The following is a 49,761-nucleotide window of genomic DNA, read 5'->3' as shown; positions in this document are numbered from 1 at the left end:
GTCGCTGACCCATCGATGCCTCGCCTCAGCCTTCACGAGGCTCAGCGAATCACCCCATCATCCACTCACCAAGGCGTTTCGCAGAGGTCTCGGATGGAGCCGTCGGCCGCGACGGCGGCCATGTTGCCCAGGACGGTGGTGAGGAAGCCGGTGAAGGCCGCCTGATCCATCTCCCCCGACGCCATGGCGAATTCGCGGTGCCGGACCTTGCCGAGGCCCGAGACGTGGCCCTGGATGGGTACGTTGTAGGGCGGATCGGTGAAGACCAGCTGCGCTTCGGCGCCGTCGAGCAGCCGGCGGAAGGCCTCGGCATCGCAGGAGTTGCCGCAGAGGAGGCGGTGCTGACCGAGAAGCCAGAGATCACCAGGCTGGGCGATCGCGGTCGCTGCCGGCTCCGGGACCTCGTCGGCCGGGTCAGCACCGGCCGTGTCGACCGCGGAGATCAGGCGTTCGATGTCGCCGGTATCGAAGCCGGTGATCTCCAGATCGAAAGAGAGATCGAGGGCGGAGAGCTCCTGCAGCTCGGCCGCCAGGGTGGCGTCGTCCCACCCGGCCAGCTCGGCCAGGCGGTTGTCTGCCAGGCGATAGGCCCGAACCTGCTCGGGCGTGAGGTGTCCGAGCGGGATCACCGGCACATCGGGCAGGCCGAGCAGCTTGGCGGCTTCGACCCGGCCGTGGCCGGCGACGACCCGATCCTCGGCATCGACGAGGATCGGGTTCACGAAGCCGAATTCCCGGATGCTGGCGGCGATCTGCTGCACCTGCTTACGCGAGTGGGTGCGGGCGTTGCGGGCGGCAGGCTGCAGCGCCGCCGGCGGCCGGTTGGTCACCGACAGCGAGAGGCGCTTCATCCACTGGAGGTCGGGAGAGGAAGCAGACGCGCCGGCGGGGCGCCGGCGGAAACGAACGGAAGCAGACATGCATCATGCCCTTTACAGGACCGCCTGACGCTGTGCGTCAGACGGCAAGTGAAGAGGGCAATTGGGCACCGAACGTCCACACGCAGCACAAGCGCTACCGTGGCCCGCATTTGCATGCGGGACCCAATCGGTAGGACTGATGCTGCTCCGGGAGGTGCTGCTTCCGTACCTACTAGCCGCGGCCGTGAGACACGAACCGTTGCATGCCGAGGCACATAGTCGAGCTGCGGAAGCAAAGCAAGGTTTTGGGTCGTCCAATCTCAGGGCGCGCACAGAGGTAGCCAGAGACCCAGTAGAGACATTTGATCTCACACTTGCGCCATGGATCGACATCTGATCATGATTGGCGCCAAGGAGGAGACAAATGGCCAATCATGGTGGCGGTGCACTACGCGGCTTGCGGGTGCTCGACTTCTCTCATGTCATCGCGGGCCCCTACGCGACGCAGATCCTCGGTGATCTCGGAGCGGAGGTTACGAAGGTCGAGCCAGTCATAGCTGGCGATATGGGCCGTCGAATGGCGCCCTATAAGAATGATCAGAGTCATTATTTTACCTGCTTTAACAGAAATAAACGCAGTATTACGATTAATATTAAGTCTCCAGATGGCAAAAATATTGTCGAAAATCTGATCCGAACTCACGACATTATTGTAGAAAATTTCGGGCCCGGGGTCATGGATCGCCTTGGTCTCGGCTTTGAACAGGTGGCGGCGATCAATGATAGGGTTATCTACTGCAGCATCAGTGGCTTTGGCAGCACCGGACCGCTCGCAGGGAAGCGTACCTACGATCTGGTAACCCAGGCCCATTCCGGCGCGATGAGCGCCAATGGAGAGCCCGGGAGCCGCCCCCTGAAGATCGGGATCCCCATCGGCGACACTTCGGGATCCCTGTTCGCGGTGATCGCTGTGCTGGCTGCGGTTATCGAGCGCGACAAGGCGCCCGGCTCGCGGCGGATAGACATCGCTCTTGTCGACTGCCTGATGGCGACCCTGGCCAATCACGCAGGTCACGTCCTCGCCACCGGCAGGCAGACCGAGAAGCAAGGATCTTTCCATTACTTCAGCGTCCCCAACGGCACCTTCCCGGCCGCGGATGGCTACGTGGCAATTGCCGTCACCGAGGATCCTCAGTGGCGGCGGCTGTGCAGCGCGCTCGGCTTGCAGACGCTTGCCGAGGATCCCGACTTCGCGACGATGCCCGCTCGCGATCGCAACCGGGGGACCGTGGCACGGCATCTCGAGGCCGCGCTCGCGTCCCTCAGCGTCAGTGACGCTGTGGCCAAGCTCGATGCGGCGGGCGTTCCCAGTGGTCCAGTGCATTCCATCGTCGAGGCGCTCGACCACCCCCAAACAAAGGCTCGCGACATGCTCGTCGAGATGACACATCCGTCCTATGGAACCCTGCAGGCCGTCTCGCTGCCCGTGGGGGGCGGCCTGGCACGCGATCAGTTCTCGCCTCCTCCATTGCTCGGGGAGAATACAGCCGAGATTCTCAGGGAGTTGGGCTACGGCGAGGAGCGGATCGAAGCCCTCATCCGAACCGGTGTCGTCAGCTCCGCACCGCAAGAAGCAGAGCTGGACACGGCTTCGGCGGCCGCTGGCGGGAAAGCACTACGATGAGCGGCGTCCCTACGCCCTGGAAGGGCTACGACGACATCGTCGTCGGGGCATCCATTACCGGCCATGGCCGGACGATCACCGAGGCGGACGTCCTGATGTACACCGCGCTCACGACCGGCTTCCATCAACCGATCCATACCGACCTGGAATACGTCCGTACCCGCACGGGGTTTGCGGAGCGCCTGCTGCCCGGTCCGGCGATCATCTCCTATTCGATCGGTTTGCTAGGTGGGACGCTCGTGTATCGCGACATCACGGTTGCCTTTGCTGGGCTGGACAACGTCAGGGCCAAGACCCCGGTCTTTGCGGGTGACACCATCACGCCAGTGGCCACGGTGGCGTCGAAGCGCCTGACCTCCAATCCAGAGCGAGGGCTCGTCACCCTCTCCATCGAGGTGAAGAAGGCCACCGGCGAGACCGCGATGACCTATGAGTACATGCTGATGGTGACTGTCCTCTCATGACGGGGCCGGATGATCCTGACGCGACCCGCGGGGATCGGCGCGATCGCCGGCGCCGAACAGCAATGAATTCGACACGCGACCTGACCAAGGCGTCGCGCCTGGATGAGACGGACCGCGCGATCCTCTCGATGCTCGCCAGGAACTCGCGGCACTCCGCACGCGAGATCGCACGAAGGCTCGGAATCTCCGTCGGGGTCGTGCTGGATCGCATGAGCCGTTTGCAGCAGGACGGAGTAGTCCGCGGCTACCGAGTGGAGGTTGATCCCGAGGCAGTTGGTTACCCGCTGACGGTCACGCTGGGCATCCAGCTCGACGGCAAGGCATCCGTCGAGGAAGCGATGGCGGCGCTGATCGCAATACCCGAGGTCCATGTCGTTCATTGGGTAACTAGCCATTTCGACATGATCGCCACGCTTTGCATCGATGACCTGACCCGCTTCCAGACAATTCTGATGCAGCAGATCCGCGCCATTCCGGGCTTCCTGCGCTCGGAGAGCATGATCAGCATCATGCATTGGCGGCGTGTCGGCGGTCAGTTCGCCTTCATCTGGCCCAGCCCAGGTGAGTCGGATGAGGCGTCCGATCCATCGGAGGAGAGCGCCGATGACGAGCATCCCGCTAGCCAGCAATCGAGGTGAGCATGTCCGACCTTCCTAAGCGAGTGACCATTCGTGAGGAGGGCCCGCGCGAGGGCTTCCAGATCGAGGCTGCGACCATACCGACGGCCGACAAGGTCAGGCTGATTGAGGCACTGGCCGAGACGGGCCTAACCGAAGTTCAGTGCGTCTCCTTCGTTGATCCAAGGCGTGTGCCTGGCATGGCCGACGCGGATGAAGTCGCGCGCCTGGCCCGGCGTCGTCCGGACGTCCGCTATTCCTGCATCTGGTTGAATCAGAGGGGTCTGGAGCGCGCGATGCAGTCCTCTCTCGACGTGCTCGGCGAGCTCCAATGCGCAGCATCAGAGACCTTTGGCATTCGCAACAGCGGCCGCGATGCCGCTGCATCGCTGGCAGAGCAGCGCCGATGGCTCGAGACGTACCGCGCGAATGGCATTGCTGTGGAATCGGTCGTCGTGATGACCGCATTCGGCTGCAACATCGAAGGTGAGATATCTCCCTCAAAGGTCGTTGAGCGCCTTGCGCCCGTGCTCTCACTCGCGACGGAGTTCGACGTGAAAGTGCCGGAGGTGACGCTTGCCGACACGGTCGGCTGGGCGACGCCTCGTGCTGTCAGCCGGCTCGTCGGTGCGGTCCGTGAGCGCTGGCCGGATATCCCGGTTGGGCTTCACCTCCACGATACGCGGGGAACCGGCCTGGCGAACGCGTTTGCCGGGCTGCAGCTTGGCATCACGGCCTTCGACGCATCCTGCGCTGGCCTGGGCGGCTGTCCCTTTGCAGGCCACAAGGGTGCGGCTGGGAACATCTGCACGGAGGATCTCGTCTTCCTCTGCGAGGAGATGGGGATCGAGACAGGGATCGATCTCGATCGCCTCATCGAGTGTGCACGGTTGGCTGAACAAATCGTCGGTCATCCGCTGCCCGGGAAGGTCATGAATGGCGGCAGCCTCGCCGGCTACCGCCGTGCCGCGTGAGGAGGAGAGCGTCTTGTCGAACGAAGTGTTGCTGGAAGCGGCCGGTGGCGTCGCACGGATCACCATCAACAGGGAAGCTCGACGCAATTCGATCAGCCCCGCGGTCACGGCCACCATCGCTGACATGCTGGATCAGGTCGCGACCAGAAGCGACGTCCGCGCAGTCGTACTCACAGGTGTGGGTGACAAGGCGTTTTGCGCCGGGGCCGACCTTTCGCCTGGATCAGGCTCATTCGACCCGGAAGGCTCGAAGGGCGGCTCACCATATGTGCGGCTCTTGAAGACTGCCAGGGGCCTTCCTCAGCCTCTGATCGCGCGAGTGAATGGCCACTGCATGGCCGGCGGGATGGGCCTGCTCGGGATGAGCGACATGGCGGTCAGCGTCGACACCGCCCGGTTCGGGCTGCCGGAGGTGAAGATCGGCGTCTTTCCGATGATGGTGACGTCCGTCCTGCGAGACCTCGTGCCGCCGCGGCGCTACCGGGAGCTCTCGTTGACCGGCGAACCGATTTCAGCTGCGGAAGCCCTAGAACTCGGCCTGCTCAACTATGTCGTGCCGGCGGCCGAACTCGACGCCAAGGTAGCCTGGCTCCTCGCAAGGCTTCTCGACAAGAGCCCCATGGGCATACGGCACGGAAAGGCCGCCTTGAACGCCACGGAAGACATGCCGTTCGAACAGGCCCTGGATCATCTCGAGAAGCAGATCGATCTCCTCGCCCTTACCGAGGACGCCAAGGAGGGGCGGGCTGCTTTCAATGAGAAACGACCACCAGCCTGGCCGGGCCGGTAGGCGACAAGAACATGCGACATAGGGAGATCGCACCATGATTGGACGCCGCACATCATTGGCCGCGCTGGCGGCACTCATGCTGACCTGTCTCGGCTTCGATGCCAGCGCTCAGCAGAACTACCCGCAGCGCGTGATTCGTTGGGTCGTGCCCTTTGCGGCGGGCAGTGGCACCGATACCGTTGCGCGCATCATCGCCCAGAACGCTTCGGGCATCCTCGGACAGCAGATCGTCATCGAGAATATGGGGGGCGCGAATGGCGTCCTTGCTGCTCAGAACGTCGCGCGGGCTGCACCCGATGGATACACCCTCTTCTTCACGACCAACACGACGCACGCCGCCAATCCGAGTCTGATGCGGTCGCTCCCATACGACCCCGTGACGGACTTCGAGCCCATTGCGAGAGTGGCAGAGGCTCCGCTGGCCTTGCTGGTCAACAATTCGATCCCCGTGAACGACGTAGCTGGCTTGATCGCCTATGCCCGGCAGAACCCGGGAAAGCTCTCCTTCGGGGCAGGTTCGAGCTCCGCACAGCTCTCCGGCGAGATGTTCAGGCGCTTGGCCAACATCGATGTGCTCTACGTGCCCTATCGCAGCAATCCGCAGGCATTGAACGACGTCATCGGTGGACAGATCTCGTTCATGTTTGCCGATGCCATGTTTTGCATCAGCCAAGCTCGGGAAGGTCGGGTAAAGTGCCTTGGCGTGACGAGCCGGAATCGGTCCCGCCTGGCGGCTGACACCCCGTCGATGCACGAAGCAGGCGTGGATGGCTTCCACCTGACAGCGTGGTTCGCGATGTTCGCGCCCGCCAGGACCCCGAGGCCTATCATCGACGTCATCTACCAGGCGCTCACGCGCACGCTGTCAGATCCGGCGGTCGTGAACCGGATGCTTGCGACGGGCTTCGAACCGTCATTGCTGGGGCCCGAGGAAACTGCCGCCTTCGTCCAATCAGAGATAGCGAAGTGGGGCGCAATTGTCAGGGAGGCGGGGATCGAGCCGCAATAGATCGGGAGTTCGGATCACCACTCCCGGCCTTCTCGCCAAGGACTGGTGGTGCCCAGAGATCAGTACCGGCCAGCGCGCCCAGCACCGGACTGGTCCTGAACCCAGAAGCTTGCCTGGCGGAGAGGCGGCTTGGACTAGGCAGCCGCCAGCCTTTTCTGCGCCGCCAACGAAATGCGTTACGTCGCCTCGGTGTGGACCTTCGCAGTGCGGGTTGGCTGGGGGTGTCATGATGTTCGAGGCGTCGCTCAGCCGACCATGCTGAAGCCGCCGCTGACGCTGATCACCTGCCCCGTGATCCACGACGCTCCAGGAGAGGCTAGGTGCACGATCGTCGGCGCCACGTCCTCCGGCAATCCGAGGCGACGTAGAGGATAGGCGCGGGTGAGCTTGTCGCGATTTGCGTCGAGCCAGGCCTTGTCGGAGTGCTGCGTCTCGATCAGCCCAAGGCTGACCACGTTTGCCGTCGTCCAGGATCGCCCCAACTCGCGCGCCAGGGATTTCATCAACGCGATGGTGCCTCCACGTGCCGCGGCTACGATGGAAAGGCCGCTCTCGCCAACGCGGGAACTGTCGCCGACCAGGCTGATGATGCGGCCGTTCTTCCGCGCCTCGATGAAGGGCGCGGCAGCGTGGCAGCAATGCAGCGCGCCATAGAGGCAGGCATCGATCTGCGAGTGCCAGTCTTCCGGGCCGGTCTCGACGAAGCGCTTGCGCAGCGCGAGGCCGGCATTGTTGACGAGGATATCGATGCCACCGAGATCCGCCGCCACCTGTTCCATCATCGCCTTGACCGCGGCGTAGTCGGTGACGTCGGCCCCATATGCGATGGCGCGCCCGCCCGCGGCGACGATCTCCTTCACAACTGCCTCCGCCTCGGCCGCCGAACGACGATAGTTCACCGCGACCGCGGCACCTTCCGTTGCAAGGCCGAGGCAGATCGCGCGCCCGACATCGCGCCCCCCACCCGTGACGACCGCAACCTTGCCCGTGAGCCTGGCTTCCATGGAACTGTTCTCCTCAGATCTGTGTGCGAGCCGCCTGGATCAGCCGGAAGAGGCGTTCCGGCGTGACGGGCAGTTCCGCGATCTCGATGCCGAGCGGCGCCAGCGCGTCGCTGACTGCGTTGGCGATGGCGGCGGGCGCACCGATCGTGCCGCCCTCCCCCATGCCGCGATAGCCGCCGATGGTGGCCGGCAGTTCCGATTCGACGTGCGCGACCTCCAGCGAGGGGATCTCCGCCGCCGTCGGCACCAGGTAGTCCACCAGGTTCGCCGTCACGATCTGGCCGCGCTCGTCATAGATCACTTCCTCGAGCAGCGCGGCGCCAATGCCCTGGGCCACACCGCCATGGACCTGGCCGTCGACGATCATCGGATTGATCAGCCGACCGCAATCCTCGGCGACGACGTGCCGAAGGACGCGCACCGAAAAGGTACCCGGGTCGATCTCCACCATCGCGATGTGGGTAGCGGAGGCCGTAGTGCCGAAATAGGGGTCGTAGGTCTCGCTCGCGGACAAGTCTGGGCGGGTATCGCGCGGAAAGCGGCCCATCTCGGAATAGACGGCGCGCGCGACCTCGCGGAAGGTGAGCTCGCGGTCTGTGCCGGCGACCCGGACGCGGCCCTCCTCGACCTCGATGTCCGCCTCCGAAGCCTCCAGCAGATGGGCGGCGGCAGCCACGAGCTTCTGCCGCACCACACGGGCGGACAGCGTCGCCGCGCCTCCGGCGAGCACGGCGCTCCGGCTGGCATAGGTGCCCGTACCGTGCGGCACCGCGGCGCTGTCGCCTTGGACGATGCGGATATCGGCGAGCCTCGCGCCGAGTTCGTCCGCGACGATCTGCGTCAGCGTCGTCTCCAGCCCCTGCCCGTGAGAGGCCACGCCGAACTTCGCCGTCACCGCACCCGTGGAATCGATGCTGATGTCGGCCGTCTCGGTGCCTGTGTTGATCGGCATGCCCGGCGCGGCCGAGATGCGTGACCCGATGCCCGTCAGCTCTGCGTAGGAGGCGACGCCGATGCCGATCCAGCGTCCTGCAGCGCGCGCAACCTCCTGCTCCCGCCGCAGCGCCGCATAGTCGATCGTCGCGCAAGCGCTCTCGAGGCATTCCTGGAACCCCGAGCGATCCCAGATGATGCCAGAGCCGATCTTGTAGGGAAATTCCTCAGCTTTGATCAGGTTGCGCCGACGCAGCTCCACCGGATCGAGCCCAAGTCGGTGCGCCGCCATGTCGACCAGCCGCTCCATCACGAAGGTCGAGATGGGGCGCCCGACGCCACGATAGGGTCCGGTCGGTGCCTTGGACGTCGCAACCGCGCGCACATGGCCGCGATAGGAGGCGAGCCGGTAGGGGCCGGGCAGGAAGCTCGCGACCTGCACCGGCTCCAGTGCCGCCGTCCACGGATAGATCGAGGCGGCGCCGATGTCCCCCAGGATGTCGGCGCGCAATGCCAGCAGCCGGCCGTCCGCATCGAAACCGAGCTCCGCATCGACGATCTCGTCGAAGCCGTGGCTGGTGGATAGGATGTCCTCCATCCGGTCGGCGACCCAACCGATGGCCCGGCCATGCCGCCGCGCCAGCGCGGCGACCACCATCTCCTCGGCGTAGAGTGAGGCCTTGCCGCCGAAGCCGCCGCCAACATCAGGGGCCACCACACGCAGCGCGTGCCCCGGCAGATCGAGCGCATCGGCCAGGGCGTCGCGGATGATGCCGGGAATCTGCGTCGCACTATGGAGCGTCAGCGCGCCGCGGCCGCGCTCGATGGTCGCCAGGCAGGCGCGAGGCTCCATTGCGATCGGCGCCTTGCGGTGGAAGCGGAAGCGGCCGCCGACGCGGTGCGGCGCGGCGGCCATCGCCGCCTCGGGCTCGCCGCGCGAGAAGCTGCGGTCCACTAGGATGTTCGACGACGTCTCGGGGTTCAGCACCGGCGCATCGGGCTGCGCGGCGGCCTCCGGGTCGGCGATGTCGGGCAGCGGGTCGTAGTCGATCTCGACAAGTTCCGCGCCATCCTCGGCGATGTAGCGGCTCTCAGCGAGCACGGCCACGACCGGCTCCCCGACGTAGCGGACCTTCCCCGCGGCCAGCGGCCGCGTCGCCGTCGCCTGGTAGTTCGCCATGCGGGAGGTCGCGCGCACCGGGCGCACCAGCCCGTCGAGCTCGGCCGCGGTCACGACCGCGATCACGCCCGGCAGCGCGGCGGCGGCGGCGGCGTCCACGCCGCGGATGCGCGCATGGCCGTGCTCGCTGCGCCGGAAGGCCACGTGCAGCGCATCGGCCGGGAACAGGTCCGCGACATAGCTGCCCTGGCCGGCGAGCAGGCGCGGATCCTCGACGCGCCTGACCGCGCTGCCGACATGCTTCGGGCGGGTGGCCGCCTCGCTCACGCGTAGCCGTCCGCGTCGTGGCGCAGCGACTGCCACTGCGCCATGTCGTGGCCGCAGATCACCAGCACGCCCTCGGCCTCGATCGCGCGCACGCGAGCGTAGCTCGCGCGCGCCGCCTCGGCGTCGCGCATGTTGCGCGGCATGAGGTCCTCGTCGAGCACCTCGCGCAGCGGCACCGCGTCCCCGGCGATGAGGACGCGGCCATCGCGCGGCAGGTCCAGCAGCACGCCCATCAGCCCGGGCGTATGGCCGGGCAGTGGGATCAGGCGGATCGCGCCGTCGCCAAACAGGTCGGCCTCACCGTCGATGACGCGCATCGGCCGGCCGGTGTCCCATTCGCTGCGCAGGTAACCCCAGGCCTCGGCATCCGGGGCCGAGGCGGCGGCAAGCTCGGCGCCCTGCACGACGAAATTGGCATTCGGGAACATGGCGTTGGCGCCGGCATGGTCGAAATGCAGGTGCGTCATCACCACGACCGTCACCGCCTCCGGCCGCACGCCGAGCGCGGCAAGCGACGTGCCGACATGCTCCCCCGGTCCGTGCAGCGGTGGCATCGCTTTGGCGAGGCCGCCCCAGACGCCAGCGGGATCGGCCGCCGCCGCCGGGTTGCAGCCGGTGTCGATCAGCACGTCGCCCTTCGGGTGGCGCACCAGGAAGCAGGGCACGGGCGCGTCGAACGTCGCCTCGCGCGGCGCACCCGGGATGTAGGTGGCGCGGCGCAGCCGGATGCGGCCGCCGGACAGGAGATGCAGTTTCATGGCGTCGTCGTCTCCCGGCGCGCAGCTGCGGCGCGCAGCGCCCGCACGATGTTCTCATACCCCGTGCAGCGGCAGAGATTGCCCGACAGCCCGTCGCGGATCTCCTCGTCGGTCGCGAGCGGCTGCGTCCGCAGCAGGTCCGTAGCGGTCATCAGCATCCCCGGCGTGCAGAAGCCGCATTGCAGCGCATGGTGCTCGCGGAAGACCAGCTGCAGATCGGAGAGCATCTCTGGCGAACCAAGGCTTTCCACCGTCTCGACGCTGCTTCCATCGGCCTGTACGGCGAGTGTTAGGCAGGATCTGGCGCTGACACCGTCGAGCAGGATGGTGCAGGCGCCGCAAACGCCGTGCTCGCAGCCGACATGGGTGCCGGTCAGACCAAGCGTTCCACGGAGGAAGTCGGCCAGCAGCAGACGCGGCTCGACCTCCGCCTCGACGCGCCGCCCATTCACGGTGAGGGCGATGTGCTGCTTCGCGGTCATGCCGCAACCTCCGTCGCGCGGGCCCAGGCGGCGGCGAGCACGCGGCCGACCTGCACCTCCACCATGTGCCGACGCAACTCGGCGGAAGCCCGCAGGTCGCTGTTCGGCTCGACCGCATCGCGGGCGATGCGCGCGGCCTGGGCGAAGGCGGCGGGGCCTTGGCCGAGCAGGACAGCCTCTGCCGCGGGCACACGGAGCGGTGTTTCGTGCACGCCCATCAGCGCGAGGCGCACCATGGTTACGGCGGCGCCGCGCCGGGTGAGCACGCAGGCCGCGGCCGCGGTAGCGAAATCCCCGGCGCGGGGCGCCGTTTCCTCGAAGCCCCAGCCCGCTCCGCTTGGTAGGAAGGGGAGCCGGATGGCGGTCAGAACCTCCTCGGGCTCCAGCGCGGTGGTCAGGCTGCCGAGAAAGAAGTCCGCCGCTGGGATCTCCCGCTCGCCATCCTGTCGGTTCAGCCTTAGCGTCGCGTCGAGCAGCAGCGCCATCATCGGGAGTTCGGCGGCGGGATCGGCGTGGGACAGGCTGCCGCCAATCGTGCCGCGATTGCGGATGGCCAGATGCGCGACATGCGTCATGGCATGCGCCAGCACCGGGAAGTGCCGCGCGATGCGCGGGTCGGTCTCCAGCCTGCGATGCCGCGTCATCGCGCCGATGGTCAGGCCCGCCGCGTCCTCGACGATGCCCTCGAGCCCGGCGATGCGGCCGATGTCCACCAGCAGCGACGGGCGCAGCAGGCGGAAGTTCAGCATCGGCATGAGGCTTTGCCCACCTGCTAGCACCTTTGCCTCAGCGCCATGCTCGGCAAGCAAGGTGACAGCCTCCTCAAGGCTTGTGCAGCGGCGGTAGTGGAAGGGTGGCGGCTTCATCGCGCCTCAGCCTGACGGGGTGGCGAGGATGGTCTCGAGCGCCGCGCGCAGTTCCGCCGGCAGGGGCACCGGGCGCCCGGTCTCGCGAGAGACGTAGACATGGATGAAATGGCCTTCTGCGGCGGCCGTCGTCTCCTCGCCGCCGAAGATCCCGACCTCGTAGCGCACGGAGGAGGTTCCAATGCGGGCCACACGAATGCCGGCCGTGACGTCCACCGGATAGGCGAGCGGCCGGAAGTAGCGACAACCGGTCTCGACCACCAGGCCGATCACCGAGCTGTTCTGGATGTCCAGCACGCCACGGCGGATCAGCCACGTGTTCACCGCCGTGTCGAAGAACGAATAGTAAGTGACGTTGTTGATGTGGCCGTAGGCGTCGTTGTCGGACCAGCGGGTGGTGATCGCAACATGCTGCCGGTAGTCGGCCAGGGTGCCGAGCATCGGACGGGTGCTCACGGCACCCACGCAAGGCGCACTAGCGCATGTCGCAACACTCGAGCCCTCCCTAATCCATATCTACTTGCGTAACTAGACTTGCACGACAAGACCATGAAGGCGGGGTAGGGTGCAAGAGGGCGCTTATCGCCGAAGGCAGGGAAGAGATCATGGCGGCCAGTCTGGCGAGCATCAGCGTGGCGGGGGAGGAGGCGACACGGCCGGACAAGGCGGTCCCGCGCGGCCGCGAGCGCGACTGCGCCATGGCCGACACCATCGCCATCCTGGGCGACACGTGGACCTTCCTGGTGGCGCGGGAGGCGTTCTTCTCCGCCCGCCGCTTCAGCGACTTCCACGAACGCCTGGCCATCCCCCGCGCAACCCTCACCACCACCCTCGACAAGCTGGTCGAGGCCGGGATCTTCGAACTCCGCGAACTGGGTGAGGCCCGCCGGTGGAAAGGCTACTTCCTGACCGAGCGCGGCCTCGACCTTTACCCGGTCTTCCTGTCCCTGCTCGCCTTCGGCGACCGTTGGCTGCAACCGGGCTGCCCGCCGCTAGCGCTGTTCCATCTTGACTGTCGGTCCTGGTTCTCGCCCCGGGTGGTCTGGGCCGAGAATGGGGAGCCGGTGGATGCCCGTCGCGTCAGCTTTGCCATCGCCCCGGACTACTGGCGGCCCGCCAGCGCAGCACCGGCGCGGCAGCGCCGCCCCTGGCGGGATGGCCAGGTCGTCGGGCGACGGCCGTGCTCCGTGGAGCGGACCCTCTCGATCATCGGCGACCGTTGGACCTTCCTGATCCTCAGGGAGTTCTTCCACGGCAACACCCGCTTCGACGAGATCCACCAGAATCTCGGTATCGCCACCAATATCCTCTCCGGGCGGCTGAAGAACCTTGTTGCCGGAGGATTGCTGGAACGCGGGTGGGGCGGGACGGCCTACGCCCTAACGCCGGAGGGCTGGGATCTGTTCGCCCCCCTCGCCCTTATGAAAGCCTGGGCTGACAGGTGGCTCCGCCCCGGCCGCGTCCCGACCATGACCTTCCTCGATCCCGCAGGACGTCCGTTGACGCCAAGGCTGATCTGCTCCGCCTGCGGCGAACCGGCGCATGCGCGCCGGGTCCGCTTCATCACCGCCTACCATCTCTAAGGCGCGCAACGAGGTCATTGATTCGTTAGTTTTGCTATGCAAGTCTCCCCGATGACAGGGCAGCCGCCGAGAGCAGCCCGCAAAGCATCGAGGAGGTGAGTCCATGCAGCGCCGAAGCTTCAACCGTGCAGTCCTCGGGACCGCACTGGGGGCCACGCTGGCCCGCCCCTCCCTGGCGCAGACCGGGCCCATCCGCATCGGCGTCCTCACCGACATGTCGGGCCAGTTCTCCGACCAGGCGGGCGAAGGCGCGGTCGCCGCGGTGCGGATGGCAGTGCAGGATTTCGGTGAGCAGGTGCTTGGCCGCCCAATCGAGGTGGTGGTGGCCGATCACCAGAACCGCCCCGACGTCGCCGTGTCTCGCGCGCGTGAATGGTACGACCGCAACGACGTCCACCTCATCGCGAACCTGATCAATTCCGCCGTCGCGCTCGCAGTTGCGGGTGTTGCGCGCGAACGCGGCAGGATCGCGATCGTCAACGGCTCCGGCTCCTCGCGCATCACCAATGAGGGCTGCACGCCCAACAGCATCCACTACGCCTACGACACGGTGGCGCTGGCCCGTGGTACGGCAAATGCCCTGCTGCGAGACGGCAAGACGAGTTGGTTCTTCCTGACTGCCGACTATGCTTTCGGCCACGCGCTGGAATCGGACACCATCGAGGTGGTGCGCGCCGCTGGCGGCCAGGTCGCAGGCACGGTGCGCTATCCGGTCGAGAGCGCGGACCTCTCCTCCTTCCTACTGCGTGCGCAGGGCTCCGGCGCGCAGGTCGTCGCGATCGCGGGATCTGGGACGGTCTTCATCAATGCGGTGAAGGCCGCGCACGAGTTCGGCCTGCGTCGCCGCCAGACGGTGGTGGGACTGCTCACCTGGCTGCCCGATGTCCACGCGCTTGGTCTGCCCGTCGCACAGGGCATGGTGCTGACCAACGGCTTCTATTGGGACCGCGACGATGCGACGCGTGCCTGGTCGCAGCGCTTCTTCGCCGTGCGCAACCGCATGCCGCATATGGGCGATGCGGGGGACTATTCCTCGACCATGCACTACCTGCAGTCGGTCAAGGCGGTCGGCTCGCTCGATACGCCCGCCATCATGGCGAAGATGCGCGACACGCCGATCAACGACTTCTTCGCGACGAACGGTCGCATCCGAGTGGATGGCCGCATGGTGCACGACATGTACGTCTATGAGGTAAAGCGCCCCGAGGAATCCCGGCGGCCCTGGGACTACTACAAGCTGTGCGCCACGATCCCTGGCGATGAGGCCTACCGGCCGCTATCACAGAGCGCCTGCCCGATCATCCGGCAGGGCTGACATGATCCGCACGGATCTCATTGCGCCGCTGTCCGAACTCCTTGCCCGCCATGCCTCCGCGCGCGGCGGGAAGACCGCCTTCCGAGACAGCGCGCGCAGTGTGACCTGGGCGGAGCTTGCCTCGCGCAGCGGCAACCTCGCCGCGCGGATCGCGGCGGCCGGCGTCAGGCCGGGTGACCGCGTCGCGTTGCTACTGCCGAATTCCGTCGCCTGGATCGAATCTGCCTGCGCCATCTTGCGGGCCGGCGCGGTCAACGTGCCGATCAGCCACGACGCGACCGTGCCCGAGATCCTCTATCGCCTCGAGGATGCGGGCTGCCGCGCCGTCGTCGTCAGCGCCGAGCGTGCGGGCGTGATCGCCGAGGCCCGCGCGAGCCTGCCGGCGCTGCTGACCGTCATCGTCGCCGGGAACGGCGCCGGCGAGCTAGAGGCGCTGAGCGCCGGCGTGCCTCCGATGGCGCCACCCGACCCGCCGCTGCTCGAGGAGCCCGCCTTCATCATCTACACCTCCGGCACCACGGGTCGAGCAAAGGGCGTTATCCTGACGCTGCGCGGCATGCTGTGGGTAACAGCCGCGTGCTGGGCGCCAATCCTCGGCCTGTCGGAGCAGGACGAGTTCCTCTCGCCCCTGCCACTGTTTCATTCCTATGGGCTGAACCTCGCCTTCCTCTCGGTCGTTGCCACCGGCGCCTCGGTGCGGATCATGGAGCGCTATTCGACCGGCGAGGCGCGACGCCTGCTGGCGGAAGAGAGGCCGACGCTCTTCGCCGGCGTGCCCACCATGTTCCACTATCTGCTGCAAGCGATCCCGGAGGGCGAGGCGGCCGTGGCGCCGCGGCTGACCCGCTCTGTCTCCGCTGGCGCGATCATGCCGGGCACGCTCAACCGCGCCTGGGAGGACCGCTTCGGCTCACCGCTGCTGGACGGCTACGGCATCACCGAGACCTGCACGATGGTCACGATGAACTGGATGCAGGGCGGGCGACCGCTCGGCTCCTGCGGGCTGCCGCTTCCCGGCCTGACAGTGCGGCTGCTTGATCCGGCGAGTGGAGAGGATGCGGCGCCGGGCGCGGAAGGTGAGCTCATCGTGCGCGGCCCCAACGTCATGCTCGGCTACCACAACAAGCCTGCTGAGACCGCGCAGGCGCTGCGAAAGGGCTGGTATCACACCGGCGACCTGGCCCGCGCCGATGCGGACGGGTTCCTCACCATCACGGGCCGCCTCAAGGAGCTCATCATCCGCGGCGGGCAGAACATCGCGCCGGCCGAGATCGAGGAAGTGGCCGCCGCCTTTCCTGGCGTGCGTGACTGCGCCGTGATCGCAGCACCACATGCGGAGCTTGGCGAAGTACCGGTACTGTTCGTCGCCGAAAAGCCCGGCGAGCGGGTGAACATCCCTGCCCTGATCGCCGCGTGCCGCCGCGCGCTGTCGGCCTACAAGGTTCCGCAGTCGGTGCAGGTGACGGACGAAATTCCGCGCACTGGCTCGGGAAAGATCATGCGGTTCCGGCTCAAGGAGCAGCTTCCGCGCTGATCGGCGTCGGGGAGGGAGGACGCAGCCATGGCGGGCCAGGGCGGTGCGACGGACCCATCCTTCGGTAGGGCGGCCATATGGGTGCTGTGTGCCGGGGCCGTGGTTCTCGCCATCTCGGTCAGCATCCGTCATGCCTTCGGCCTGTTTCTGCAGCCGATGTCGGCGGGCCAGGACTGGGGGCGCGAAGTCTTCGCCCTGGCCATCGCCGTGCAGAACCTGGTCTGGGGCATTGCGCAGCCCTTCGCGGGGCGGCTCGCCGACCGATACGGTGACGGCCGTGTCATCGCAGGTGGAGCGGTTCTGTATGCCGCTGGGCTCGCCCTCATGGCGCAGGCGACGACGCCGGGCCCTCTCATGTTGTCGGCCGGACTTCAGGTCGGGCTAGGCTTGGCCGGCACCGCCTTCACTATCGTCTTCGGCGCGGTTGCCCGCGTCGTCCCGGTCAGGCGTCGCAGCGAGGCGATGGGCATCGTCGGTGCCGCGGGCTCATTCGGTCAGTTCGCGATGCTGCCCACCGCACTCTGGCTGATCGGCGCCTTTCATTGGGACGGGGCCTTGCAGGTGCTCTCCGCTGTCGCGGTGCTCATGCTGCTCATGGTGCCGGTGCTGGCGCGTGGCAGCATCGCGGCCGCCTTGGCCGAGCCTGTCATCCCCGCCCGGGCCGCACTTCTCCAGGCGCTCGGCCACACAGGCTTCCGGCTCCTTTGCCTGAGTTTCTTCGTCTGCGGCTTCCAGATCGTCTTCATCGGCACGCACCTGCCGGCCTACCTTCTGGACCGCGGCCTCAGCCTGGAGACCGGGACGGCAGTTCTGGCGCTGATCGGCCTGTTCAACGTCGCCGGAACATGGCTGTTCGGTCGATGGGGCGGCACTGTGAGGAAGCCTCTGCTGTTGACCGGTATCTACCTCGCGCGTGCGGCTGCCATTGCGTTCCTGGTGCTGGCACCGGCGAGCGCTTGGGTCGCCTGGGCCTTCGGCGCGTCCATGGGCTTGCTCTGGCTCGGCACCGTGCCGCTGACCAACGGCACGGTCGCCAGCATATTTGGCGTGCGGAACCTGTCGTTGCTGGGCGGCGTGGTGTTCCTCTTCCACCAGATGGGCTCGTTCCTCGGCGGTTGGCTAGGTGGGGTCGCCTTCGATCGCCTTGGTTCATACGATGCTGTCTGGCTGCTTGCAGTACTGCTCAGTCTGGCGGCAGCGGCCCTCAGCTTGCCGATCTCCGAAAGGCCCATCGCGCGGCTGCAGCCCGCAACTGGTACCTCGCAATGACGAACAGTCTGATCGCAAGGCTGCGCCCCGTAGCGCTGCTGCAACTGATCGGCCTCTCTGTGGCGGCACTAGGTATTGGCCTGACCCCCTAGAAGCGGTCCGCCGGTGATGTAGTCCGGCGGCTGCTGCTCCGAGCCCCAACGTTGGAGCGCCCGAAGGTGGAGTTTTCGGGCCTTGATCACGGTGACGGGCTGGTGATGCCATCGGGATTCTGCAACGAAATGGGCGGCTTCTGCCCGATCGCCCCATGCGGACGATCCTCGTTGTAGTATCTGCGCCAAGCCTCCAACTTTTCCCGCGCATCGGCAAGCGTCAGGAACCAGTGCGCGTTCAGGCATTCTGCCCGGACGCGCCCGTTGAACGCTTCCGCGAAGGCATTGTCCGTCGGCTTGCCAGGGCGTGAGAAGTCGAGCGTCACCCCCTTCGCGTACGCCCACAGATCCAGATCGCGCGAGACGAACTCCGTGCCCTGGTCGACCCGGATCGTCTTCGGATAGCCCAGCACGGCGCAGGCCTGCTCCAGCGCCGCCACGACATCTTCGGCCCGATAGCTGAACCGCGGATCGATCACCGGCGCGTAGCGCGAGAAGGTGTCGATCACCGTCAGCACCCGGATCTTCCGCCCGGTGGCGAGCTGGTCGTGGATGAAGTCCATCGCCCAGGTCTCGTTCGCCTGGCTCGGTGGCCGGCGATCCTCGCGCAGCTTCGCCTTGACCCTTCGCTTGGGCGTCTTGTTCCGCAGTTGCAGGCCGAGTTCCCGATAGATCCGACACGTCCGCTTATCGTCTAATCGCGTTCAACATCTTCTTGCGGCGTCCTGGCGCAGCAGACCTTGTCGTCTTCGAGGTCGAGACTCGCTCGCCTCATCATGGCCCTCGCCAGCTGGTCCCCCTATGTGATTCACGCGTTCCCTGAGGGTCGCGTAAGCAAGCCCGGGGTGACCTGGCCAGCGTCCTGCTCAGGACGTCCCCCCGCGTAAGCGGGAGCTCAGCAGGCTGGCGCGGTGACGAACTCCGTCCCGTCCAGCCACATGCGGTGCAGGATGGTGGCCAACTTGCGCGCGACGGCGGTCTTCGCTTTGCGGCTGCCGATGCGGGCCGCCAGGCGCTCACCCCATCGCCGTAGCGCGCTGTCACCACGGACGCGCGTTATCAGCGCGTTCGCGGCCTCGAACAGTAAGCTGCGCGTCATCCGGTCGCCCGATTTCGAGATCCGCCCAGCCAGATCCACCTCCCCGGACTGGTACCGCTTCGGCGTGAGCCCGAGGTACGCCCCGACGTCACTGGATCGCCGGAACCTCGTGGGGTCGTCGATCGCCGTCACGAAGGTGACCGAGGTAATCGCACCGACCCCGGGTACCGTCGCCAGGCGGCGGCAAACGTCCTGCTCACGCGCGAACTTCACCAGCTGACGCTCGAGCTCCGCCTTCCGCTCACCCGCGATCTTCCAAGCGGCGAGCAGGGCGCCGATGGCATCGCGTACCATGGGGTCGTCCGGGCACTGGGCATGCACGGCCCGCTCGAAGGTTCCCCCGGTCCCCGCGCCGAGCACCACGCCGAACGTCTTCAGCAAGCCGCGGATCTGGTTGTACAGCCCGGTGCGCACCATCACGAGTTGGCGCCGGGCCGCGAGGACGGCGCGCACGCGGCAGCTTTGCAGGCTCTTCACTGCCACCGCCCTGTACCAGCCCGAGCGGACGACCTGAGCGATGCCATACGCATCATTCGCGCCGGTCTTGTTCACCTGCAGGGACAGGGCCGCGGCAACTTGCCGGGCGTGTAGGCACTCGATTGGCGTGCCGAGCGCACGCAGACCGTGCCATAGCCAGATGGCGAGCGGCCCGGTCTCCATCCCTACCCTCGCCGCATCCGGCGCATGCCGTTTCAGCGTCTCGGCGATCGCCTCTGGTCGCGATGGGCATTTGCCACGCCAGACACGCCGTCCGTCCCCATCCACGACACAGATCTCGGTCTCCTCCTGAGACACGTCGAGCCCCACGTAGAGCAGCATCGCATCCTCCATCAGGTGGAACCGAGGATGAGGGTATCCCCGCCTCGGATGCGATTAGGCCATGTGGTTCACGCGCCATCCCTCCCGCCGCAGCAGCACATGCACGCGCCGATAGCCGTAGCGCACGCGCGTCGCGCAGATCTCCCTGATGCGCCCTTCGAGGCCGGCCTGGTCGGGTCGACGTGAGCGGTAGTGGTAGGTCGACGTGTCCACCTCCAGAACCCGGCACGCGCGCCGGATCGACACGTCCCACTCCCGCCGCACCGTGTCGACGAGTTGGCGCTTGCGACCAGGCCTCAGATTTTTCGGCGGATGACGTCCTGCAGCATCTCGCGATCCAGCGACAGGTCCGCCACGAGCTTCCGCAGCTTCCCGTTCTCGTCCTCCAGCTGCTTCAGCCGCCGCATCTCCGGCGGCGTCATCCCGTCGTACTTCTTCTTCCAACTGAAGTAGGTCGCCTGGCTGATCCCCGCCTTGCGGCAGATCTCCGCCACCGGCATCCCCTCCGCACCCTGCTTCAGGATGAACGCCTTCTGCGCATCACTGAACTTCGAGGCCTTCATCGGCTCCGCTCCTCCCAGCCCAGGAAAACCCGGTACCGAAAACTCTACCTCAAAGCGCTCCGCTTTCTCGGGCTCAGATCACCTTCGTCACCTTCTTCGCGCTGAACAACGGGCTGCCGCAGTTCCAGGACGCGGCGGTGCGCCAGGCGCTCTATCTCGGCCTCGACCGCGACACGATCAACCGCGACCTCTTCTACAACGCCAATGTGCCGACGGAATCCTTCCTGCCGCAGGAGAACTGGGCCTACAACCCGAACCTCCCGCGCCACGAGTACGATCCCGACAGGGCAGCACGAGTGCTCGATGACGCAGGTTGGCGGCGTGGCCGCGACGGCGTGCGTGTGAAGAACGGCGTCCGGCTCGAGTTCAGCACCTCCACCGTCGCGGGCAACCATCTGCGCGAGCAGGTCCAGCAGTTCCTGCAGCAGACTTGGCAACCGCTCGGCGTGAAGATGACGATCCAGAATTTCCCCGCCGCCGTCATGTGGGGCGACTTCTGGCGCCTGAGCGAGTTCAACACGTCGATCGTCGGCTCGATCTACCCGATTGCCTCGGACCCCGATGTGAGCGACCGCCTGGGCAGCTGGGCGATCCCGAAGCGGGCCGGCGCAGGTTCAAACAACATCCAGTACGTGAATCCCGAGGTGGACCAGTTGCTGCGCGACAGCGTCGGCCTGGTGGACCGCGAGGCGCGCAAGCGGAATTACTGGCGGATCCAGGAGATCGTCCGCACCGACCTGCCCTTCTTTACCATCCACCAGACGCGCATGGCCGAGGGCACCAAGGCGAACCTCATCGGCTACGAGGCGAATGTGAACTACCGCTCCAACGCGTGGAACATCAACACGTGGTACTGGAGAGCGTGATCGGATTCTGATCCGTGGCACGCTACATCGTCCACAGGCTCGGGCAGAGCATCGTCCTGCTCTGGCTGGTTTCCCTGTTCGGCTTCTTCCTGCTGCACCTGACGCCCGGCGGGCCGCTGTCACAGTTCGCCAACACGCCCGGCATGTCCGACGAGGATCTCCGGCGCCTCGCGACGCAGTACGGCCTCGACCGGCCGTTGCCGATCCAATACCTCGACTGGGCCTGGGGGCTGCTGACCGGTGACTGGGGACGGTCCTACCGCGACCACGCGCCGGTGCTGAAGGTGATCGGTTCGCGCATCGGCGCGACGCTGCAACTCATGGTCACGGCCACGCTGATTGCCGTGCTGGTGGGCGGGACCGCGGGGATTCTTGGCGCTGTGCGGCGCTATTCCCTGTTCGACCAGGTCGTCACGGTCGGCACAATGATCGCGCTCTCTATCCCAACCTTCTGGTTCGGTCTGGTGGTCATCTATGTGTTCTCGGTCGAGCTCGGCTGGCTGCCGCCGGGCAATATCGGGCCGGTCGGCAACTCGTCCTTCCTGATCTTCCTGCATCACCTGATCGGCCCCTCGATGGTCCTGGGCCTGGTCACGACGGCGCTGTGGAGCCGCTTCATGCGCTCCTCCATGCTCGATGCCCTCAACCAGGACTACGTGCGGACCGCGCGCGCGAAAGGACTTCCCGAGCGCGTGGTGATCGGGACGCATGTCCTGCGCAACGCGCTGCTGCCCATGATCACCATCGCTGGGCTCGAGCTGCCAACGCTGCTCGGCGGAGCGCTGGTGACCGAGACGGTCTTCACCTGGCCCGGAATGGGACGCCTCTTCCTCGATTCCATCGAATACCGGGACTATCCGGTCGTAATGGGGACGTTGATCTTCGCGGCCATCCTCGTCATCACGGGCAGCCTCATCGCGGATGTGCTGCACACCATCGCCGATCCCAGAGTGCGGCTGAGATGAGCGGCGGTTCCGTGCTCTTGACCGACATCCTGAAGGATACTCCGGCCCGCTCGCGGCTGAGCCCGACGATGCAGCGATTCGTCCGCCATCGCTTGGCCGTCTTCGGTGTCGTCGTCATCGTGCTGCTGGCGCTGGCCTGCGCCATCGGCCCCCTCCTGGTGCCCTACGGGCATCTGCAGCTCGACATGCGGCACCGTTTCCAGGCGCCATTCGCGGGACCGCACATGTTGGGCAGCGACGAGTTGGGTCGCGATCAGCTTGCTCGCCTGCTGATGGCCGGGCGCATCTCGCTCAGCATCGGCCTTGCCGCCATGGTCATCAGCGTGGTGGTCGGCTCCGTCGTCGGCCTGATCGCGGGTTTCCGCGGCGGAGCGCTCGGCACCGTCCTGATGCGGATCGTGGATGCCATCCTCTGCTTTCCCAGCATCTTCCTACTGCTGACGCTCGCGGCACTGATCAGCCCAAGCGTTGTCACGATTACGCTGATCGTGGCGCTGACGGCGTGGATGGAGGTCGCGCGGATCGTCTACGGCCAGATCCGCGCGCTCCGCGAGCTCGAATTCGTCGCGGCCGCCGTCACCGTCGGCTCGACGCCAACGCGCATCATGTTCCGTGAGCTGCTGCCCAATGCGATCGGGCCGATCATCGTCGTCGCGACGCTCATCGTCGCGCGTGCGATCCTGCTCGAATCCTATGTCAGCTACCTCGGCTATGGCATCCAGCCCCCGATCCCGAGTTGGGGCAACATGCTGGAGAAGGCTCAGCAGTACCTCACCACCGCGCCCTGGCTGGCGATCCTACCTGGCGTGATGATCACGCTGACGGTAGCGAGCTTCAACTTCGTCGGCGACGGGCTGCGCGATGCGCTCGACCCGCGCAGCGATAAGCGATGAGCGGCCCAATGGCCGCATGAGGAACCGGCAGCCATGACCCATCTCGCCCCGAACAGCCCGCATGCGCGAGACGTCGCCTCGGTGCTGCATCCCTACACCCATGCGCGGAAGCACCTCGAGGCCGGGCCGGTCATCTTCGCGCGCGGCAACGGCATCACCATCCACGACGATGCCGGCAAGGCGTACATGGAAGGCGCCTCGGCGCTGTGGTGCGCCTCGCTCGGTTTCGGCAATGAGCGCCTGGCACGCGTCGCCTACGAGACGATGCGCGACATCGGCTACTATCACATCTTCCGCGGTGCCTCGAACGAGCCTGCGATCGACCTCTGCGAAAAGCTGCTCTCCATCGCGCCGGTGCCGATGTCGAAGGTGCTGCTACAGTGCTCGGGCTCGGAAGCCAATGATTCCGCGATCAAGCTCGTCTGGTAGCACTGGGCGGCACAGGGCCGGCCGGAGAAGCGGAAGATCATCTCGCGCAAGTCCAGCTACCACGGCTCGACGATCGCGACGATCTGCCTCACCGGCATCCCGGAATTCCACAGGGGGTTCGGGATGCCCTACGAGGGGTTCTTATACACGGCGTGCCCGCACTACTACCGCGACCATCTCGAGGGCGAGACCGAGGAGCAGTTCTCCCAGCGCATGGCCGACGCGCTGGAGGAGATGATCCTGCGCGAGGGGCCCGAGACGATCGGCGCCTTCTGGGCCGATCCGGTTCAAGGCGGCGGCGCCGGTGCGCTGCCGCCGCCCGCCGGCTATTTCGACAGGATCCAGGCCCTGCTGCGGAAGTACGACATCCTCATGGTCGCCGACGAGGTCATCTGTGGCTTCGGGCGCACCGGCAACTGGTGGGGCAGCCAGACCTGCGGTGTGACGCCTGACATCATCACCTGCGCCAAAGCGCTCTCCGCCGCGATGCAGCCGATCTCGGCAGTGCTGATGAATCAGCGAATCTTCGAATCCGTGATGGTGCAATCCGACCGGCTCGGCTCCTTCGTGCACGGCTTCACCTATGCCGGGCATCCCGTGGCCTCGGCCGTCGCACTCGAGACGCTCCGCATCTACGAGGAGATGGACCTCATCGGCCATGTGCGGTCGCTCGAACCGGTCTTCCTCGACGCCTTCGGCGCGCTCCGGGACCATCCTCTGGTTGGTGATTTCGGCGGCCGCGGGCTGATGGGCGGCGTCGAACTCGTGGAGGACAAGGCTTCCCGGAGCTCCTTCCCGGAAGGTCGCAAGATTGGCGCCAGGGTCGACGCCCATGCTCGCGAACGCGGGCTGATCCTGCGCACGACCGGGGACCGCATCGCGCTGTCCCCGCCGCTGATCATCACCGAGGACGAGATCTGCGAGATGGCCGCGCGGCTGCGTGGTGCGCTCGACGACACACTCGCCGAGATCTCCGCCTGATCTGCGCAGGAAGCCCGGCCATGGCCCTACCGCCCATCGAGACCGTCGAGAGCAACGCCGAACTTCCGGAACGCACGGACGTCGTCGTCATTGGCGGCGGCATCGTCGGCGTCTCCGCCGCCTACCAATTGGCGAAGAAGGGGCTGCGCGTCGCGCTGGTCGAGAAGGGCCAGGTCGCCGCCGAGCAATCCTCGCGCAATTGGGGCTGGTGCCGGGTGCAGGGCCGCACCCTGCCGGAGGTGCCCCTTGCCCAGCTCAGCCTGTCCATCTGGTCGGGGCTGCAGCGCGATACCGGCCTCGATGTTGGCTTCCGCCGGACCGGGCTGGCGGTCGTGACCAAGGATCCGGCGGAACTCGCACAATGGGAGGAGTGGACCGAACGCGCGCGCCCCTTCCAGCTCGACGCCCGCATGCTGTCCGGCGCGGAGCTGAGGGAGATCGTTCCGGACTCCACCGCGCCGTGGCTCGGTGGGATGTACTCGCCGAGCGATGGGCGTGCCGAACCGCTGAAGGCCGCGCCGCTGATCGCGCGGGCGGCGCGCGGGCTCGGCGTCACCATCCACCAGGGCTGCGCTGCGCGCGGTCTCGAGATGAAGGCCGGCGCAGTTGCGGCCGTGGTGACCGAGAAGGGACGGATCCGCACCGATGCGGTGCTCTGCGCGGGCGGCGCCTGGTCGTCGATGTTCCTGCGCCATCACGGCGCCTCCTTCCCGCAGGCGGGCGTCTTCGCCTCCGCCTGTCGCACGGATCCTGCGCCCGAGGTGTTCGAGGGCGGCATCTCGAGCTTCGGCTACGCCTTCCGCCGCCGCGACGACGGCGGCTACACGGTCGCGGTCAGCGGTGCGGGGCGGGTGGAGCTGACGCCGCAGAATCTCCGCCATGCGCTCGCCTTCGTGCCGCTATATCTCAAGCGCCGGAAGAAGGTGCGCCTGAGCCTCGGGGGCGCCTTCTTCTCGGGCCACGAAGCCCTTGCGAGCTGGACCAACGACGAGGTCTCCCCCTTCGAACGGACGCGCGTCTTCGATCCGCCGCCCGACATGCGGCTCATCGACGCCGCCATCACCCGCTTCCGCGCGGACTATCCGACGCTGAAGGACCTCAGGGTTGCCGAGGCGTGGGGCGGCTTCATCGATTCCACGCCCGATGCGCGCCCGGTGATCTCGCCGATCGACCGCATTCCGGGTCTGACACTGGCCGCGGGCTTCAGCGGTCACGGCTTCGGGCTCGGACCGGGGGCGGGGCAACTCGCGGCGGATCTGGTCGCCGGAGATAGACCTTCAGTCGATCCGCATCCGTTCCGCTTTTCTCGCTTCAGCGATGGCACCAAGGTTCGGCCGTCGGCTTGGGTTTGACCGTCTCTCTCCGAAGAATTGCCGCGTCCAATCGCGAGAAGCCGCAAGTCTGAGACGCGATGAGGCACCTTCAGGTCACATCGGCAGGAGCTCTCAGGTTCTCCGTGGTCATGCGCCCGGGAAACCACTGCTCCGCGCCCCGCCTCCTCGGTCCGAGCGCCCGAGAAAGTTGCCTCCCTCGCCGGATCGATTCGGGGGGGGGGGGGGGGGGGGGAGAACCACTCGGATCACCGTCAGGCCCACGGTCTGACGCCGCCTGATCATGCGTCTTCCAGCTGCCTCGACAGGATCGCCGCCTCAGAAGCGAGTTCCTCACCGATGAAGGTGTGTCCGATCCGGCGCAGTTGCTCACTGACGCCCAGCACAACCAATCCATGCGACATGCGGCCCCGCGGCATGACTGGGGCGGTGATGACGGTCACTCCGGCGATGTAGCGGCCCTCGTCCACCGCATATCCGACCAGGCGCGTCGCCTCGACATCCGCCCGCCATTCCGCGAGCGTCGGCGGGTTGTCCCAGCGAACCGCGCGGAACCGGCTCTCGATCTCCTTCCAGGGATAGCCGCCAAAGGCCGCGATGCACCTGCCGCTGGCACTGACCAGCGCGGGATAGCGACTGCCCACATCCGCCTGCAGCCGCAGGGCCTGGCCAGGCCGTGATATCGCGACGACGACGATGTGCTCGAGGCTCGTCACCTCGATGCCGATGGCGGTGACGCCGTGACGACCGGACAGCCTGTCGAGCACCGGCTGGACGAGATTGCTGAAGGGATCCCGCCGCAGCATCCCGCGCGCGAGCGCGACGATGCCGCTCGACAGCGCGTAGCGCTTCGTCTCCGGGTCGAAAGAGACGAGTTCCTCGACCGCCAGGGCCCGCAGGATGTGCAGGCAGGTGCTCGGCACCAGGCCAAGGGATCGCGCGATCGCGTGCACGCCGAGCGGCGCCTGGCTGCGGGAGAGGAGACGCAGGATCGCCGCGGCACGCGCGACGGCGGGCACCTGCCGGACCACCGCTCCACGTTCGGCCGGCGCGTCTGAGGGTTTCGTCTTTGGTGTGATCATGTTGTCTCTATACAACAAACAATCGTATTTGACAACACGAACGGATACGCGAATAACCTCCAGCAGGCGGCGACAGCCCCCTGGGGAAACGTCCGATGACACGGCTGACCGACAGCACCGACTACGCCTTCGCGCAGGCGAACTTCTCGCCCGAACGGCTCTGGGACTTCTTCGACGGGGACCGGGCCGCGCTGAACATCGCCCACGAGTGCATCGACCGGCATGCGACGGACGACCGCAGGCTTGCGGTGCGGGTTGCGCATGCAGACGGCCGCGACGAGGCCATCACCTTCCGGGAGATCGCCGACTGGTCGTCCCGCTTCGCGCACTGGCTGGCCGCACGCGGCGTCGCGCCGGGCGACCGGGTAGCGGTGATGCTTGACCCGTCCCTGCCCTTCTACGCGGCGATGTTCGGCGCCATGAAGCGCGGCGCCATCGCGGTACCGCTCTTCACGCTGTTCGGGCCGGAGGGCGTGCGCCTGCGCGTGGCCGACTGCACGCCGCGCGTGCTGATCACGAGCGCCGAAAAGGCCGCCTCCGCCGCCGGGCTCCCGGGCGTCGAGGTCGTCGTGGCCGATGCCGCCTGGCTCGAAGCGCTCGCGGCCTTCCCGACGACATGGGCGGTCGCCACGCGCGGCGACGACATGGCGCTGTTCCAGTACACCTCGGGCACCACGCGCGAGTTGCCCGCGGCGGTGAAGCACAGCCATCGCTCGATCGTCGTGCTGATGCTCGCGGCGCTGTACGGCACCGGCATCCGCCCGGGCGACGAGTTCTTCTGCCCGTCGTCACCCGCGTGGGGGCACGGCCTCGCACACGGCACCTTGGCGCCGCTCGCGCTTGGCGTCACGACAGGCACCTATGCCGGCAAGTTCGATCCCGCCCGACTGATGCGCGCCATGCAGGATTACAGGATCACGAACCTTTCGGCCGCGGCGACTCACTACCGGATGATGCGGACCAGCGGCCGCGCCGCGGAATTCAGCTTTGCCATCAGCAAGCTGTCCTACACGGGCGAGCCGATCGACGGCGAAACGCTGCGCTTCATCGACGCCACCTTCGGTGTGCCCGCCTGCAGCATGTACGGCACCACCGAGGTCGGCGTTGTCCTGGTGAACTACCCAGGCGCGACGGACTTTCCGGTGAAGCCGGGTTCGCTCGGCAAGGCTGTGCCCGGCCTGCGCCTTGAAGTCCAGCGTGCCGATCGCACGCCCTGCGCCCCCGGCGAAACCGGCGAGATCAAGGTCTGGCGCCGTGGCGAATGGGTCCCAACCAAGGACCTCGGCCGCATCGACGAGGACGGCTACTTCTACCACGGCGGGCGCGCCGACGACGTGATCATCTCCGCCGGCTGGACGATGAGCGCGGTCGAGATCGAGGACGTGCTGCTCAAGCACCCGGACGTGCGCGAGGCCGCGGCGATCGGCGTGCCCGACCCGGTCCGTGGCCAAGTGGTCAAAGCCTTCATCGTCAGCGATCGCCCGGGCGACGAGACCTTCATGCGCGAACTGCAGGACTTCACCCGCGAGCGGCTGAGCCAGCACGAATACCCGCGCCAGGTCGCCTTCGTCGCCGAGTTGCCGAAGACGCCCGCCGGCAAGATCAATCGCAAGGTGCTGCGCGATGCCGAAGCCACGCGCGCGCCCGCCGCCGCATAGCCATCAGAATACCGAGAGGAACGCCATGCCCGACACAAACATGCCCGAGCCGTCCAACCGGCTCTTCCCGAAGATCACCGACCAGGCGTTGGACGAACTCCGCGCGCGCATCGGCAAGCGAATCGAGAACACCGTCGAGCCCTGGTGCTACGAGGCGACGCGCGACAACATCCGCCACTACGCCCACGGCATCGGCGACGACAACCCGCTGTGGTGCGATCCGGACTACGCGGAGAAGAGCGCCCTCGGCGGCATCGTCGCGCTGCCGAGCTTCCTGTTCACCACCAGCCGCATCATCTCGGGCTATGTCGGCGGCCTGCCCGGCGTGCACGCCATGTGGTCGGGCGCGGACTGGCGCTGGCACCGCTGGGTGCGGCGGAATGAGAGGATCACGACCCAGGCGCACCTCGCGGAACTCGTCGAGCACGAAACCGCCTTCGCCGGTCGCGCCATCCGTCAGGTCTATCACGTCGATTTCTACGGCGAGAACGGCGACCTGGTCGCCGATGCCGAGAGCTGGTGCTTCCGCACCGACCGCGACGCGGCGCGCGAGACCGGCACCAAGTACAAGGAGGTGAAGGCCAAGCCGCAGCGGCGCTACACGGATGAGGAACTGGCGAAGATCTGGCGCCTCTATTCCGAGGAGCGCCCGCGCGGCGACACGCCCCGCTACTTCGAGGACGTGAAGGTCGGCGACACCCTGCCGACCATGCCCAAGGGGCCGATGACCGTCACCGGCTTCATCGCCTATGCGCAGGGCTGGGGCGGGCTCTACATCCGGGCCAACCGGCTCGCCTGGAAGCAGGTGCAGGCGCATCCTGGCCTCGGCATCCGCAACCGCTTCAACATCCCCGACTGCCCCGAGCGCGTGCACTGGGAACCGGAGATGGCTCTGATGGTTGGCGCCCCCGGTGCCTATGACTACGGCCCCGAGCGTTGTTCGTGGCTGACGCACCACATGACCGACTGGATGGGCGACCATGGCTTCCTGGTGCGCGCCACCAGCAAGCTGCGCCGGCACAACCCAGAAGGCGACCTGCTGTTCATCGACGGCAAGGTGACCGGCAAGCGCGTCGAGAATGGCCGCCACCTGGTCGATATCGAGCAGGAGGCCCGCAACCAGGACGGTGAGCTCTCGGTCCTGGGCGGCGGCACGGTCGCTCTGCCATCGCGCAACGGCTAACACCACAAGAACAATACCCGGAGGGGACGTCCACATGAAAAGAAGGCATATCCTGGCGCTGCCACTTCTCGCTGCGGCGCCCCCCCTGGCCCGGCCTGCCCTCGCGCAGGCCTGGCCGACCCGTTCCGTCAGGATCGTCGTGCCCTACCCCGCGGGGCAGGGCACCGACATCTTCGGCCGGCGCTTCGCGGAGTACTACCAGCGCCGCTTCGGCCATCCCTTTGTCGTGGAGAACAGGGCCGGGGCCGGCGGCAACATCGGCTCGGTCGTCGTCGCACGGGCCGAACCGGACGGCTACACCCTGCTGTGGGGTACCAATGCCACGCATGCGGCGAACGAATTCATGTTCGCCTCGCTCGGCTTCGATCCTGTCGCCGACTTTGCACCGATTGCCGCCATCCTGAACCTCGGCATGCTGCTCTACACGAACCAGGAATCGCCGATCCGTTCGCTCACGGATCTCATTGCGGCCGCGCGGGCGCGGCCAGGGCAGGTGTCGATCGGCGTGCCGAGCACGACCTCCCGCGTCGCGGCCGAGATCCTGCGCCGCGCCGCCGGCGTCGAGATCCAGCAGGTGCCCTACAACGGAAGCGCGCAGGCCCTCACCGGCGCGTTGCGTGGCGACGTGATTGCGGTGGTCGACACCATCGCGAGTTCGCTCGGCACCCTGCAGGGCGGACGGATCCGGCCGCTGGGCGTGTCGCTCGGGCGGCGCTCGGGTTCGCTGCCGGACGTGCCGACCTTCCGGGAACAGGGCATCGATGCGGAGGTGACTGCCTGGAACGCCTTCTTCGCGCCGAAGGGGACACCGGTTGAGATCGTGCGGGCACTGAACGAGGCGTCCAACGCAGCGCTTGCCGACCCTGCCCTGCGCGCGGGCGTCATCGCGGCCGGCGCGGAACCGCTCGGCGGCACGCCGGAGGATCTCGTTACCCTGATGCGCGTCGACCGCGCAAAGTGGCAGCCGGTGATCGAGAGCCTGGGCCTGCGGGCGAGCTGAGGCGCATCGGTGAGCGATCCGGCTCAATCCTGGGGCGGCCCGCTTGCTGGCCTGCGCGTCGTCGACCTGACGCGCGTGCTGGCGGGGCCGCTCGCGGCGCAGTTCCTCGGCGACCTCGGCGCCGAGATCATCAAGATCGAGCCGCCCGGCAAGGGTGACGAGACGCGCGGCTTCGCACCCTTCATCGGCGGTGAGAGCCACTACTTCCTCGGCCTCAACCGCGGCAAGCGGAGCCTGGTGCTAGACCTGCGCAAGCCGGAGGGCGCGGACATCCTGCGCCGGCTCGTCACCACCGCCGATGTGCTGATCGAGAATTTTCGCCCCGGCGTGATGGACCGCCTCGGCCTCGGTGCCGAGGCGCTGATGGCGCTCAACCCGCGACTGATCTACTGCGCCATCAGCGGCTTCGGCCTGACCGGGCCGCTGCGCGACAAGCCGTCCTTCGATATCGTCACCCAGGCGCTGACGGGCGTGCTGAGTGTGAACGGGGAACGGGGCCGGCCGCCGGTCAAGCTGGGCCTGCCGATCGGCGACATGTCGGGGGGCATCTTCGGCGCCATCGCGATCCTCTCCGCGCTGCATGAACGCACGACGACGGGGCGAGGAAGGCTGATCGACGTCAGCCTCTATGACGGCACCATGTCGCTGCTGGGCTATCTGTCCCAGCTCGCCTTCCTGACCGGGCAGGATCCGACGCCGATGGGGTCGGCACATCCTTCCGTCGTGCCCTATGATGGCTTTCCCGCATCCGACGGCACCATCATCATCGCCTGCCTAGCCGACGGCTTCTGGCCGAAGCTGTGCAAGGCGCTGGGCTGCCCCGAGATGGGGAGGGACCCCCGCTACGCGACCATGGCGCTGCGCCGTGAGCATCGCGCGGAGATCGAGCCGCGCATCGCCGCCATCACCGCGACGCGGACGGTCGCGGAGTGGCAGCGGTTGCTCGAGGAACACGACGTCCCGCACGCACCCGTGCTCGGCGTGAATGCTGCGCTGTCCCATCCCCACGCGACCGCCCGCGAGATGTTGGTAGAGGTGGATCACCCTGCGGCAGGTCCGCTGCGGATGCTGGGGCGGCCGATCAAGTTTCCCGGTGAGCGGCAGGCGCCGCTCGAACCGCCACCGATGTTCGGGCAGCACACGGTGGAAGTGCTGCGTCGTGAACTCGGACTCACCGAGGAACAGGTCGAGACACTGCGCGGCCTCGGCGTCATCCACGGCCCCCCTGCCTGACAGGATAGCCCTTCATGCCGATGATCGAATCTGCGGTGGACATGCGGTCCACTGAGAGCCGCGCGAACACCGATGCGATGCGGGGACTGGTACGCGATCTACGTGAGACGGCGGAGCGGGTGCGGCTCGGCGGTGGCGATGTGGCGCGCGAGCGGCATCTTTCCCGCGGCAAGCTGCTGCCGCGCGACCGCATCCGCGCCCTGATCGATCCCGTCTCGCCGTTCCTCGAGGTCGGTCAGCTCGCGGCCCACGGCATGTATGGGGGCGAGGTGCCGTCGGCCGGCATCGTCACCGGCATTGGCCGCGTCTCGGGGCGCGAATGCATGATCGTGGCGAACGATGCCACGGTGAAGGGCGGTACCTATTTCCCGATCACGGTGCAGAAGCACCTGCGCGCGCAAGAGATCGCGCAGCAGAACCGGCTGCCCTGCATCTACCTGGTCGATTCCGGTGGTGCCAACCTGCCCAACCAGGACGAGGTGTTCCCTGGCCGCGACCATTTTGGGCGGATCTTCTTCAACCAGGCCAACATGTCGGCCCAGGGGATCGCGCAGATCGCGGTGGTGATGGGATCCTGCACCGCCGGCGGCGCCTATGTGCCTGCGATGTCAGACGAGACGATCATCGTTCGCAACCAGGGCACGATCTTCCTGGCCGGGCCACCGCTGGTGAAGGCCGCGACGGGAGAGGTCGTGACGGCCGAGGAACTGGGCGGGGCCGACCTGCACAGTCGCACCTCCGGCGTGACGGACCACTACGCGGAGAACGACGCGCATGCGCTCGGCATAGCACGACAGGTGGTCGCGAGCCTCAACGAGGTGAAGCGCCCGCCCGTGGCCCTGCGCGAGCCGATGTCCCCCCGCTACGACCCGCGGGAGATCTACGGCATCGTCCCGGCCGATCTCCGCACCCCCTACGATGTGCGGGAGGTCATCGCGCGCATCGTCGACGGCAGCGAGTTCGACGAATTCAAGCGCCTGTATGGCCCGACGCTGGTCTGTGGCTTCGCGCGGATCTGGGGCTATCCGGTCGGCATCCTGGCCAACAACGGCATCCTGTTCTCGGAGAGCGCTCAGAAGGGCGCGCACTTCATCGAGCTCTGTGTCCAGCGCGGCATCCCGCTGGTTTTCTTGCAGAACATCACCGGCTTCATGGTGGGCAGGAAGTACGAGGCCGGAGGCATCGCCAAGGACGGCGCCAAGCTGGTGACGGCGGTGGCAACGGCCGCGGTGCCGAAATTCACCGTCATCATCGGCGGCAGCTTCGGGGCGGGGAACTACGGCATGTGCGGCAGGGCTTATTCGCCCCGCTTCCTGTGGATGTGGCCGAATGCGCGGATCGGCGTCATGGGCGGGGAGCAAGCGGCCTCGGTCCTCGCCACCATCCGTCGGGACGGCATCGAGGGGCGCGGCGGCACCTGGCCCACGGCGGAGGAGGAAGCCTTCAAGGCGCCGATCCGCGAACAGTACGAGGTCCAGGGACATCCCTACTATTCCAGCGCGCGGCTGTGGGACGACGGCGTGATCGATCCGGCCGACACCAGGCGCGTGCTTGCGCTTGGCTTGTCCGCCGCCCTGAACGCGCCGGTGCCCGAAACGCGCTTCGGCCTGTTCCGGATGTGAAGGCGGATCGCAGAAGATGAGCACTTTCCTCGAAGCCGTCGATGCGCGCGGCGTGGCCACGATCACGCTGAACCGGCCGGACCGTCACAACGCCTTCGACGACACGCTGATCGCGGAGCTGACGGCGGCACTCCGGCGCCTCGGCGGGGACGCGGGCGTCCGCGCGGTGATGCTGGCGAGCACCGGGCGCAGCTTCTCGGCCGGGGCCGACCTCGACTGGATGCGCCGGATGGCGCGGCACAGTGAGGAGGCGAACCTTGCCGACGCCGCCGCGTTGGCCGGCTTGATGCAGACGCTGGACCGGTTAGGGAAGCCCACGCTGGCGCTGATCCAAGGAGCGGCGTATGGCGGCGGCGTCGGGCTAGTCGCCTGCTGCGACGTGGCGATCGCGAGCGAGGGCGCGACCTTCTGCCTGAGCGAGGTGAAGCTTGGACTGACCCCGGCGACGATCAGCCCCTATGTGATCAACGCGATTGGGCCGCGTTGGGCGCGCCGCTACTTCCAGACCGCCGAGGTCTTCTCCTCATCGCGCGCCGTCGATATCGGCCTGGTGCACGAGGTGGTCGCCGCGGAGCGCCTGGTCGCGACTGGCGAGGAGGTGTTGAAGGCGATCCTGCAAGGCGCTCCCGGCGCGCAGGCCGATGCGAAGGATCTGGTGTTCCTCGCCGAGGGCCGCGTCGTGGATGCGGCGTTGGGGGCCGAGACCGGGCGGCGAATCGCCCAGCGCCGTGCCTCGGCCGAAGGCCAGGAGGGACTGATGTCCTTCCTCGACAAGCGGCAGCCGTCCTGGCGCCGAGAAGGCTGAGGAGCGCCGCGATGTTCCGCAAGATCCTGATCGCCAATCGTGGCGAGATCGCATGCCGCATCATCGCCACCGCGCGCCGACTCGGCATAGCCACCGTCGCTGTCTACTCGGAGGCGGATGCTGGCGCGCGGCACACGCGCCTCGCCGATGAAGCCTGGCCCATTGGCGCCGCACCGGCGCGCGACAGCTACCTCTCGATCCCGCGCATCATCGACGTCGCCCGGCGTTCCGGCGCCGAGGCGATCCATCCTGGCTACGGCTTCCTATCAGAGAATGCGGCCTTTGCCGAGGCCTGCGCGGAGGCCGGCATCGTCTTCATCGGGCCCCCGCCGTCAGCAATTCGCGCCATGGGATCGAAGGCGGAATCGAAGGCGCTGATGGAGCGGTCCGGGGTTCCGCTGGTGCCTGGCTACCATGGTGAGGCGCAGGATCCCGCACTGCTGATGGATGCCGCGAAACGGATCGGCTTTCCCGTGCTGATCAAGGCAAGCGCCGGCGGCGGCGGCAAGGGCATGCGCGTGGTCGAGTCCGTCAACGACTTCTTACCCGCGCTGGAAGGCGCGCAACGGGAGGCTCTCGCGTCCTTCGGCGACGACCGGGTGCTGGTCGAGAAGTACCTCTCCCGGCCGCGGCATATCGAGATCCAGGTCTTCGCTGACACGCAGGGCAACACAGTCTCGCTATTCGAGCGTGACTGCTCGATCCAGCGCCGCCATCAGAAGGTGCTGGAGGAAGCGCCGGCACCGGGGATGGACCTCACACGCCGGCAGGCCATGGGCGACGCTGCCGTCGCGGCCGCGCGCGCGGTCGGCTATGTCGGCGCCGGCACGGTGGAGTTCATCGCCGAGGGCGATGCCTTCTACTTCATGGAGATGAACACTCGCCTGCAGGTCGAGCATCCGGTGACGGAGATGGTCACGGGCCTCGACCTGGTGGAATGGCAGTTGCGTGTGGCGGCCGGCGAACGCCTGCCGCTGCCGCCTGAGGGCCTTTCGATCCGGGGCCATGCCATCGAGGCGCGCATCTATGCCGAGGACCCGGGCCGCGACTTCCTGCCGTCCACCGGCCGCCTCGCTCATTTGCGCCAGCCGCACGCGGTGCCAGGCAAGGTGCGCGTCGACACCGGTGTGCGCCAGGGCGACGCGATCACGCCGCACTACGACCCGATGATCGCCAAGCTGATCGTCTGGGGCGAGGATCGTCCGGCCGCCGTGCGGCGCCTGACGGCCGCGCTGGCGGAGTACGAGGTCGTCGGGCTCGAAACGAATCTCGGCCTGTTGCGCGCCATCGTCGCGCATCCTGCCTTCGGAACCGCCGATCTCGACACAGGCTTCATCGCACGCCATGCCGCGCGTCTGCTGCCGGATGACACTGCTTCGTCCGTGGCGGACGAGGCGGTCGTGCTCGCCGCCGCCGCGCTAGCCGCCGTCCGGGCGCAGGACCTTGCGATCCAGTCGGCGGCGCGGGCCAGCGGCGATCCCTGGTCGCCCTGGGCTGCCGTGGATGCCTGGCGGATGAATGGCGACGGCTACCAGGATCTGCATTTCCGCCGGGGGGATGGGGTCACACTCGCGCTGCGGACGCACCCTCTGCCGGATGGCACCTTCCGCCTGGACCTGCCGAGCGGTCCGGTCTCCGCCAGCCTGGAGGAGGATCCCGACGGACTTCTCCTGACAGTGGACGGCGTGTCGCGGCGCCTGTCCGCGACGCGCCGCGGGGCCGAGGTCACCGTCATCGTTGGCGGCCGCAACCATACGCTGGTGCAGGTAGATCCCCTGGCACCACCGCGCGTCGAAACCGCCGGTGGCGACCGCGTCACGGCGCCGATTCCCGCACGGGTGACACGCATCCTCGTGGCGCCCGGCGATAGCGTGGCGAAGAACGCGCCGCTGCTGGTCATCGAGGCGATGAAGATGGAACTCACGCTTCGCGCTCCGATGGAGGGAACCATCGCGCAGGTCATGCATGCCGTCGGCGAGATGGTCGAGGAAGGGACCGAACTCGTCACCTTCGCGGCAGGGCCAGATAGCGCCTGAGTCCCTCGGCCTGCGGCTCCCGGCCCGGCCTACGCGGGCGAAGTAATCAGGCGCAGCCACAGCCGATTATGTCTTGCATCCCGCGCGCGATTGGGCTGTGCCAAACGTCCCGTTGCGTCGCGGAACGGCTCGACATTTAATGAGGTATGATGCATTATCTGCATCGGATCACCGAGCCGGTTCAGCCTCGGCCAGTGGGAGGCCAGAAGGGACAAGGCTCGATGGAGTATCGCACGAAAGAGGAACAGGTCGCCGACCACCTGCGCGAAGCCATCCTCTCAGGCCGGCTCGCGCGCGGCGCAAGGCTCAAGCAGGCCGAGATCGCGGAGCAGCTTCAGATCAGCATCACTCCGGTCCGTGAGGCGCTGCGCCTGCTCGAGGCCGAGGGCTACATTGACAGCCGCTCCTACAAGGGCGCGACGGTCGTCCCCTTCGACATCGGCGCCTCGAACGAGATCCTCAACCTGCGCATCCTGCTAGAGGGCCAGCTCGTCCGCTATGCGGTCGAGCGTGCGACGACGCACGACCTGCAGGAGATCCGTAAGCTCGCCGACGAATTCGCCATGGCCGCCGCGCAGAAGGACAGCGCCGCCGCCCGTGGGGCGAACTACCGCTTCCATCGCCGCATGTACGACGCGGCCAAGGCGCCGCAGACGCTGCACTTCGTACAGATTCTCTGGGCCCGCTACCCCTTCGACATCATCAACCGCATCGGCGGCCGCGCGGAACGCGCGGCGGAGGAACACGCCGAACTCCTCCGCTGCATGATCGAGGGCGATGTCGCCGGGGCGATGCTCTGCCTCCGCCGCCACATCGAGGCCGGCTGGAGCGAACTCAATGACATGCTCAAGGCCCGGCAGGACGATAACGCCCCGGGCACCGCACCGAGCGACTGACTACCGTCAAGGAGACCGACCGTGAGCCGATCCGTCCTGCTCGTCATGGACATGATGAACGACCTGATCCATCCGGACGGTCCCAATGGCGCGACCTATGCGCCGACCATCGCGCGGGAGAAGATCCTCGAGCGAACGGCGGAGCTGATCGCCAGGGCGCGCGCGGCTGAGGTCCGCGTCGGCTATGTACGCGTGGGCTTCTCGCCCGACTACGTGCAATGCCCGCCGAACTCCCCGGTCTTCTCAGGGGCGCGCAGCCGCGGGATCTTCAAGCTCGGCACCTGGGGAACTGAGGTGCATGCGGCGATCGCCCCACTGGAGGGCGACCTCGACATCGTCAAGCACCGCGTCAGCCCCTTCTACGGCACCTCCCTCGAACCGACGCTGCGTGCCCTCGGGGCGCAGCGGCTCTACCTCACCGGCGTTTCAACCAACGGCGTAGTCCACACCGGCGCGCGGGAGGCGCATGATCGGGATTACGAGGCAGTGGTTGTGGAAGACTGCTGCGCGGGTGCGACGGACGAGGAACACCGCAGCGCGCTCTTCTGCGTCAAGCGCTTCGCGAAGGTCCAGCCCGCCGCGGAGGTCGACTTCGCAGCGTGACGATGGGCGCCAGGATCAGCCCGGCCCGTCATGCAGCCGGAGGCCGGCGCGAGGCCACTCCACCGCGATCAGCCGCCCCGTGCCCGAGAGAGTGATGAAGGCGGTCCGCCGGTCCTGCCCGCCGAAGCAGATGTTGGTGCAGTAGGCCTCCGGCGCCTCGTGGAATTCGAGCAGCGCGCCATCCGGCGAAATGACGCTGATGCCGCCGCGCACCAACGTCGCCACGCAGATGTTGCCGCCCGCCTCGACCGCAAGGGAGTCGTAGCGCTGGTACCCCGGCGCCCCGAAGAGAAGCCTCCCGCCATTCGGCGCTGGCCAGGGCTCCAATTTCACCACACCCGGCGCCGTCACCTCATAGGCCCAGAGGCGGCTCGTCTCGGTTTCGGCGACATAGAGCGTGCGGCCGTCGGGCGACAGGCCCACGCCGTTCGGCGTCAGCACGGGGAAGATCGCCTCGCGGATGGCGCTGCCATCCATGCGCGCATAGTAGACCGCACCGCGATCCATGCTGCGCGCCCGCACCTTGCCGAGGTCGCTGAACCAGAAGCCCACCTGGCCATCGAAGACCAGGTCGTTCGGGCCGCAAAGCGGACGGCCGTCGCAGTCACGGTAGAGCAGCTCGACCTTGCCGGTGGCGAGGTCCACGCGCTCGATCCGGCCGCCGTCGTAGTCCTCGGCGATGCCGAGCGGCCGGAGGTAGCCGTCCTGCTGCTCGAGCCAGCGGAAGCCGCCGTTGTTGCAGACATAGATCTTGCCATCGGGCCCAAGTGCCGCGCCGTTCGGCCCACCGCCGAGCTGCGCGACGACCTCCTTCGCCCCGCTGGACGAGATGCGCGTGAGGGTGCCGCCTTCGATCTCCACGACCAGCACGCTGCCGTCCGGCAGACATACTGGCCCTTCCGGGAAGCGCAGTCCCCGCGCGATCTCCCGCCCCTTCAGTTCCATCGGATGTCTCCCCTCAGGCCGCCGAGGCGCCGGCGCCGAGATAGGCAGCGATCGCCTCATCCATCGCGGCGGGATTGCGTAGCTCGACGGCGTCGCGCTTACCCAGCAGCCGGCCGCCCCGCAGGAAGTGGACAGTGTCGGCGACGCGCACGGTCATGCGGAAGTTCTGTTCGACCAACACGATGGCCAGACCCGTCTCGGCCCGGATCGCGGCGAGACGGTCGAAGACCCTTCGCACCAGCAGGGGCGCGAGGCCGAGCGAGGGCTCGTCCAGCAGCAACAGCCGCGGGCCGGCCATCAGCGCGCGGCCGATCGCGAGCATCTGCTGCTCGCCGCCGCTCAGCCGCCAAGCCGGGCTCAAGGCGCGGCTGGCGATCTCGGTGAAGATGCCGAGCACCATGTCGCGCCGCTGCCGGCGCGTCGCGCCATCCAGGTGAAAACCGCCGAGCACGAGGTTCTCGTCGACCGAGAGGTTCGGCACGATCTCCCGCCCCTCGGGCACATAGACGACGCCGGCGTGAACCAGGTGCCGCGTGTCCGTCGCGGTGACATCCTCGCCGGCGAGCAGCACGCGCCCCGCTGACTTCGGCACGAGGCCCGCGATCGCCTTCAGCACGGTCGACTTGCCCGCGCCATTGGCCCCGAGCAACGCCACCGTCCCGCGATCGGGCACGGAGAGTGAGATGCCGGACACCGCCGGCGACGGGCCGTAGCTAACGGCCAAGTCCTCGATGCGCAGCAGCTCAGTCATCGGGATCACCGAGATAGACGCGTACCACTTCCGGGTCCGCGCGGATTTCCGCCGGCGTGCCGGAGGCGATCAGGCGGCCAAAGTTCAGCACGTGAATGCGGTCGCAGACCTCCATGATGAGGTCCATGTCGTGCTCCACCACCACCATCACGAGGTCGGGGCCGGCGAGGGCGCGGAGGGCCTCGGTCAGGTGCCGCGTCTCGGCCGCGTTGAGGCCGGCGGCGGGTTCATCGAGCAGCAGCACGCGAGGGTCCGCGACGATGGCGCGCGCGATCTCGACCATGCGCTGAGTGCCCGGTGGTAGGCTGGCCGGCATGTCGTCGGCGAAGGCTGCGAGACCCAGCCGGGCGAGGATCCTTTCGGCCGTGGCGCGCGCGTCTGCCGCCTCCGCCCGGCCGCGCGGCAGTGGCAGGAAAGCACTGGCCCAGCCCGAACGGCCGAGGCGCGCCCGGCCGAACATCACATTCTCGATCACGCTGAGGTCGGGGCACAGCGCGACATGCTGGAAGCTCCGCGCCAGGCCCTCTCGCGCCCGCCGCGCGGGTGCGAGGCCCTCGAGCCGCATGTCGCCCAGCGCGATCGTCCCTTCCTGCGGCCGGTAGAGGCCGGTCAGGCAGTTGAACAGGCTGGTCTTGCCCGCGCCGTTGGGCCCGATCAGCCCGGTAACCTGGCCGGCACGGAAGTCGAGGCTGACATCGCTGAGGACGCGATGCCCGCCGAAGGCGAGCGAGATCCGTTCGGCCGCAAGGGTCGCTGCCTCAGCCACCGCGCCCTCCCGCCAGCCGCTTACGCAGCTTCGTCAGGGCTTCCGCCGGACGGTCGCCGAGAACGACCACAACCAGCAGCGCGAGGCCGTAGAGGATCGGCACCCAGTCGCCCCAGGACGCAAGCACCTGCGGAACCAGTGTGATGAAGGCGCCACCAACCAGCGCCCCGAAGAGGCCAAGGGAGCCGAGACTGACCACCGAGCCGACAAGCAGATAGATCGCCGTCCATAGCGTGTAGCTGTTCGGCGAGACCGTCGAGGCCGCGAAGGCGAGCAACGCACCGCCGATCGCCGCGATGCCCGCGCTGATGGCGAAGGCCGCAAGCCGCGCATAGCCGCGGGAGAAGCCGAAGGCCTCGGCGGCGCGGGGATGGTCGCGAGCGGTCAGCAACGCCAGCCCCTGACGCGACCGGCGGAAATGGGCGAGCAGCAGCACGACCGCAGCCAGCGCGACGAGCGGAAGGTAGTAGCGCTGCAGATCGACAGACACGCCGACGAGCGGGGCCCGCGACACGTAGAGGCCTTCATAGCCACCGGCGACCGGACCGAGCAGCAGGATCAGCTCCGGCACAGCGAGTGCCAACGCCATGGTCGCAACCGCGAGATAGATGCCCGAGAGTGCCCGCGACGGCCAGGCGAAGGCGAGCCCGAGCACCACCCCCACGACTGCCGCCACCGGCAGGGAAACGACGACGGAAACGCCGACTTCGCGCTCCATCATCGCGACGCAGTAGGCACCGAGCGCGAGGAAGAAGCTCTGCCCGATCGATACCTCGCCGCCGTAGCGCAGCAGGAAGCTGACCGAGAGGACCGCGACGGCGTTCGCCATGCAGACGCCGATGCCGTAGATCCAGAAGCCGCCCAGCATACTGGGTACAATTGCGAGCAGCACAAGCAGCAGGCCGTCGCGCGGCAACGCACCGAGCGACCGCGCGCGGGCTCCGGGCCGGGCTTCGGCGACGCTCATGCCGTCAGGCACGGGACCCTCCGCCGCGCTGAGGCAGGATGCCGCCCGGGAACAGATTGAGCGCTGTGAGGATCAACACCAGCAGGAAGGTGCTGTTGAGCTCGGGCGACACGAAGTAGCTGAACAGGTTCATGGCGATTCCCACGACCAGCCCGCCGAGGATGCTGCCCGGCAGGCTCGAGAAGCCCCCCAGCACCGCCGCGGCGAAGGATTGCAGCATGAAGGTCGCGACCGTCGTGGAGCTGAGGAAGGTGGTGGGCACGATGAGCAGCGCGGCGATGACGCCGAGCCCGGCCGCTGTGCCCCAGGCGACGCCCTGCACGGCGAACAGGTTCAGCCCGCAGACGCGGCTCGCGAAAGGATTGGTCGAGACGGCGCGGAACGCGATGCCGAGCCGCGTACGCTCGATGACGAGGAACAGTGTCGCGACGACCAGCGCGGTCACCACCAGCACCGCCACGTCGTAGGAGGTGATGCGCAGGCCGGCGACAGACGTGCCCCAGCGCGGCACCGGCAAGTCGAGGTTCACGATATCCGCCCCGAACACGACCTGAGTCGCGCCCTGCAGGATCAGCCCGATGCCGAGCGTGCCGATAGTGCCGCGCAGGTCGGACCGCTCCGATACGCGCGCGAGCACGCCGTAGGTCACCAGCGCAAGCGCGACCACGATCGCGAGCGCGACAGCGACCGCGGCGAGCCAGCCGATGCCGCCCGAATGCGCCGTGAAGGCGTAGACCACGAAGGCCGCGAGCCCTGCCATGTTGCCATGGGCGAAGTTCACGACGCGCGTCGCCTTGAAGATCATGACCAGGCCGAGCGCGCCGATCGCGTAGAGGCAGCCCGTGATGGCCCCTGTCCAGATGAGGGGCAGCAGGTCCTGCAGCGCCGCGCTCATCAGGTCGGGTCGTCCATGCGGCCCGCGATGAGCTCGAGCACGACCGGGAAGTAGCGGCTGCCGCAGCCGCGGCGCACGACTTCGGCGTAGTAGTCGCGCGCCGTCTCGGTGATGCGTGCCGGGACGCCGGCATCCCCGGCGAGCTCCAGCATGCCTGCGATGTCCTTCAGCACGTAGTCCGACGGGAAGGCGCGGTCGGGGAATTCTCGCGGCAGCATCGCTTTCCGCCCGTGGTTGCGCAGCACGAAGCTGTCGCCCGATCCGCGCGAGACGGCGTCCAGCAGCACGGCGGGATCGACCCCGGCGCGATCCCCGATCGCCATCATCTCGGCAAGTGCCGCGACGTGTTCGAAGACCAGGGCGTTGTTGATGAGCTTCACGGCCTGGCCGGTGCCGATGCCGCCGCAATGCGTGACGTCGGTGCCCATATGGCCGAGCAGCGGACGGATTCGGGCGAATACCTCATCGCTCGCGCCGACCATGATACTAAGTTCGCCGCGGACCGCGGCTTCCCGCGTGCGGGCGACGGGCGCATCCGCGAAGGCCATGCCGGCGGCGTCCAGCATCGCCGCGGTGCGGCGCGCCGAGGCGACAGTCGTCGTGCTGAGATCGACCACCAGCAGCCCCGGCTTGCCGGTCTGCGGCAAGGTCGCGCAGACCGCCTCCACCTGCTTCGCGCCGGGCAGGGAGAGGAGGAGGATGTCGGCGCCATCCAGCACGGCCGCGATCTCCGCCGTCACGCGCGCGCGGCTGTCCTGCAGCGCCGCACGCGCGGCGTCGTTCAGGTCGAAGGCGCGCACCTCCCCCGCATGCTTGGCCGCCAGGTTGCGGCACATCGGCCCGCCCATGACGCCAAGGCCGATGAAGGCAATCCGTTCCACTGCCATGGCGTCAGTCCATCAACATGCCGCCATTCACGTCGAGGACCGTTCCGGTGATCCAGTTCGACGCGGGCGAACAGAGAAACAGGATGGCCTGGGCGATGTCCTCGGGCTGGCCGAAACGCCCGAGCGGCACGCTGCCATTGGCCGAGGGCGGGGCGCGCCCCGTCACGGTCTGCCACATCGGTGTCTCCACCGGGCCGGGTGCGACCGTATTGGCGTAGACGCCGTGCTGCGCGCCGGCCTTGGCCACCCACTTCATCAGCCCGTGCACGGCCGATTTCGCGGCGACATAGGCCGGGCCGGCCGCGACGCCGCCGATCTTCGCAGCGATGGAACCCAGCGCGACGACCTTGCCGCCACCCTGCTGCACCATCATCGGATAGGCCTTGCGCAGCGGATTCACGACGCCCATCAGGTTGACGTCGAGGATCGACTGCCACTCCTCATCCGTGCTGTCCGCCAGCGGCGTCCGCGCGATGCTCCCGGCGCAGAGGATCAGGATATCGAGCCGGCCATGCTCCGCCGCGACGCGGTCGAGAACGGCATCCGTCTCGGCGCTGGACGTGACGTCGTGGCGCAGGAAGGCGACGCCTGGCGTGGCATCGAGCCAGGCCCGGTCCTCCTGCAGGTCGGTCGCGAGCACCTTCGCCCCGGCTTCGGCCAGGGTGGCGCAGACGGCGCGGCCGATGCCGCCCATCCCGCCGGTGACCAGGGCGACGCGCCCGTCGAGCCGCGGGCCCGCGCTGATCGGTATCATCGTCATTCTGTCCGCTGTGTCCCCGTTCAGGCCGGCATGTCGAAGGCCGCGGCCGGATAGGGGCGAAACTCGCGCACCAGCCTGAAGGCGCCGTTCTCGGCGCGGATGATGCCTTCCTGCCGCGTGCCCCGATGGTCGCCCGGCTTGAAGGTCACGTTGCGCGCGCCGCCCACTGCGGCGTCGGTCAGGGTCTCCATGACCTCGATGAGATTGGCCCGCGTCAGCGGCCGCCCGCTGTCGACCAGTTTGCCGAAGCCGACCGCGAAGAGCGCGGCGTTGCTCCAGCCGTTCAGACCGAACACGCCGATCGGGTCGTTCGGGGCGAAGCGCGCGGCGGATTCGCGATAGGCCTTGACCTCCGGCTCGTCGCCGCCGACCGGCAGCAGCCAGGAGGAGAAATAGGTCCCGTTCAGCAGATCACCCGCAAGGCGGAAGGTCGAGGGGTCCGCGGTGAAGAATGGCGCGAACCAGTTGGACCGGAAGCCGGCGCGGTCGGCTGCGCGTAGGGCCGCGGCGAGGTTCGCGTTGGAGCCGAACATGATCACGCCGTCCGCCTGCGCGTTGGCGAGCCGGCGGATCTGCGGCGTGAAGTCGGTCGCGCGCACGTCGAAGGGTTGCGATTCCGCGGGCTCGATGCCGCGCGCCGTCATGTACTTGTCGAAGCCGCGCTTGGCCGAACGCCCGAGTTCGTCATTCTCCCACAGCAGCGCCAGGCGTCGCAGACGCAGATCGTCCAGCGCGTATTCGGCATTCGCCGCCGCCGACCAGCCATAGTCGGGCAGCAGCGGGAAGACGTTGCGTTCCGTGAAGAAGGCCGAGGCGCCACCGATCGGCCCGATCATCGGCAGGCCCTGCTCGCGGGCATAGGGAATGACTGCGACGTTCGTCGCCGTGCCGACGGCGGCGACGAGCGAGAAGATCTTGTGCTCCTCGACGAGCCGGCGCGTGACCGCGACGCTGCGCGACGGCTCGTAGCCGTCGTCCATGGTGACGTACTGCACCTTCCAGCCGCGGATGCCGCCATTCTCATTGATGTGGCGGAAGCAGGCGTCCGCGGCGCGGGTCAGGATTCCGTAAAACGGCACCGGCCCGGTGATGGGCGTGAAGCCGCCAATCGTGACGGTTTTGGAGGCGGCGTCGATGCCGGGGTTCGCATCCTGCGCCAAGGCCGGGGTCGCGAGGCGCGAGGCTGCGCTGGCCGCGAACAGGGACAGGAACTGCGATCGCGTGATCTGCATGGACGGCTTCCTCCTCGGGCCGCCGGGGCGGCTTCGGTTCTTGTCGGGCGGGGCTCGGCGCAGCCACGAGGGCGCCGGGTCTTCGTTGGACGTGGCGGATCATTCCTCCGGCTCCCGAGAGCGTCAACCTAAAAGCATTATGCATTATCCAGAATTTTTTGAGGACCCGTTCGAAACCTTGAATTCTGACGTTTCTCCCGCAGAAATTGGGCCGAGCAACGCGTCCACCCCAGGAGGCCCAGAGGCAGGCCCTTGTCGAATTGCGGGTAGAATGCATTATTTAGCGGCACCACTCGCGGCCCGAAGGGAAGGAACGAGCCATGGATCAGCCCACAAGCGCGCGGCATAGCCAGTGGCGGCGTCGGCATCTGCTTGGCGTCGCCGCGGCCCTGCCGACGCTGCCGGTCCTCGCGCAGGGCACCTGGCCGGACCGGCCGATCCGCCTGATCGTTCCCTACGGCGCGGGCACCAGCACGGACATCATGACCCGTCTCGTGTCCCAGCACATGGCCGAGACGCTCGGCCAACCGATGGTGGTCGAGAACCGCGTCGGCGCCAGCGGCGCCGTCGGCAGCGAGGTCGTCGCCAAATCCGCGCCCGACGGCAACACGCTGCTGATGGGCGCGGTCGCCTCGCATTCCGTCATCGTCTCGCTGATGCCTCGCCTGCCCTACGATCCGCTGCGCGACTTCACGCACATCTCGCTGGTGACGAATGCGCCGAACCTGCTGGTCGTAAACCCGCAGGTTCCCGCGCGCAGCCTGGCGGAGTTCATCGCCTGGATGAAGACGCAGCCAGGCGGTGTGAACTACGCCTCTGCCGGCAACGGTACCTCGAGCCACCTGGCCGGCGAGCTGCTGAAGATGCGCACCGGCGCGAAGCTCGAGCACGTCCCCTACCGCAGCGGGGCGCAGGCGGTGACCGACGTCGTCAGCGGTCAGGTGCCGATGCTCGTCTACCAAGTCACCGCGGTTCTCCCCTTCGTGCGCGATGGCAAGCTGCGCGCGCTGGCCACCACCTCCAACCAACGGCTGGAATGGACACCGGATGTGCCGACAGTCGAGGAGCAGGGCGTGCCCGACTTCGACGTCGCGGCCTGGCACGGCCTGTTCGGCCCTACGGGGCTGCCGCCGCGCCAGGTCGACACGATCTATGGCGCGATGCGCCGCGCCCTGACCGATCCTGGGCTGCGCCAGCGGCTGCTCGACCAGGGGCTGGTGCCGGTCGGCATGCCCCCGACGGAGTTCCGCAGCTTCCTCGAAGCCGACATCGTCAAGTGGCGCGAGGTCGTGCGCGTGGCGAACATCCGCGTAGACTGAGGGCCGGCGCGGCCGGAGACGCTCTCCGGCCGCACGGGTCACGTGCGGAACGTGGCCTCGGCGCCCATCGCCAGCTCACCCTCGGGCCCGCGGGCCCAGAGCTGCAGCCCCTCCTCTTCGGCCGCTGCCTCCAGGCGGAAGGGATGGCCGGCGAAGAGCGGGCTGACACCGCGGAAGGCGAAGCGTGCCAACCGAGCATCGCCGCAGCAGCGCCGCGCGAAGCCTTGCAGCAGCGTCGCCGTCAGCGGCCCGTGCACGACGAGGCCTGGATAGCCCTCCTCCTCGCGCGCATAGGGCAGATCGTAGTGAATGCGATGGCCGTTGGAGGTCAGCGCCGAATACCGGAACAGCAGCACCGGGTCGGGATGCACCTCCTCCGATGCGATGGCTCCGCCGGGGGCGGCCTCGGGCGGCGGCGCCGGCGTGCCGGGCGCAGAGGGCGCACGGTAGACGATGTCCTGCTCCTCCCGGATGCAGTCCGCGCCGCCGGTCGCAAGGATATGGCGCACCGTGACGAAGACCAGCTCGCCGCGCTTGCCGACCTTGCGATCGATCGAGACGATCTCGCTGCGCCGCTCCACCGTCGCGCCGACCGGCAGGTCCGCGAGGTACTCGACCCGCCCGCCGGCCCACATCCGGCGCGGCAGCGGCACCGGCGGCAGGAAGCCGCCGCGCTTCGGATGCCCGTCCTCGCCGAGTTCGCTTCGACGAACGAAGGGGTTGAAGAAAAGCCAGTGCCAGCCCGGCGGCAAAGGCGCGCCGGGCTGCTGCGCCTGGTCGAGGTCCAGCGTCGCGGCCAGCGCCGCCACGCGGTCAGGAGCGATCGCCTCAGTGCGGCTTTCGCTCCGGCCGATCCAGGCTCCCCATTCGTGTTCGCTCATCCGTGTTCCCGTGCGTTGCGGCGTTTCAGAGAATCGCGCCCTCGGCTTCCAGGCTGCGCCGCGCCCCGACGTCGAGGCCGAGCAGATCGCCGAAGATCCTGTCCTCATCCTCGCCAAGCTGCGGCGTGCCGCGCCAGATCCCGCGCGGCGGGGTTGCCGACAGGCGCACCGGCACGCCCACCGCGGCGCGCATCGTGCCATCGGGCTCCGTCGTGTCGACGATGGCAGCGCGAGCGCGCAGGTGCGGATCGGCCGCGATGTGCGGCGTGTCCCAGGACGGATGCGCGGCACAGCCCGCCTGCTGCAGCAGCGCGGCCGCCTCCTCGGCATCCTGCAGCCGCGTCCAGTCGGCGACGATGGCGTCGAGGGCGATGCGCACCGCGTGGCGCGCCGCCTCCGTCGCAAAGCGCGGATCGCCGGCAAGGTCACGGCGCCCCATGACGGACAGCAGGCCGAGCCAGGCGCGTTCATCGGCGACAGCAATGGTCAGCCAGGAATCCGGATCGCGCGCCGGATAGACGCCATGCGGCGCCATGCGCGGATGCGCGTTGCCCCATCGGCGCGGCGTGCCGCCGGCGGCGGCTTCGATCAGCGCGTCGCCGGCCGCGGCCGCGGCAACTTCGCGCGCGCAGACATCGACATGCGAGCCGTCCCCTGTGCGGCGCCGGCGGTGCAGCGCCGCCACGGCGGCCATCGCCGCATGCAGGCCGACGGAATGATCCATGGCATGGCGCATCTCGACCGGCGGCCCGTCCGGATAGCCGGTCAGCCAGCCAAGCCCGCCCCAGGCGCCAAAGAGCGGCGCATAGCCCGCGAAATGCGAGTCGGGGCCGCTCTGCCCCGAGGCCGAGACCGACAACATGACGATGTCCTGCTTCACCGCACGCAGCGCGTCGTAGCCAAGGCCGAGGCGCGTCATCACCCCGGGGCGGAAGCTCTCCGCCGCGATGTCGCTCTGCGCGACCAGGTGCTTCGCGAGCTCGATGCCCCTCGGATGCTTCAGGTTCAGCCGCACCGAGAGCTTCGCCGAGGCCACCTGGTCGAAGGTCGCAGCACCCAGCCGGCCATAGACCGGATGCGGCTTGCGGAAGATGTCGGGGCGCTGGGCGCTCTCGACCTTGATCACCTCGGCGCCAAGCTGGGCCAGCATGTGCGTGCAGAAGGGGCCCGCGGCGTGGACGGTAAAGTCCGCGATGCGCACGCCAGCAAGGGGTCCGGCCATGGTCATGCGACCTCCGCGGCGGGCTGCGCCAGCAGGCGCTGGTCGGCGCCGAGATCGGGCGGACCGCGGCGCAGCGGCAGCGCATCGGGCCCGAAGCGCACCGGCGCGCTCAGCACGGGGACCGGTCCCAGGCCGAGCATCGCGACCGGTGCGAAGATGCCCCGGGCATTCTCGTGCGGACCGGCCAGGATCTCCGCCGGCGTGTTGTAGCGCCCCATCGGGACGCCGAGCTCCTGCGCCCGCGCCACCAGTTCCGCGACCGGATGCTGCAGGGCCCAGGCACGGATCCGCGCATTGATCTCCTTGCCCTTGGCGCTGCGTGAGACCGGATCGGCGAGCGCCGGATCGGCCGCCCAGTCCGGATCGCCCATCAGCTTCACCAGGCCCTGCCACTGCCGGTCCTCGAGCGTGAGGAGTTCCACATAACCGTCGCGGCATTCGATCACGCCGCCGAAGCGGAAGGATCGCGTCGTGCGGTGCTCCACCTCCCCGTCGCCGAGGCGTTGGATGGCGAAGGCACCGACTGCCAGCGCCGCGTCCTGCACGGAGATGTCGACGAACTGCCCCGTACTGCTCCACAGCGCGGAGAGCGCGCCGAGCACCGCGGCCACGCCCGCCTGCCAGCAGGCGAAGTGCCCATGGATCTTCAGCGGCGGACGATCGGGGAAGAGCTCCACGGACAGGCCGTTGGGCAGCAGGTAGCCCTCGCCCGAGGCGTGGATGAGGTTGACCTCCTCGCCGCGCCATCCGGCCTTCGGGCCCGATGCGCCGAAGGGGAGGACCGAGACATGCACGATGCGGGGATACCGGCGCCGCACCGCGGCGGGATCAAGGCCGAGCGCCACACGATCCTCGACCGGCGTGTCGTCGATCAGGATGTCCGCGCCATCGGCCAGGCGGTGCAGCGCGGTGGCGCCGTCGACCACGACGCTGCGCTTGCCGGCGGCGAGATAGGCAAACAGCGCGCTGATGCCAGGCCCGATGAAAGGAGGCTCGCGCCGCAAGGGCGTGCCGGCGGGGTCCTCCGCCAGCACGACCTCGGCACCCATCGCCGCGAGGAGCCGGCCGGCAGCCGCCGCGGCGACGCCGGCGCTGCGCTCGACCACCCTGATCCCCTCGAGCGGCCCCGCTGCAGCCTGGTTCATGCGGCCGTCCTCCCTCGCGATGTCAGGCTCAGCGCACCAGCGGCAGGTCCAGGTCGAGACCGGCGCCGTCGAGGAACACCTTGTTGTTCACGTCGCGCGAGGGCAGCGCGACCGTCGCCATGCCCGGCGTGGTCAGCTCGCCGCGCTGGTTCTCGCCCCAGATCTCGATGTCGACCAGCGCATGCCCGTCCTTGACGTATTTCCGCGTCACCTTGCCCTTACACCAGGTGCTGTCGCCCATGGTGT

45 protein-coding genes and 3 pseudogenes (1 of these 48 cut by a window edge) are annotated in these 49,761 nt (G+C 67.9%); 25 read left to right on the top strand and 23 right to left on the bottom strand.

Annotated elements, in window-relative coordinates; genetic code table 11:
* Window positions 1–65: 65 nt before the first annotated feature.
* Complete coding sequence (locus GXW74_RS10740; RefSeq protein WP_211846489.1) at window positions 66–851, bottom strand: ParB/Srx family N-terminal domain-containing protein; 786 nt, start codon at window positions 849–851, stop codon at window positions 66–68.
* A 433-nt stretch (window positions 852–1,284) separates the two neighbouring features.
* On the opposite strand from GXW74_RS10740, the gene GXW74_RS10735 reads away from it, so the two are divergent.
* The 6 genes from GXW74_RS10735 (at window position 1,285) to GXW74_RS10710 (ending at window position 6,398) form a co-directional block, all read left to right on the top strand.
* Entirely contained in the window at window positions 1,285–2,544 is a 1,260-nt protein-coding gene (locus GXW74_RS10735; RefSeq protein ID WP_211846488.1) for a CaiB/BaiF CoA transferase family protein, read from the top strand.
* The gene (locus tag GXW74_RS10730; RefSeq protein WP_211846487.1) at window positions 2,541–3,008 is read left to right on the top strand and encodes a MaoC/PaaZ C-terminal domain-containing protein; all 468 of its coding nucleotides are present in this window, start codon (window positions 2,541–2,543) and stop codon (window positions 3,006–3,008) included. The genes GXW74_RS10735 and GXW74_RS10730 overlap by 4 nt, the downstream gene beginning before the upstream one ends.
* A 62-nt stretch (window positions 3,009–3,070) precedes the next feature.
* Window positions 3,071–3,646 (top strand): Lrp/AsnC family transcriptional regulator, encoded by a 576-nt coding sequence (locus GXW74_RS10725; RefSeq protein WP_211846486.1) that lies wholly within the window; start codon window positions 3,071–3,073, stop codon window positions 3,644–3,646.
* A gap of 2 nt (window positions 3,647–3,648) precedes the next feature.
* On the top strand, window positions 3,649–4,599 hold the full coding sequence (locus GXW74_RS10720; protein ID WP_211846485.1) for a hydroxymethylglutaryl-CoA lyase: 951 nt from the start codon (window positions 3,649–3,651) through the stop codon (window positions 4,597–4,599).
* Entirely contained in the window at window positions 4,562–5,389 is an 828-nt protein-coding gene (locus GXW74_RS10715) for an enoyl-CoA hydratase-related protein (protein WP_246523161.1), read from the top strand. The genes GXW74_RS10720 and GXW74_RS10715 overlap by 38 nt, the downstream gene beginning before the upstream one ends.
* Window positions 5,390–5,423: 34 nt before the next feature.
* Window positions 5,424–6,398 (top strand): Bug family tripartite tricarboxylate transporter substrate binding protein, encoded by a 975-nt coding sequence (locus GXW74_RS10710; RefSeq protein ID WP_211846483.1) that lies wholly within the window; start codon window positions 5,424–5,426, stop codon window positions 6,396–6,398.
* A 245-nt stretch (window positions 6,399–6,643) separates the two neighbouring features.
* Here the strand turns inward: GXW74_RS10710 and GXW74_RS10705 are convergent, their stop codons facing one another.
* Genes GXW74_RS10705 through GXW74_RS10680 form a run of 6 tightly spaced genes read right to left on the bottom strand, consistent with a single transcriptional unit; the run spans window position 6,644 to window position 12,344 of the window.
* Window positions 6,644–7,402, bottom strand: a complete 759-nt coding sequence (locus GXW74_RS10705; protein ID WP_211846482.1) for an SDR family NAD(P)-dependent oxidoreductase — start codon at window positions 7,400–7,402, stop codon at window positions 6,644–6,646.
* A 13-nt stretch (window positions 7,403–7,415) separates the two neighbouring features.
* On the bottom strand, window positions 7,416–9,782 hold the full coding sequence (locus tag GXW74_RS10700; protein ID WP_211846481.1) for a xanthine dehydrogenase family protein molybdopterin-binding subunit: 2,367 nt from the start codon (window positions 9,780–9,782) through the stop codon (window positions 7,416–7,418).
* A complete protein-coding gene (locus GXW74_RS10695; RefSeq protein ID WP_211846480.1) occupies window positions 9,779–10,540 on the bottom strand; it encodes an N-acyl homoserine lactonase family protein in 762 nt (253 codons plus the stop codon). Before GXW74_RS10695 ends, GXW74_RS10700 begins: the two co-directional genes overlap by 4 nt.
* Entirely contained in the window at window positions 10,537–11,022 is a 486-nt protein-coding gene (locus tag GXW74_RS10690; protein ID WP_211846479.1) for a (2Fe-2S)-binding protein, read from the bottom strand. The genes GXW74_RS10695 and GXW74_RS10690 overlap by 4 nt, the downstream gene beginning before the upstream one ends.
* Window positions 11,019–11,888: an FAD binding domain-containing protein gene (locus GXW74_RS10685; RefSeq protein WP_211846478.1), complete on the bottom strand. Its 870-nt coding sequence runs from the start codon at window positions 11,886–11,888 to the stop codon at window positions 11,019–11,021. The genes GXW74_RS10690 and GXW74_RS10685 overlap by 4 nt, the downstream gene beginning before the upstream one ends.
* A gap of 6 nt (window positions 11,889–11,894) precedes the next feature.
* Window positions 11,895–12,344 (bottom strand): acyl-CoA thioesterase, encoded by a 450-nt coding sequence (locus GXW74_RS10680; protein WP_338148200.1) that lies wholly within the window; start codon window positions 12,342–12,344, stop codon window positions 11,895–11,897.
* 149 nt (window positions 12,345–12,493) lie between these two features.
* Here GXW74_RS10680 and GXW74_RS10675 point away from each other — a divergent pair, with 149 nt between their 5' ends.
* From GXW74_RS10675 to GXW74_RS10660, 4 genes are all read left to right on the top strand, one after another.
* On the top strand, window positions 12,494–13,471 hold the full coding sequence (locus tag GXW74_RS10675; protein WP_211846477.1) for a winged helix-turn-helix transcriptional regulator: 978 nt from the start codon (window positions 12,494–12,496) through the stop codon (window positions 13,469–13,471).
* A gap of 103 nt (window positions 13,472–13,574) precedes the next feature.
* Window positions 13,575–14,786, top strand: coding sequence for an ABC transporter substrate-binding protein (locus GXW74_RS10670; protein ID WP_211846476.1), 1,212 nt, complete (start codon window positions 13,575–13,577; stop codon window positions 14,784–14,786).
* 1 nt (window position 14,787) lies between these two features.
* Window positions 14,788–16,320 carry a class I adenylate-forming enzyme family protein gene (locus GXW74_RS10665; protein WP_211846475.1) on the top strand — a complete coding sequence of 511 codons (1,533 nt, stop codon included), beginning with the start codon at window positions 14,788–14,790 and terminating at the stop codon, window positions 16,318–16,320.
* 99 nt (window positions 16,321–16,419) lie between these two features.
* The gene (locus GXW74_RS10660) at window positions 16,420–17,589 is read left to right on the top strand and encodes an MFS transporter (protein WP_338148199.1); all 1,170 of its coding nucleotides are present in this window, start codon (window positions 16,420–16,422) and stop codon (window positions 17,587–17,589) included.
* Between the two features lie 178 nt (window positions 17,590–17,767).
* On the opposite strand, the pseudogene GXW74_RS10655 reads toward GXW74_RS10660, so the two are convergent.
* The 3 genes and pseudogenes from GXW74_RS10655 to GXW74_RS10645 all read right to left on the bottom strand — a co-directional run.
* A pseudogene (locus tag GXW74_RS10655) lies at window positions 17,768–18,370 on the bottom strand (IS3 family transposase); the annotation flags it as partial.
* Window positions 18,371–18,576: 206 nt separating this feature from the next.
* Entirely contained in the window at window positions 18,577–19,599 is a 1,023-nt protein-coding gene (locus tag GXW74_RS10650; RefSeq protein WP_211846473.1) for an IS110 family RNA-guided transposase, read from the bottom strand.
* 66 nt (window positions 19,600–19,665) lie between these two features.
* Window positions 19,666–20,162 (bottom strand): annotated as a pseudogene (locus tag GXW74_RS10645) (transposase); the annotation flags it as partial.
* Between the two features lie 77 nt (window positions 20,163–20,239).
* Here GXW74_RS10645 and GXW74_RS10640 point away from each other — a divergent pair.
* From GXW74_RS10640 to GXW74_RS10620, 5 genes and pseudogenes are all read left to right on the top strand, one after another.
* Window positions 20,240–21,028 (top strand): ABC transporter substrate-binding protein, encoded by a 789-nt coding sequence (locus GXW74_RS10640; RefSeq protein ID WP_211846503.1) that lies wholly within the window; start codon window positions 20,240–20,242, stop codon window positions 21,026–21,028.
* A gap of 14 nt (window positions 21,029–21,042) precedes the next feature.
* Window positions 21,043–21,993, top strand: a complete 951-nt coding sequence (locus GXW74_RS10635) for an ABC transporter permease (RefSeq protein WP_211846472.1) — start codon at window positions 21,043–21,045, stop codon at window positions 21,991–21,993.
* 68 nt (window positions 21,994–22,061) lie between these two features.
* Window positions 22,062–22,886: an ABC transporter permease gene (locus GXW74_RS10630; protein WP_246523159.1), complete on the top strand. Its 825-nt coding sequence runs from the start codon at window positions 22,062–22,064 to the stop codon at window positions 22,884–22,886.
* 33 nt (window positions 22,887–22,919) lie between these two features.
* A pseudogene (locus GXW74_RS10625) lies at window positions 22,920–24,296 on the top strand (aminotransferase).
* 20 nt (window positions 24,297–24,316) lie between these two features.
* The gene (locus GXW74_RS10620; RefSeq protein WP_211846470.1) at window positions 24,317–25,648 is read left to right on the top strand and encodes an NAD(P)/FAD-dependent oxidoreductase; all 1,332 of its coding nucleotides are present in this window, start codon (window positions 24,317–24,319) and stop codon (window positions 25,646–25,648) included.
* A gap of 260 nt (window positions 25,649–25,908) precedes the next feature.
* Here the strand turns inward: GXW74_RS10620 and GXW74_RS10615 are convergent, their stop codons facing one another.
* A complete protein-coding gene (locus GXW74_RS10615) occupies window positions 25,909–26,646 on the bottom strand; it encodes an IclR family transcriptional regulator (RefSeq protein ID WP_338148198.1) in 738 nt (245 codons plus the stop codon).
* A gap of 158 nt (window positions 26,647–26,804) precedes the next feature.
* Between GXW74_RS10615 and GXW74_RS10610 the strand changes: the two genes are divergently transcribed.
* The 9 genes from GXW74_RS10610 (at window position 26,805) to GXW74_RS10570 (ending at window position 37,745) form a co-directional block, all read left to right on the top strand.
* Window positions 26,805–28,367: an acyl-CoA synthetase gene (locus GXW74_RS10610; protein ID WP_211846469.1), complete on the top strand. Its 1,563-nt coding sequence runs from the start codon at window positions 26,805–26,807 to the stop codon at window positions 28,365–28,367.
* 25 nt (window positions 28,368–28,392) lie between these two features.
* Window positions 28,393–29,550 (top strand): FAS1-like dehydratase domain-containing protein, encoded by a 1,158-nt coding sequence (locus GXW74_RS10605; RefSeq protein WP_211846468.1) that lies wholly within the window; start codon window positions 28,393–28,395, stop codon window positions 29,548–29,550.
* A gap of 34 nt (window positions 29,551–29,584) precedes the next feature.
* Window positions 29,585–30,550, top strand: a complete 966-nt coding sequence (locus GXW74_RS10600; RefSeq protein WP_211846467.1) for a Bug family tripartite tricarboxylate transporter substrate binding protein — start codon at window positions 29,585–29,587, stop codon at window positions 30,548–30,550.
* A gap of 9 nt (window positions 30,551–30,559) precedes the next feature.
* Window positions 30,560–31,783 (top strand): CaiB/BaiF CoA transferase family protein, encoded by a 1,224-nt coding sequence (locus tag GXW74_RS10595; RefSeq protein WP_211846466.1) that lies wholly within the window; start codon window positions 30,560–30,562, stop codon window positions 31,781–31,783.
* Window positions 31,784–31,797: 14 nt separating this feature from the next.
* Window positions 31,798–33,405, top strand: coding sequence for a carboxyl transferase domain-containing protein (locus GXW74_RS10590; RefSeq protein ID WP_211846465.1), 1,608 nt, complete (start codon window positions 31,798–31,800; stop codon window positions 33,403–33,405).
* Window positions 33,406–33,421: 16 nt separating this feature from the next.
* The gene (locus tag GXW74_RS10585; RefSeq protein ID WP_211846464.1) at window positions 33,422–34,210 is read left to right on the top strand and encodes an enoyl-CoA hydratase-related protein; all 789 of its coding nucleotides are present in this window, start codon (window positions 33,422–33,424) and stop codon (window positions 34,208–34,210) included.
* A gap of 11 nt (window positions 34,211–34,221) precedes the next feature.
* A complete protein-coding gene (locus GXW74_RS10580; protein WP_211846463.1) occupies window positions 34,222–36,246 on the top strand; it encodes an acetyl-CoA carboxylase biotin carboxylase subunit in 2,025 nt (674 codons plus the stop codon).
* Between the two features lie 221 nt (window positions 36,247–36,467).
* The gene (locus GXW74_RS10575) at window positions 36,468–37,142 is read left to right on the top strand and encodes a GntR family transcriptional regulator (RefSeq protein WP_211846462.1); all 675 of its coding nucleotides are present in this window, start codon (window positions 36,468–36,470) and stop codon (window positions 37,140–37,142) included.
* A gap of 21 nt (window positions 37,143–37,163) precedes the next feature.
* Window positions 37,164–37,745, top strand: a complete 582-nt coding sequence (locus GXW74_RS10570; RefSeq protein ID WP_211846461.1) for a cysteine hydrolase family protein — start codon at window positions 37,164–37,166, stop codon at window positions 37,743–37,745.
* A 15-nt stretch (window positions 37,746–37,760) separates the two neighbouring features.
* On the opposite strand, the gene GXW74_RS10565 is transcribed toward GXW74_RS10570, so the two are convergent.
* Genes GXW74_RS10565 through GXW74_RS10530 form a run of 8 tightly spaced genes read right to left on the bottom strand, consistent with a single transcriptional unit; the run spans window position 37,761 to window position 44,948 of the window.
* A complete protein-coding gene (locus GXW74_RS10565; RefSeq protein WP_211846460.1) occupies window positions 37,761–38,690 on the bottom strand; it encodes an SMP-30/gluconolactonase/LRE family protein in 930 nt (309 codons plus the stop codon).
* Between the two features lie 13 nt (window positions 38,691–38,703).
* A complete protein-coding gene (locus tag GXW74_RS10560) occupies window positions 38,704–39,441 on the bottom strand; it encodes an ABC transporter ATP-binding protein (RefSeq protein ID WP_211846459.1) in 738 nt (245 codons plus the stop codon).
* Window positions 39,434–40,207: an ABC transporter ATP-binding protein gene (locus GXW74_RS28625; RefSeq protein ID WP_211846501.1), complete on the bottom strand. Its 774-nt coding sequence runs from the start codon at window positions 40,205–40,207 to the stop codon at window positions 39,434–39,436. Before GXW74_RS28625 ends, GXW74_RS10560 begins: the two co-directional genes overlap by 8 nt.
* The gene (locus GXW74_RS10550) at window positions 40,200–41,186 is read right to left on the bottom strand and encodes a branched-chain amino acid ABC transporter permease (RefSeq protein WP_211846458.1); all 987 of its coding nucleotides are present in this window, start codon (window positions 41,184–41,186) and stop codon (window positions 40,200–40,202) included. Before GXW74_RS10550 ends, GXW74_RS28625 begins: the two co-directional genes overlap by 8 nt.
* Window positions 41,179–42,069 (bottom strand): branched-chain amino acid ABC transporter permease, encoded by an 891-nt coding sequence (locus GXW74_RS10545; RefSeq protein ID WP_211846457.1) that lies wholly within the window; start codon window positions 42,067–42,069, stop codon window positions 41,179–41,181. Before GXW74_RS10545 ends, GXW74_RS10550 begins: the two co-directional genes overlap by 8 nt.
* Complete coding sequence (locus GXW74_RS10540) at window positions 42,069–42,956, bottom strand: NAD(P)-dependent oxidoreductase (RefSeq protein WP_211846456.1); 888 nt, start codon at window positions 42,954–42,956, stop codon at window positions 42,069–42,071. Before GXW74_RS10540 ends, GXW74_RS10545 begins: the two co-directional genes overlap by 1 nt.
* Before the next feature lie 4 nt (window positions 42,957–42,960).
* Window positions 42,961–43,716 carry an SDR family NAD(P)-dependent oxidoreductase gene (locus GXW74_RS10535; protein WP_211846455.1) on the bottom strand — a complete coding sequence of 252 codons (756 nt, stop codon included), beginning with the start codon at window positions 43,714–43,716 and terminating at the stop codon, window positions 42,961–42,963.
* A 20-nt stretch (window positions 43,717–43,736) separates the two neighbouring features.
* Entirely contained in the window at window positions 43,737–44,948 is a 1,212-nt protein-coding gene (locus tag GXW74_RS10530; RefSeq protein ID WP_211846454.1) for an ABC transporter substrate-binding protein, read from the bottom strand.
* A 320-nt stretch (window positions 44,949–45,268) separates the two neighbouring features.
* On the opposite strand from GXW74_RS10530, the gene GXW74_RS10525 reads away from it, so the two are divergent.
* Window positions 45,269–46,267: a Bug family tripartite tricarboxylate transporter substrate binding protein gene (locus GXW74_RS10525; RefSeq protein ID WP_211846453.1), complete on the top strand. Its 999-nt coding sequence runs from the start codon at window positions 45,269–45,271 to the stop codon at window positions 46,265–46,267.
* A 38-nt stretch (window positions 46,268–46,305) separates the two neighbouring features.
* On the opposite strand, the gene GXW74_RS10520 is transcribed toward GXW74_RS10525, so the two are convergent.
* The 4 genes in view from GXW74_RS10520 to GXW74_RS10505 are tightly spaced (at most 28 nt apart) and all read right to left on the bottom strand, a layout consistent with a single transcriptional unit that may run on beyond the window.
* Window positions 46,306–47,148, bottom strand: a complete 843-nt coding sequence (locus GXW74_RS10520; protein WP_211846452.1) for a MaoC family dehydratase N-terminal domain-containing protein — start codon at window positions 47,146–47,148, stop codon at window positions 46,306–46,308.
* A 25-nt stretch (window positions 47,149–47,173) separates the two neighbouring features.
* Window positions 47,174–48,370 carry a CaiB/BaiF CoA transferase family protein gene (locus tag GXW74_RS10515; RefSeq protein WP_211846451.1) on the bottom strand — a complete coding sequence of 399 codons (1,197 nt, stop codon included), beginning with the start codon at window positions 48,368–48,370 and terminating at the stop codon, window positions 47,174–47,176.
* A gap of 2 nt (window positions 48,371–48,372) precedes the next feature.
* Window positions 48,373–49,515, bottom strand: a complete 1,143-nt coding sequence (locus GXW74_RS10510; RefSeq protein ID WP_211846450.1) for a CoA transferase — start codon at window positions 49,513–49,515, stop codon at window positions 48,373–48,375.
* A gap of 28 nt (window positions 49,516–49,543) precedes the next feature.
* On the bottom strand, window positions 49,544–49,761 hold the 3' end of the coding sequence (locus tag GXW74_RS10505; protein WP_211846449.1) for an FAS1-like dehydratase domain-containing protein. Its footprint extends 985 nt past the window's final position; 218 of the gene's 1,203 nt are visible here — the last part of the coding sequence; its start codon lies beyond the right edge, outside the window; its stop codon occupies window positions 49,544–49,546.

The sequence above is a fragment of the Neoroseomonas eburnea genome (genome assembly GCF_018129005.1).
GTDB classification, from domain to species: Bacteria; Pseudomonadota; Alphaproteobacteria; order Acetobacterales; family Acetobacteraceae; genus Neoroseomonas; species Neoroseomonas eburnea.
The sequence above is the reverse complement of the archived record's forward strand: the minus strand, read 5'-3'. Positions and strand labels throughout refer to the sequence as shown.

Bases quoted from the DNA above. Each gene is read 5' to 3' on its own strand.
- GXW74_RS10695 (WP_211846480.1), bottom strand. From the start codon at position 10,540: ATGAAACTGCATCTCCTGTCCGGCGGCCGCATCCGGCTGCGCCGCGCC.
- GXW74_RS10590 (WP_211846465.1), top strand. From the start codon at position 31,798: ATGCCGATGATCGAATCTGCGGTGGACATGCGGTCCACTGAGAGCCGC.
- GXW74_RS10610 (WP_211846469.1), top strand. From the start codon at position 26,805: ATGACACGGCTGACCGACAGCACCGACTACGCCTTCGCGCAGGCGAAC.
- GXW74_RS10705 (WP_211846482.1), bottom strand. From the start codon at position 7,402: ATGGAAGCCAGGCTCACGGGCAAGGTTGCGGTCGTCACGGGTGGGGGG.
- GXW74_RS10580 (WP_211846463.1), top strand. From the start codon at position 34,222: ATGTTCCGCAAGATCCTGATCGCCAATCGTGGCGAGATCGCATGCCGC.
- GXW74_RS10530 (WP_211846454.1), bottom strand. From the start codon at position 44,948: ATGCAGATCACGCGATCGCAGTTCCTGTCCCTGTTCGCGGCCAGCGCA.
- GXW74_RS10670 (WP_211846476.1), top strand. From the start codon at position 13,575: ATGCAGCGCCGAAGCTTCAACCGTGCAGTCCTCGGGACCGCACTGGGG.
- GXW74_RS10685 (WP_211846478.1), bottom strand. From the start codon at position 11,888: ATGAAGCCGCCACCCTTCCACTACCGCCGCTGCACAAGCCTTGAGGAG.
- GXW74_RS10525 (WP_211846453.1), top strand. From the start codon at position 45,269: ATGGATCAGCCCACAAGCGCGCGGCATAGCCAGTGGCGGCGTCGGCAT.
- GXW74_RS10575 (WP_211846462.1), top strand. From the start codon at position 36,468: ATGGAGTATCGCACGAAAGAGGAACAGGTCGCCGACCACCTGCGCGAA.
- GXW74_RS10650 (WP_211846473.1), bottom strand. From the start codon at position 19,599: ATGCTGCTCTACGTGGGGCTCGACGTGTCTCAGGAGGAGACCGAGATC.
- GXW74_RS10535 (WP_211846455.1), bottom strand. From the start codon at position 43,716: ATGACGATGATACCGATCAGCGCGGGCCCGCGGCTCGACGGGCGCGTC.
- GXW74_RS10600 (WP_211846467.1), top strand. From the start codon at position 29,585: ATGAAAAGAAGGCATATCCTGGCGCTGCCACTTCTCGCTGCGGCGCCC.
- GXW74_RS10605 (WP_211846468.1), top strand. From the start codon at position 28,393: ATGCCCGACACAAACATGCCCGAGCCGTCCAACCGGCTCTTCCCGAAG.
- GXW74_RS10510 (WP_211846450.1), bottom strand. From the start codon at position 49,515: ATGAACCAGGCTGCAGCGGGGCCGCTCGAGGGGATCAGGGTGGTCGAG.
- GXW74_RS10665 (WP_211846475.1), top strand. From the start codon at position 14,788: ATGATCCGCACGGATCTCATTGCGCCGCTGTCCGAACTCCTTGCCCGC.
- GXW74_RS10720 (WP_211846485.1), top strand. From the start codon at position 3,649: ATGTCCGACCTTCCTAAGCGAGTGACCATTCGTGAGGAGGGCCCGCGC.
- GXW74_RS10710 (WP_211846483.1), top strand. From the start codon at position 5,424: ATGATTGGACGCCGCACATCATTGGCCGCGCTGGCGGCACTCATGCTG.
- GXW74_RS10740 (WP_211846489.1), bottom strand. From the start codon at position 851: ATGAAGCGCCTCTCGCTGTCGGTGACCAACCGGCCGCCGGCGGCGCTG.
- GXW74_RS10540 (WP_211846456.1), bottom strand. From the start codon at position 42,956: ATGGCAGTGGAACGGATTGCCTTCATCGGCCTTGGCGTCATGGGCGGG.
- GXW74_RS10515 (WP_211846451.1), bottom strand. From the start codon at position 48,370: ATGGCCGGACCCCTTGCTGGCGTGCGCATCGCGGACTTTACCGTCCAC.
- GXW74_RS10690 (WP_211846479.1), bottom strand. From the start codon at position 11,022: ATGACCGCGAAGCAGCACATCGCCCTCACCGTGAATGGGCGGCGCGTC.
- GXW74_RS10730 (WP_211846487.1), top strand. From the start codon at position 2,541: ATGAGCGGCGTCCCTACGCCCTGGAAGGGCTACGACGACATCGTCGTC.
- GXW74_RS10565 (WP_211846460.1), bottom strand. From the start codon at position 38,690: ATGGAACTGAAGGGGCGGGAGATCGCGCGGGGACTGCGCTTCCCGGAA.
- GXW74_RS10725 (WP_211846486.1), top strand. From the start codon at position 3,071: ATGAATTCGACACGCGACCTGACCAAGGCGTCGCGCCTGGATGAGACG.
- GXW74_RS10630 (WP_246523159.1), top strand. From the start codon at position 22,062: ATGCAGCGATTCGTCCGCCATCGCTTGGCCGTCTTCGGTGTCGTCGTC.
- GXW74_RS10545 (WP_211846457.1), bottom strand. From the start codon at position 42,069: ATGAGCGCGGCGCTGCAGGACCTGCTGCCCCTCATCTGGACAGGGGCC.
- GXW74_RS10620 (WP_211846470.1), top strand. From the start codon at position 24,317: ATGGCCCTACCGCCCATCGAGACCGTCGAGAGCAACGCCGAACTTCCG.
- GXW74_RS10675 (WP_211846477.1), top strand. From the start codon at position 12,494: ATGGCGGCCAGTCTGGCGAGCATCAGCGTGGCGGGGGAGGAGGCGACA.
- GXW74_RS10520 (WP_211846452.1), bottom strand. From the start codon at position 47,148: ATGAGCGAACACGAATGGGGAGCCTGGATCGGCCGGAGCGAAAGCCGC.
- GXW74_RS10585 (WP_211846464.1), top strand. From the start codon at position 33,422: ATGAGCACTTTCCTCGAAGCCGTCGATGCGCGCGGCGTGGCCACGATC.
- GXW74_RS10715 (WP_246523161.1), top strand. From the start codon at position 4,562: ATGGCGGCAGCCTCGCCGGCTACCGCCGTGCCGCGTGAGGAGGAGAGC.
- GXW74_RS10735 (WP_211846488.1), top strand. From the start codon at position 1,285: ATGGCCAATCATGGTGGCGGTGCACTACGCGGCTTGCGGGTGCTCGAC.
- GXW74_RS10560 (WP_211846459.1), bottom strand. From the start codon at position 39,441: ATGACTGAGCTGCTGCGCATCGAGGACTTGGCCGTTAGCTACGGCCCG.